Origin of the sequence: Pseudomonas sp. IT-P4 (assembly GCF_949767755.1) — a bacterium.
GTDB lineage: Bacteria > Pseudomonadota > Gammaproteobacteria > Pseudomonadales > Pseudomonadaceae > Aquipseudomonas > Aquipseudomonas monachiensis.
Window position 1 is genome coordinate 55,832 of record NZ_CATKPX010000067.1, and the last position, 56,459, is coordinate 112,290.

The 56,459-nt window shown below is 61.7% G+C and carries 52 protein-coding genes (2 of these 52 running past the window's edge); 28 read left to right on the plus strand and 24 right to left on the minus strand.

The features are described from left to right. Positions 1–385 carry the end of a TonB-dependent siderophore receptor gene (locus tag ACM6IT_RS23440; protein WP_414918777.1) on the plus strand. It extends 2,096 nt beyond the left edge of the window, so only the last 385 of its 2,481 coding nucleotides appear in the window; its start codon lies beyond the left edge, outside the window; its stop codon occupies positions 383–385. A gap of 50 nt (positions 386–435) precedes the next feature. Here ACM6IT_RS23440 and ACM6IT_RS23445 read toward each other — a convergent pair whose 3' ends face one another. After that, positions 436–2,058: an MFS transporter gene (locus ACM6IT_RS23445; protein WP_414918778.1), complete on the minus strand. Its 1,623-nt coding sequence runs from the start codon at positions 2,056–2,058 to the stop codon at positions 436–438. Positions 2,059–2,212: 154 nt separating this feature from the next. Beyond that, positions 2,213–3,874 carry a GMC family oxidoreductase gene (locus ACM6IT_RS23450; protein WP_414918779.1) on the minus strand — a complete coding sequence of 554 codons (1,662 nt, stop codon included), beginning with the start codon at positions 3,872–3,874 and terminating at the stop codon, positions 2,213–2,215. A 132-nt stretch (positions 3,875–4,006) separates the two neighbouring features. Here ACM6IT_RS23450 and ACM6IT_RS23455 point away from each other — a divergent pair, with 132 nt between their 5' ends. Then, positions 4,007–4,903: a LysR family transcriptional regulator gene (locus ACM6IT_RS23455; RefSeq protein ID WP_056727849.1), complete on the plus strand. Its 897-nt coding sequence runs from the start codon at positions 4,007–4,009 to the stop codon at positions 4,901–4,903. Positions 4,904–4,990: 87 nt separating this feature from the next. Here ACM6IT_RS23455 and ACM6IT_RS23460 read toward each other — a convergent pair whose 3' ends face one another. Then, entirely contained in the window at positions 4,991–6,088 is a 1,098-nt protein-coding gene (locus tag ACM6IT_RS23460; protein ID WP_414918780.1) for a DNA alkylation repair protein, read from the minus strand. A 74-nt stretch (positions 6,089–6,162) separates the two neighbouring features. Continuing rightward, positions 6,163–7,971, minus strand: coding sequence for a monovalent cation:proton antiporter-2 (CPA2) family protein (locus ACM6IT_RS23465; RefSeq protein WP_056727846.1), 1,809 nt, complete (start codon positions 7,969–7,971; stop codon positions 6,163–6,165). Positions 7,972–8,131: 160 nt separating this feature from the next. Here ACM6IT_RS23465 and ACM6IT_RS23470 point away from each other — a divergent pair, with 160 nt between their 5' ends. Continuing rightward, positions 8,132–9,046, plus strand: coding sequence for a LysR family transcriptional regulator (locus ACM6IT_RS23470; RefSeq protein WP_414918781.1), 915 nt, complete (start codon positions 8,132–8,134; stop codon positions 9,044–9,046). Here ACM6IT_RS23470 and ACM6IT_RS23475 read toward each other — a convergent pair. The 3 genes from ACM6IT_RS23475 to ACM6IT_RS23485 all read right to left on the minus strand — a co-directional run bounded on the left by ACM6IT_RS23475 (position 9,036) and on the right by ACM6IT_RS23485 (position 12,396). Further along, a complete protein-coding gene (locus tag ACM6IT_RS23475; protein WP_414918873.1) occupies positions 9,036–9,812 on the minus strand; it encodes a substrate-binding domain-containing protein in 777 nt (258 codons plus the stop codon). The two genes, ACM6IT_RS23470 and ACM6IT_RS23475, sit on opposite strands and share 11 nt — an antisense overlap. A gap of 26 nt (positions 9,813–9,838) precedes the next feature. Next, entirely contained in the window at positions 9,839–11,131 is a 1,293-nt protein-coding gene (locus ACM6IT_RS23480; RefSeq protein WP_056727841.1) for an MFS transporter, read from the minus strand. 191 nt (positions 11,132–11,322) lie between these two features. Next, the gene (locus ACM6IT_RS23485) at positions 11,323–12,396 is read right to left on the minus strand and encodes a diguanylate cyclase domain-containing protein (protein WP_414913684.1); all 1,074 of its coding nucleotides are present in this window, start codon (positions 12,394–12,396) and stop codon (positions 11,323–11,325) included. Between the two features lie 171 nt (positions 12,397–12,567). Between ACM6IT_RS23485 and ACM6IT_RS23490 the strand changes: the two genes are divergently transcribed. The 3 genes from ACM6IT_RS23490 to dmeF all read left to right on the plus strand — a co-directional run bounded on the left by ACM6IT_RS23490 (position 12,568) and on the right by dmeF (position 14,207). Next, positions 12,568–12,906, plus strand: a complete 339-nt coding sequence (locus tag ACM6IT_RS23490) for an FKBP-type peptidyl-prolyl cis-trans isomerase (protein WP_414918782.1) — start codon at positions 12,568–12,570, stop codon at positions 12,904–12,906. A gap of 79 nt (positions 12,907–12,985) precedes the next feature. Next, positions 12,986–13,261: a metal/formaldehyde-sensitive transcriptional repressor gene (locus tag ACM6IT_RS23495; RefSeq protein ID WP_008052742.1), complete on the plus strand. Its 276-nt coding sequence runs from the start codon at positions 12,986–12,988 to the stop codon at positions 13,259–13,261. 13 nt (positions 13,262–13,274) lie between these two features. Further along, positions 13,275–14,207 (plus strand): CDF family Co(II)/Ni(II) efflux transporter DmeF, encoded by a 933-nt coding sequence (gene dmeF, locus ACM6IT_RS23500; protein WP_414913685.1) that lies wholly within the window; start codon positions 13,275–13,277, stop codon positions 14,205–14,207. An 11-nt stretch (positions 14,208–14,218) separates the two neighbouring features. Here dmeF and ACM6IT_RS23505 read toward each other — a convergent pair whose 3' ends face one another. Next, positions 14,219–15,328 (minus strand): cytochrome P450, encoded by a 1,110-nt coding sequence (locus ACM6IT_RS23505; RefSeq protein WP_414918783.1) that lies wholly within the window; start codon positions 15,326–15,328, stop codon positions 14,219–14,221. Positions 15,329–15,407: 79 nt separating this feature from the next. Between ACM6IT_RS23505 and ACM6IT_RS23510 the strand changes: the two genes are divergently transcribed. Next, positions 15,408–16,175, plus strand: a complete 768-nt coding sequence (locus ACM6IT_RS23510) for an ArsR/SmtB family transcription factor (protein ID WP_414918784.1) — start codon at positions 15,408–15,410, stop codon at positions 16,173–16,175. Positions 16,176–16,264: 89 nt separating this feature from the next. On the opposite strand, the gene ACM6IT_RS23515 is transcribed toward ACM6IT_RS23510, so the two are convergent. The 5 genes from ACM6IT_RS23515 to ACM6IT_RS23535 form a co-directional block, all read right to left on the minus strand. Then, complete coding sequence (locus ACM6IT_RS23515) at positions 16,265–17,284, minus strand: branched-chain amino acid aminotransferase (protein ID WP_008052737.1); 1,020 nt, start codon at positions 17,282–17,284, stop codon at positions 16,265–16,267. A gap of 241 nt (positions 17,285–17,525) precedes the next feature. Continuing rightward, positions 17,526–18,908, minus strand: a complete 1,383-nt coding sequence (gene lpdA, locus ACM6IT_RS23520; protein ID WP_414913688.1) for a dihydrolipoyl dehydrogenase — start codon at positions 18,906–18,908, stop codon at positions 17,526–17,528. Between the two features lie 18 nt (positions 18,909–18,926). Further along, on the minus strand, positions 18,927–20,201 hold the full coding sequence (locus ACM6IT_RS23525; protein ID WP_414918785.1) for a dihydrolipoamide acetyltransferase family protein: 1,275 nt from the start codon (positions 20,199–20,201) through the stop codon (positions 18,927–18,929). Next, positions 20,202–21,260, minus strand: coding sequence for an alpha-ketoacid dehydrogenase subunit beta (locus ACM6IT_RS23530; protein WP_015095444.1), 1,059 nt, complete (start codon positions 21,258–21,260; stop codon positions 20,202–20,204). It abuts the gene before it with no gap. Position 21,261: 1 nt separating this feature from the next. Next, the gene (locus ACM6IT_RS23535; RefSeq protein WP_056727828.1) at positions 21,262–22,497 is read right to left on the minus strand and encodes a 3-methyl-2-oxobutanoate dehydrogenase (2-methylpropanoyl-transferring) subunit alpha; all 1,236 of its coding nucleotides are present in this window, start codon (positions 22,495–22,497) and stop codon (positions 21,262–21,264) included. 185 nt (positions 22,498–22,682) lie between these two features. On the opposite strand from ACM6IT_RS23535, the gene bkdR reads away from it, so the two are divergent. Both bkdR and ACM6IT_RS23545 read left to right on the plus strand, forming a co-directional pair. Then, the gene (bkdR, locus tag ACM6IT_RS23540) at positions 22,683–23,171 is read left to right on the plus strand and encodes a Bkd operon transcriptional regulator BkdR (RefSeq protein WP_046037311.1); all 489 of its coding nucleotides are present in this window, start codon (positions 22,683–22,685) and stop codon (positions 23,169–23,171) included. Positions 23,172–23,310: 139 nt separating this feature from the next. Next, positions 23,311–25,011 (plus strand): hypothetical protein, encoded by a 1,701-nt coding sequence (locus ACM6IT_RS23545; protein WP_414918786.1) that lies wholly within the window; start codon positions 23,311–23,313, stop codon positions 25,009–25,011. Here the strand turns inward: ACM6IT_RS23545 and ACM6IT_RS23550 are convergent. Beyond that, complete coding sequence (locus tag ACM6IT_RS23550; protein WP_056727821.1) at positions 25,002–25,865, minus strand: MBL fold metallo-hydrolase; 864 nt, start codon at positions 25,863–25,865, stop codon at positions 25,002–25,004. The genes ACM6IT_RS23545 and ACM6IT_RS23550 overlap by 10 nt on opposite strands. Before the next feature lie 118 nt (positions 25,866–25,983). Here ACM6IT_RS23550 and ACM6IT_RS23555 point away from each other — a divergent pair, with 118 nt between their 5' ends. From ACM6IT_RS23555 to nahK, 6 genes are all read left to right on the plus strand, one after another. Continuing rightward, the gene (locus tag ACM6IT_RS23555; protein ID WP_056727818.1) at positions 25,984–26,325 is read left to right on the plus strand and encodes an ArsR/SmtB family transcription factor; all 342 of its coding nucleotides are present in this window, start codon (positions 25,984–25,986) and stop codon (positions 26,323–26,325) included. Positions 26,326–26,507: 182 nt separating this feature from the next. After that, positions 26,508–27,752, plus strand: a complete 1,245-nt coding sequence (locus ACM6IT_RS23560) for an FAD/NAD(P)-binding oxidoreductase (RefSeq protein ID WP_414918787.1) — start codon at positions 26,508–26,510, stop codon at positions 27,750–27,752. A 9-nt stretch (positions 27,753–27,761) separates the two neighbouring features. Beyond that, positions 27,762–28,568 carry a sulfite exporter TauE/SafE family protein gene (locus ACM6IT_RS23565; RefSeq protein ID WP_056727814.1) on the plus strand — a complete coding sequence of 269 codons (807 nt, stop codon included), beginning with the start codon at positions 27,762–27,764 and terminating at the stop codon, positions 28,566–28,568. Positions 28,569–28,776: 208 nt separating this feature from the next. Beyond that, positions 28,777–29,961, plus strand: a complete 1,185-nt coding sequence (locus ACM6IT_RS23570; RefSeq protein WP_223542606.1) for a porin — start codon at positions 28,777–28,779, stop codon at positions 29,959–29,961. 154 nt (positions 29,962–30,115) lie between these two features. Beyond that, complete coding sequence (nosP, locus tag ACM6IT_RS23575) at positions 30,116–31,273, plus strand: nitric oxide-sensing protein NosP (RefSeq protein ID WP_414913693.1); 1,158 nt, start codon at positions 30,116–30,118, stop codon at positions 31,271–31,273. Beyond that, on the plus strand, positions 31,203–33,839 hold the full coding sequence (nahK, locus tag ACM6IT_RS23580) for a hybrid sensor histidine kinase/response regulator NahK/ErcS' (protein ID WP_414918788.1): 2,637 nt from the start codon (positions 31,203–31,205) through the stop codon (positions 33,837–33,839). Before nosP ends, nahK begins: the two co-directional genes overlap by 71 nt. Before the next feature lie 161 nt (positions 33,840–34,000). On the opposite strand, the gene ACM6IT_RS23585 is transcribed toward nahK, so the two are convergent. From ACM6IT_RS23585 to ACM6IT_RS23610, 6 genes are all read right to left on the minus strand, one after another. After that, complete coding sequence (locus ACM6IT_RS23585; protein WP_007976602.1) at positions 34,001–34,666, minus strand: response regulator transcription factor; 666 nt, start codon at positions 34,664–34,666, stop codon at positions 34,001–34,003. A 56-nt stretch (positions 34,667–34,722) separates the two neighbouring features. Next, positions 34,723–35,280 carry a PQQ-dependent catabolism-associated CXXCW motif protein gene (locus tag ACM6IT_RS23590; RefSeq protein ID WP_414918789.1) on the minus strand — a complete coding sequence of 186 codons (558 nt, stop codon included), beginning with the start codon at positions 35,278–35,280 and terminating at the stop codon, positions 34,723–34,725. A 136-nt stretch (positions 35,281–35,416) separates the two neighbouring features. After that, positions 35,417–36,208 carry an ABC transporter permease gene (locus tag ACM6IT_RS23595; RefSeq protein WP_414913696.1) on the minus strand — a complete coding sequence of 264 codons (792 nt, stop codon included), beginning with the start codon at positions 36,206–36,208 and terminating at the stop codon, positions 35,417–35,419. After that, entirely contained in the window at positions 36,205–36,936 is a 732-nt protein-coding gene (locus ACM6IT_RS23600; protein WP_414913697.1) for an ABC transporter ATP-binding protein, read from the minus strand. Before ACM6IT_RS23600 ends, ACM6IT_RS23595 begins: the two co-directional genes overlap by 4 nt. Continuing rightward, positions 36,933–37,892 (minus strand): YVTN family beta-propeller repeat protein, encoded by a 960-nt coding sequence (locus tag ACM6IT_RS23605; RefSeq protein WP_056727801.1) that lies wholly within the window; start codon positions 37,890–37,892, stop codon positions 36,933–36,935. Before ACM6IT_RS23605 ends, ACM6IT_RS23600 begins: the two co-directional genes overlap by 4 nt. 30 nt (positions 37,893–37,922) lie before the next feature. After that, positions 37,923–39,107: an ABC transporter substrate-binding protein gene (locus ACM6IT_RS23610; protein WP_414913698.1), complete on the minus strand. Its 1,185-nt coding sequence runs from the start codon at positions 39,105–39,107 to the stop codon at positions 37,923–37,925. A 210-nt stretch (positions 39,108–39,317) separates the two neighbouring features. Here ACM6IT_RS23610 and pedF point away from each other — a divergent pair, with 210 nt between their 5' ends. The 13 genes from pedF (at position 39,318) to ACM6IT_RS23675 (ending at position 52,717) form a co-directional block, all read left to right on the plus strand. Then, on the plus strand, positions 39,318–39,779 hold the full coding sequence (pedF, locus tag ACM6IT_RS23615; RefSeq protein WP_056727798.1) for a cytochrome c-550 PedF: 462 nt from the start codon (positions 39,318–39,320) through the stop codon (positions 39,777–39,779). A gap of 3 nt (positions 39,780–39,782) precedes the next feature. Next, positions 39,783–40,658 (plus strand): substrate-binding periplasmic protein, encoded by an 876-nt coding sequence (locus tag ACM6IT_RS23620; RefSeq protein WP_414918790.1) that lies wholly within the window; start codon positions 39,783–39,785, stop codon positions 40,656–40,658. Between the two features lie 10 nt (positions 40,659–40,668). Beyond that, entirely contained in the window at positions 40,669–41,430 is a 762-nt protein-coding gene (locus ACM6IT_RS23625) for a quinoprotein dehydrogenase-associated SoxYZ-like carrier (protein ID WP_414913699.1), read from the plus strand. 31 nt (positions 41,431–41,461) lie between these two features. Further along, positions 41,462–42,400 (plus strand): quinoprotein relay system zinc metallohydrolase 1, encoded by a 939-nt coding sequence (locus tag ACM6IT_RS23630; RefSeq protein ID WP_414918874.1) that lies wholly within the window; start codon positions 41,462–41,464, stop codon positions 42,398–42,400. A 187-nt stretch (positions 42,401–42,587) separates the two neighbouring features. Next, complete coding sequence (locus tag ACM6IT_RS23635; RefSeq protein ID WP_414913700.1) at positions 42,588–44,363, plus strand: PQQ-dependent methanol/ethanol family dehydrogenase; 1,776 nt, start codon at positions 42,588–42,590, stop codon at positions 44,361–44,363. 302 nt (positions 44,364–44,665) lie between these two features. Further along, on the plus strand, positions 44,666–46,186 hold the full coding sequence (locus ACM6IT_RS23640; RefSeq protein ID WP_056727788.1) for an aldehyde dehydrogenase family protein: 1,521 nt from the start codon (positions 44,666–44,668) through the stop codon (positions 46,184–46,186). Positions 46,187–46,444: 258 nt separating this feature from the next. Continuing rightward, positions 46,445–46,516 (plus strand): pyrroloquinoline quinone precursor peptide PqqA, encoded by a 72-nt coding sequence (gene pqqA, locus ACM6IT_RS23645; RefSeq protein ID WP_003253598.1) that lies wholly within the window; start codon positions 46,445–46,447, stop codon positions 46,514–46,516. 55 nt (positions 46,517–46,571) lie between these two features. After that, a complete protein-coding gene (gene pqqB / locus ACM6IT_RS23650; protein ID WP_414914053.1) occupies positions 46,572–47,486 on the plus strand; it encodes a pyrroloquinoline quinone biosynthesis protein PqqB in 915 nt (304 codons plus the stop codon). A gap of 75 nt (positions 47,487–47,561) precedes the next feature. Then, positions 47,562–48,314, plus strand: coding sequence for a pyrroloquinoline-quinone synthase PqqC (gene pqqC, locus ACM6IT_RS23655; protein WP_414918791.1), 753 nt, complete (start codon positions 47,562–47,564; stop codon positions 48,312–48,314). Then, positions 48,311–48,583 (plus strand): pyrroloquinoline quinone biosynthesis peptide chaperone PqqD, encoded by a 273-nt coding sequence (gene pqqD, locus ACM6IT_RS23660; protein ID WP_056727783.1) that lies wholly within the window; start codon positions 48,311–48,313, stop codon positions 48,581–48,583. The genes pqqC and pqqD overlap by 4 nt, the downstream gene beginning before the upstream one ends. Then, on the plus strand, positions 48,561–49,703 hold the full coding sequence (gene pqqE, locus ACM6IT_RS23665; protein WP_414918792.1) for a pyrroloquinoline quinone biosynthesis protein PqqE: 1,143 nt from the start codon (positions 48,561–48,563) through the stop codon (positions 49,701–49,703). The genes pqqD and pqqE overlap by 23 nt, the downstream gene beginning before the upstream one ends. 130 nt (positions 49,704–49,833) lie before the next feature. Next, positions 49,834–50,997 carry an alcohol dehydrogenase-like regulatory protein ErcA gene (ercA, locus tag ACM6IT_RS23670; protein ID WP_414918793.1) on the plus strand — a complete coding sequence of 388 codons (1,164 nt, stop codon included), beginning with the start codon at positions 49,834–49,836 and terminating at the stop codon, positions 50,995–50,997. Further along, positions 50,981–52,717: a NahK/ErcS family hybrid sensor histidine kinase/response regulator gene (locus ACM6IT_RS23675; protein WP_414914055.1), complete on the plus strand. Its 1,737-nt coding sequence runs from the start codon at positions 50,981–50,983 to the stop codon at positions 52,715–52,717. The genes ercA and ACM6IT_RS23675 overlap by 17 nt, the downstream gene beginning before the upstream one ends. Here the strand turns inward: ACM6IT_RS23675 and ACM6IT_RS23680 are convergent. The 4 genes from ACM6IT_RS23680 to ACM6IT_RS23695 all read right to left on the minus strand — a co-directional run. Continuing rightward, positions 52,693–53,577: an aldose 1-epimerase gene (locus ACM6IT_RS23680; protein ID WP_414918794.1), complete on the minus strand. Its 885-nt coding sequence runs from the start codon at positions 53,575–53,577 to the stop codon at positions 52,693–52,695. The genes ACM6IT_RS23675 and ACM6IT_RS23680 overlap by 25 nt on opposite strands. Positions 53,578–53,686: 109 nt before the next feature. Further along, positions 53,687–54,967: a TRAP transporter large permease gene (locus tag ACM6IT_RS23685; RefSeq protein ID WP_409078769.1), complete on the minus strand. Its 1,281-nt coding sequence runs from the start codon at positions 54,965–54,967 to the stop codon at positions 53,687–53,689. Further along, positions 54,968–55,495, minus strand: coding sequence for a TRAP transporter small permease (locus ACM6IT_RS23690; RefSeq protein WP_056727770.1), 528 nt, complete (start codon positions 55,493–55,495; stop codon positions 54,968–54,970). It lies immediately after the preceding gene. Positions 55,496–55,573: 78 nt separating this feature from the next. Further along, a protein-coding gene (locus tag ACM6IT_RS23695; RefSeq protein ID WP_056727766.1) for a TRAP transporter substrate-binding protein crosses the window boundary here: on the minus strand, positions 55,574–56,459 show its 3' portion. 86 nt of this gene lie beyond the right edge of the window; the window shows 886 of its 972 coding nt (coding positions 87–972); its start codon lies off the right edge, out of view — the gene reads right to left on this strand; the stop codon is at positions 55,574–55,576.

The following is a 56,459-nucleotide window of genomic DNA, read 5'->3' on the forward strand; positions in this document are numbered from 1 at the left end:
CTACACCCAGACCAAGACCCTGGATGACATCGACACAAGCCTGAACGGCGCTGCGTTCAACAGCTATGTGCCTCGGCACGTATTGCGCATGTGGGGCGACTACGCCCTGAGCGGGTCTCTTGAGCGGTTCAGCATCGGTGCCGGTGTCAATGCCCAGAGCGATAACTTCAGGGTGTCACCGGTCAGCTCAGAGAAGATCAGCCAGTCGGGTTATGCCGTCTGGAACGCTCGCATAGGCTACCGCATCGATGACACCTGGTCGGTCGCGCTCAACGGCAACAACCTGTTCGACAAGCGTTACTACACCACCATCGGTACCGAGACGTTTGGCAATTACTACGGTGATCCACGCAACTTCATGGTGTCGGTCAGGGCCGGTTTCTGACGCTGCACAATCCCTGCAGGAGCGAGCAGGCTCGCTCCTGCAATGTCAGGTCAGTTTTTATCGAGATCGACGTTGCGCGTCTCACGCAAACAAATCATCCCCACCACCAGGCTCACCCCGGTGATCACCACCGGGTACCACAGCCCGTAGAAGATGTCCCCGGTGTACACCACCAATGCGAACGACACGGTCGGCAGGAAACCGCCGAACCAGCCGTTGCCGATGTGGTACGGCAGGGACATCGAGGTGTAGCGGATGCGGGTCGGGAACAGTTCGACCATCAACGCCGCCAGCGGGCCGTAGCACATTGCGGAGATGATGATCAGTGCGACGATCAGCGCCACGATCATCGGTTTGTTGATCTGCTGCATGTCCGCCTGTTGCGGGTAGCCGGCGAGGGTCACGGCACCGCGCAGGGCGGCTTCGTCGAACCCGTCGATCTTCACGTCACCGACGCTCACCTGCACGCCACTGCCGGCCGGGGCCGCTGCGCTCTGGTACGGCAGGCCCTGCTTGACCAGGAAGGTCTTGACCTTGTCGCACGGGCTGTCGAATTTCGCCTTGCCCACCGGGTCGAACTGGAAGGTGCAGGTGTCGGGGTCGGCCATCACGGTGATCGGTGCCTGGCGGCTGGCCTGGTCGATGGCCGGGTTGGCGTAGTGGGCCAGGGTCTTGAAGATCGGGAAGTACAGCGCGGTGGCCAGCAGCAGGCCGATCATCAGCACCGGTTTACGCCCGACCTTGTCCGACAGCCAGCCAAAGAAGATGAAAAACGGGGCACCGATGGTCACGCTGACAATCAGCAGACCGTTGGCCACCGCCGGGTCCATTTTCAGAAACTGGGTGAGGAAGAACAGCACATAGAATTGCGCGGCGTAGAAGGTCACCGCTTGCCCGGCATTGATGCTGAACAGGGCGATCAACACCACCTTGAGGTTTTCCCATTTGCCGAAGGAGTCGCGAATCGGCTGTTTGCAAAGCTTGCCTTCTTCTTTCATTTTCACGAAGGCCGGCGACTCATGCAGGCTCATGCGAATCCAGGTCGAGATGCCCAGCAGCACGATGGAAAACAGGAACGGAATGCGCCAGCCCCAGACTTCGAACTGATCGCCGGTGAAGTAGCGGCAACCCAGCACCACCAGCAGCGACAGCAGCAGGCCGAGGGTCGCGGTGGACTGAATCCAGCTGGTGTGGAAGCCACGCTTGCCGATGGGCGCGTGCTCGGCGACATAGGTCGCGGCGCCACCGTATTCACCGCCCAGGGCCAGGCCCTGGAGCATGCGCAGCACCACCAGGATGATCGGCGCCGCGATGCCGATGCTGGCGTAGGTTGGCAGCAGCCCGACGCAGAACGTCGCCAGGCCCATGAGGACGATGGTGGCGAGGAAGGTGTACTTGCGCCCGATCATGTCCCCCAACCGCCCGAACACCAGCGCGCCGAACGGCCGGACGATGAAGCCGGCGGCGAAGGCCATCAACGCAAAGATAAACGCCGTGGTGTCGTTGACCCCGGCGAAAAACTGTTTGCTGATGACCGCCGCGAGGGCGCCATAGAGGAAAAAGTCGTACCACTCGAAGACCGTCCCCAAGGACGAGGCGAAGATGACTTTCTGGGTTTCCTGGCTGGTGCCCGCGCTGCGCACGGCCTCCAGGGTTTGAACGTTCTCTGACATACCGGTATCCCTCACAGTGATTGTTTTTGTTGTTCCACTGGTGTTGCGTGTTCCTTGCAGGGGTGATGCTCGATGTCCGTGAATCTAATGCGGTCCTTGTGGGAGCGGGCTTGCTCCGGGCGGCGTTCCGACGAAAGCGTCGTGCCATTCAACATCAATGTGAATGATCCACCGCCTTCGCGAGCAAGCCCGCTCCCACAGGTGATGTGTTTACAGAAGGGTTGAGGATCATCTGCGCAGCCTTCTCGGCAATCATCAACGTCGGCGAGCAGGTGTTGCCCGAGGTGATGCGCGGCATGATCGAGGCATCGGCAATGCGCAGGCCGGGGATGCCATGGACCTTGAGTTGCGCATCGACCACGGCGTCGGCGTCATTGCCCATGCGGCAGGTGCCCACCGGGTGGAAAATCGTGGTGCCGATCCGCGCGGCGGCTTCGTGCAGTTGTTCCTCGCTTTGCAGGCTGTCGCCGGGCAGGTATTCCACCGGGTTGAAGGCGCGCAGGGCCGGGGCGGCGACGATGCGCCGGGTCAGGCGAATGGCGTCGGCGGCGACCCGCAGGTCTTCCGGGTGGCTGAGGTAGTTGGGTTGAATCAGCGGGGCTTCTTGCGGGTCGGCGGAGCGGATGTCCACCCGGCCACGGCTTTGCGGACGCAGATCGCAGACCGATGCGGTGAACGCCGGGAAGGCATGCAGCGGTTCGCCAAAGCGCTCCAGCGAAAGCGGTTGCACGTGGTATTCGAGGTTGGCTGACGTCTGCTCCGGCCCCGAGCGGGCAAAGGCGCCCAATTGGCTCGGCGCCATGGACAGCGGGCCGCTGCGGTCATACAGGTAGCGCAGGCCCATGCCCATCTTGCCCCACAGGCTGCCGGCAATCTGGTTCAGGGTGCGGGCATTTTCCAGCTTGTAGATCAGCCGTAGTTGCAGGTGATCCTGCAGGTTGCCACCAACGCCGGGTAGTTCATGGGCGACGCCGATTCCCAGCCGTTCCAGCAGCGGGCGCGGGCCGATGCCGGAGCGTTGCAGGATGCTGGGCGAGCCGACGGAGCCGGCACACAGGACGATCTCCTTGCGCGCCTTGAAGGTTCTCGCCTGGCCTTGCCAGCGGGCACTGACCGCCGAGGCGCGGCCGTTGTCCAGCAGCACGCGGTCGACTTCGACACCGGTCAGTACGGTGAGATTGGGGCGCTGGCGAATGGGTTTGAGAAAGGCCTTGGACGCGTTCCAGCGGATGCCGGCCTTCTGGTTGACCTGGAAATAGCCGCAACCTTCGTTGTCGCCCTGGTTGAAGTCATCGATGCTGGCGATGCCGCTTTGCTCGGCGGCGCTGCGAAACGCATCGAGAATCGGCCAGGACAGGCGCTGGCGTTCCACTCGCCATTCGCCCGCGGCGCCGTGAAATTCGGCGGCGCCGGCAAAGTGATTTTCACTCTGCTTGAACAGCGGCAACACGTCTTGCCAGCTCCAGCCAGGGTTGCCGTCGGCGGCCCAGCGGTCGTAGTCGCCGGCCTGACCGCGCATGTAGATCATGCCGTTGATCGAGGAGCAGCCGCCCAGCACCTTGCCGCGCGGGTAGCTCAGGGCGCGGCCTTGCAGGCCCGGTTGCGCTTCGGTCTTGAAGCACCAGTCGGTGCGCGGGTTGCCGATGCAGAACAGGTAGCCCACGGGGATGTGAATCCACGCATAGTTGTCGCGGCCGCCGGCCTCGAGCAGCAACACGCGATGCTGCGCATCAGCCGACAGTCGATTGGCCAGCAGACACCCGGCCGGCCCGGCCCCGACCACGATGTAATCGTATTCATCCAGGGGAGTCTGCATCCCTGACCTCGTGTTGTTGTTCTTGTTGTCTGTCATCCTAGTTGTTAGCTTTCGTCAAAAGAATGTTAGTTTTTGCGCAGCCGCTGTGCGTTTTTAAACAGCGTTCCGAACGGCAACGAACTAGGACGCTTCATGTTCGACTGGAATGACCTGCGTTTTTTTCTCGAATTGCAGCGCAGCGGGCGTTTGCTTACGGCTGCCCGTCGCCTGAACACAACCCACGCCACCGTGGCGCGGCATATCGAGGCCATCGAAAAAAGCCTCGGTACGGCGTTGTTCGTCCAGCATGCCCAAGGTTACGAGATGACCCCGGCGGGCGAGGCGTTGCTTAAACACGCCGAGGCGATGGAGAACGTGGCGCTGCTGGCCCAGGAGGAAATCACCCAGTCCACCGCGCCGTTGGGCAAGATCCGCGTCGGGGTAACGGAAGGGCTGGGCATCATGTTCCTGGCCAGTCGCATGAACGGTTTGTTCGAGCGCTATCCGGGGCTGGAGGTGGAGTTGGTGGCGGTGCCGCGTTTTGTCAGCATCCTCAACCGCGAGGCGGAAATCAGCATCCACCTCGAACGCCCGGCCGCCGACATGCTGGTCACCCGTAAACTCACCGATTATCGCCTGGCGCTCTATGCCAGCCAGGACTACCTCGACCGTTCACCGCCGTTGCGCACTCGTGAGGATCTGGGACGCCATGCGTGGATCGGCTATGTCGACGATCTGCTGTTCAGCCAGGAATTGATGTTCCTTAACAGCTTCTGTCGCAACCCGCGGGTGGTGTTTCACAGCACCAGCGTGATCGCCCAACAGCAGGCGGCGCGCTCAGGCCTGGGGATTGCCGTGCTGCCGTGCTACATGGCCAGTGCCGATCCCGGTCTGGTGCCATTGTTGCCGGACGAAAGCATCCAGCGCAGCTACTGGATCAGCACCCGCCGGGAGCTGCATAAATCGGTGCGGTTGCGGGTGTTGTGGGATTATGTGGTGGAGTTGTGTGAGCGGGAGCAACCCCTGTTGTTCGGCGAAAATCCCCCGTAGGAGCTGCCGCAGGCTGCGATTTTTTGACCTTGAAACATCAGAATCAAAAGATCGCAGCCTGCGGCAGCTCCTACGGTCGGCGGTGTTTCAAGGCGTGATTTCGAACGCCGTGCTGGCCAGCCGTTCACCATTCACCATGATGTGTACGGTGTGAACGCCCGCATAATGCCGGCGGGTGGTGAGTTCCTTGATCTGCTGGCCACGACAGACGGCTTCGACGGCGTTACCAGGCAGCGTCAGCGCCTTGAGCTTGAACACCTTCGCCGAAGTGCTGCCGTTGGCCTTGACGTAATCGATGGCGTAGTCGATCACCAGGCGTTGACTGCTTTCTACCGTGGATTTGACGGCAAACGACAATGTGATCTTTTCTCCCAGGCCAATCACCGGCGGTTCGACTTTCACATCAACGATCTCGACCTCAGGTTTGCCGCCCGCGCCGATGATCGCCAGTGCCCGCCGGTTGCCTTGTTTGATCAGGCTGCGCAGGGCGTGTTTGGCGATCCATGCGGTGTGCCGGTTGTCCAGCGACCAGCCTTCGATCAGGTCCAGCACCCAGTCGGGATGATCCTTGGTGATGTCGTTGAGGTGGTTGGCCACGGATTTGCGCACGTACAGGCTGGTGTCGGCCTTGAGGTTGTCGAGGATGTTCGCGGCCAGTGTCGGATCGGCCTGGATGGTCTCCAGCCGGAATGACCAGGGCAGGCGTGGCCGGCATCCTTCGCTGGCCAGACGCCGCACATGCTCGTTGTCGTCCAGCGACCAGGCATGCATCAGCTTGAGCGAACGCTCGAGGTCACGGCGCAGAAAGTGACGGATTGCGAACTCCGAAGAGCCAAAAGCGGTGAAGTACTTCAGCGCGTCCATCGACTGCTCGAACGCATGGGCGCCGTAGCTGGCGACGTAGTGCGGCAGGCACATGCTGACGAAGCCGCTGTTCAGGCGCGGTGCGAGGGCGCGCAGCACCTGCAGCGATGCCTCGTAGTCCAGGGGCAGTACGGTGTGCAGGCTCTCGCTGACCCGGGCCATGCGCTGCATGACGCTGAGATCCGCCAGGCCGGACCGGGCCAGCTTCAGGAAACGTGCGGCCTCGAATGATGGATAGACCGCGGTCATTTCACTGGCGATGTGCTGGAGGCGCTCGGTGTTGAAGATTTCCTTGAGGGCGGGGGCAGGTTGGTCAGTCATGGTGGTCCCTTTGAAGTTGTGGTTATTCCATCACACCGCGTTATCGTTCCGACGAAGAGGCCCGAATAGTCACCTCAATTCTTGCCCGCTTGCTCCTGCAGTTGATCCGACTCGAACAACCTGGCCAGTTCGACCCGCGCTTCCTGCGCCGTCTGCATCACTTTCACCGCGTCGTCATACACCGCATGCTGGGCTTCAAGCACCTCTTCGTCGTGCTGCTTGAAGCGTTTGATCCGCGCATCCGCCTGGGCCTGGGTCAGCCCCAGGCCGATCAGGGTTTGCCGGCTCATTTCCAGGCTCGAATAAAAGGTTTCGCGCACGGCGTGGGCGCCGACGTCCATCAGCCGGTGTACATGCTGGCGGTTACGGGCCCGGGCGATGATTTTCATGTGCGGGTAGAGCTTGCGCACCAGTTCCGCGGTCTTGATGTTGGTGTCCGGGTCATCGGTGGCGATCACGAAATACTCCGCTTCCCCGACCTTGGCCGCGTTGAGGATTTCCGGGCGCATCGGGTCGCCGTAGAACACTGGCACGCCACCAAAGCTGCGGGACAGTTCGATGGTTTCCACCGAGGTGTCGAGGGCCACGAACTTGATGTTCTGTGCGCGCAGAATCCGCGCAACGATCTGGCCCATGCGACCCATGCCGGCGATCACCACCCGTGGCGCGTCGGCGTCGATTTCGCGGAACTTCTCCGGCACTTCCACCGGTTGCACCTTCGGGCTGACCAAGCGTGCGCAAAGTAGCAGCAACAGCGGCGTCACGGCCATGGACAGGGTGATGGTCAGCACCAGCAAGTCATACAGTCCGGTGGCGAACAGCCCGTGGTCGCGACCGATCTTGAACACCACAAAGGCAAATTCACCACCGGCCGCCAACACGATGCCCAAGCGGATCGCACTGACCTTTTTCAAGCCTCCGGCCAGGCGACCGACCAGGAACAGCAGCGGCAGTTTGATCGCGATCAGCAGCAGGGTCAGGCCCAGCACCGCCACCGGCATGCTCAGCAACAGGCTCAGGTTTGCGCCCATGCCGACGCTGATGAAAAACAGCCCCAGCAACAGGCCCTTGAACGGTTCGATCTGGGCTTCCAGTTCATGGCGATACTCGGAGTCCGCCAGCAGCAGGCCGGCGAGGAAGGCGCCCAGGGCCATGGAAATGCCGACCAGCTCCATCAGCCATGCCGTGCCGATCACCACCAGCAACGCCGTGGCGGTGGAGACTTCAGGCAATGCGGTCTTGGTCACCACGCGAAACACCGGCCGCAGCAGATATCGCCCGCCGATCACCACCACGGCGATGCTGGCCAGCACTTGCAGGCCGTGGTTCAGGTTTTCGCTGGCGCTGGTGCTGTGATCGCCACCGGCAAGCAACGGCACCATGGCGATCAAGGGGATGGCGGCGATGTCCTGAAACAACAGGATCGCGAACGCCAGCCGCCCGTGGGGGCTGGTCAGTTCCTTGCGTTCAGCCAGGCTTTGCAGGCCGAACGCCGTGGACGATAGCGCCAGGCCCAGGCCCAGGACGATCGCGGTGTTCAACGGCTGGCCAAACAGCCACAGCGCCACCACGCCAATCACCGTGCCGGTGAGCAACACTTGCGCCAGACCCACGCCGAACACTGACTTGCGCATCACCCACAGGCGTCGCGGCGACAGTTCCAGGCCGATGATGAACAGCAGCAACACCACGCCGAGTTCGGAAATGTTCGCGACGCTTTGCGGATTGTCGATCAGGCCCAGCACCGACGGGCCGATGATCACCCCGGCAAACAGATAGCCCAGAACCGCCCCCAGTTGCAGGCGCTTGGCCAAGGGAACGATGAGCACGGCCGCCATCAGAAACACGACAGCGGCTTGTAGCAGGTTGCCTTCATGGGGCATGAGAAAACTCCAGGACTCGGTACTGCGGGGGTGACAAGAATAAAGGCTGAGCCCTTCGGCGTCAGCAAAACGCTCGGGCTTAGATGTTACAATTTGCATTAATTAGTTACATTTATAGAATTAGCTGATCAATCCAACGGTCCCTCTCGAGTAGTCCCCCATGGCGATCAACTTCGACCTCAATGACCTGCAGGCCTTCCGTGCCGTGGTCGAGCAGGGCAGCTTTCGCAAGGCAGCCGATACGGTGCGCATTTCCCAGCCAGCCTTGAGCCGGCGCATCGAAAAGCTTGAAGACGCCCTCGGCGTGCGGCTGTTCGAGCGCACCACGCGCAAGGTCAGCCTGACCCAGGCCGGACGGGGGTTCATGCCCAGCGTCGAGCGCCTGCTGGACGATCTGGACGTGGCATTGCTGGGCATCAGCGAAGTCGCTTCGACCCGGCTCGGCCATGTCACGGTTGCTTGCGTGCCCTCGGCGGCTTACTACTTCATGCCACGGGTGATCGCGCATTATCACCGGCAGTTTCCGCGGATCAAGGTCAAGGTGCTGGACTCCAGCGCCCACGACGTATTGAGCGCGGTGGTCAATGGCGAAGCGGATTTCGGCCTGAGCTTCATGGGCACGCTGGAAGCCGAAGTGGATTTCGAGCCCCTGGTGCAAGAAGGGTATGTCGTAGCGTGCCGGCGCGATCATCCACTGGCGGGGCGAAGCAGCGTCACCTGGGACGAGTTCTATCAGCAGGATTACATCTCGCTGGATAAAACCTCGGGCAACCGTTTTCTGCTGGATCAGGCGTTGACCGGCGTGGTGCCGCAGCGGCCGAGTATCTGCGAAACCCGTCACGTGACCACTATGATCGGTCTGGTGGAGGCCGGGTTGGGCGTGGCGGCGGTGCCGCTGATGGCGATGCCGGCAGCGGACCATCCGATCCTGACGCGGGTACCGTTGACCGAACCGCAGGTGATGCGCAGCGTCGGTCTGATCAAGCGCCGGGGTCGAACCCTGACCCCGGCGGCATTGGAGCTGGAACGGCTGGTGGTGGAAATGAAAGTCCTGCAGCCGTCGGTCAGCGACTGACCGAGTCCAGCCCGGTCGCTTTCACGTCCGGTTGAGCCTGGGCCGAGGCCATGTATTGCAGCAAGGCCTTGGCTTCGGCCGGGTGCCGGGCACCTACCGGGATGCCGGCGGCAAACCGGGTGACCGACTGCACCGACTCCGGAATCTTCGCCACGAAACTGACCCCCGGCACCGGCAACAATTCGCTGACCTGCTGGAAGCCCAGTTGATAGTCGCCAGTGGCAACCACCGAGCCCACGGGGACTTTCGGCACCATGGTCGACTTGGGCTTGAGCTGGTCCTCGATCCCCAGGCGCTTGAACAGTTGCTGCTCGATGTACACGCCGCTGGCGCTGTCGGAGTAGGCCACTGATTTAGCGTCAAGCAGGGTCTTTTTCAGGCCCTCGACGTTGCTGATATCCGGTTTCGATGCACCTTCGCGCACCACCAGGCCAATGCGTGAGTCCGCCAGTTCGACACGGGAAGCCGGATCGACCTTGCCCTGTTTGATCAAGTCGTCCAGTGCGTAGCCGACCATGATCACCACGTCGGCTTGCTCACCCCGGGCCAGGCGATTGGGAATCGCTTCCGGGGCCTTGCCCATGGAGGGACCGAGCGCGGTGTCGAGTGTGTTGCCGGTGGCGGCGGCGAACTTCGGGCCGAGGATCTTGTAGGCTGCCGTGAAGCCGCCGGAGGTCATCACACGGATCTCTTCAGCCTGGGCAATGCTGCTCAAGCCCAGGCTGGCCACCAATGCGAGGGCGGCAAGATTGAAGATTTTTTTCATGGTCATGTTCTCGATGAAGGGTCGGTTCACGACGCCACCGGTTGCAGATGATTCGAGGCGCGGCGATAGAGCATGAGCGTGGCGCACAGTGCGCAAAGTGCTGCAAAGCTCATCCAGTAACCCGGTGCCGCCTTGTCGCCGGTGTACTGGATCAGCAAGGTCGACATCGCCGGGGTGAACCCGCCGAACACGGCCGTGGCCAGGCTATAGGCAAGGGAGAAACCGGCCACCCGGACTTCCACGGGCATGATCTCCGTCAGCGCCGGGATCATCGCGCCGTTGTACAGGCCGTAGATGAACGACAGCCACAACAGCACCATTAGCATGTGGAGGAAGCTGGGCGCGTTCACCAGATAGGTCAGCACCGGGTAAGTGGTGGCGATGGCCAGCAGGGCCATGGCGATCAACACCGGGCGTCGACCGATGCGGTCCGAGAGTGCGCCGCCGATCGGCAGCCAGATGAAATTCGAAACGCCCACCAGCAATGTCACCAGCAACGCATCGGACGTGCTCAGGTGCAGCACGGTTTTACCGAAGGTCGGCGCGTACACCGTGATCAGGTAGAACGCGGTGGTGGTCAGGGCGACCATCATCATGCCCGCGAACACGGTCAGCCAGTTTTTCCCCAGGGTGCGGAACACTTCACCCATGCTCGGGCGGTGTTTGCGGTTGGCGAACTCTTCGGTTTCCTCCAGGTTGCGGCGCAGCAGGAAGATGAACGGCACGATCATGCAGCCGACGAAGAACGGAATCCGCCAGCCCCAATCGACAATCACACTCGGTGCCATCCACTGGTTCAAGGCGTAACCCAGGGCGGCGGCGACAATGATCGCCACCTGCTGGCTGCCCGACTGCCAACTGGTGAAAAAGCCCTTGTGGCCGGGTGTGGCGATCTCGGCGAGATACACCGATACGCCGCCCAGTTCCGCACCGGCGGAAAAGCCTTGCAGCAGCCGCCCGATCAGCACCAGGGCCGGGGCGAACAAACCTATGGTTTCGTAACCGGGCACCAGCACAATCAGGATGGTGCCGCTGGCCATGATCGACAGGGTCACGATCAACCCTTTGCGTCGACCCACATCATCGATATAGGCGCCCAGCACCACGGCGCCCAACGGACGCATCAAAAAGCCTGCACCGAACACGGCGAAGGTCATCATCAGAGAGGCGAATTCGCTGCTGGCCGGAAAGAACACGGCAGCGATCTGCGTGGCATAGAAGCCGAAAAGGAAGAAGTCGAACTGTTCGAGGAAGTTGCCCGAGGTGACCCGGAAAATGGCACTGGCGCGAGAGCGTCCGCGCGGGATTGAGGCTGTCATCGATAAGTACTCCACCGCTTTTATGACATGCGCTGCCTGGACGCGGCGCACGGTTCTTATTGGGGCGGATAGTGGAGCAGAGGCATCGATATGTTAATTGCATTGTTGGCATGCATTGATGCGCGAAGCGGATCAATGTATCGGTGGACTCGCTCGTGCAGTTACCGGTACAGGCACCCGTCGACGAAGTGCTATTCGCTATGTGCCCGCACCACGCTTTCGGTGCCCAGCCGATACTGATTGTTCCCACTGCGCTTGGCCTCATACATCGCCAGGTCGGCAATGTGCAGCAAGCGGTCAATGCTTGGTGCATGATCGGGGAACACGGCGACGCCGAGGCTGGTGCCGATGTGGCGCTGGTCGTTGCCGATGGTGACGGGCGGGGAGAGTTCGACGAAGATTTTCTGGCAGATGGTGCGCGCTTCGTCTTGCAGGCTTTTGCCTTGGGGCAGGCCCTGGAGGATGACCACGAATTCGTCGCCACCGATCCGGGCGACGGTGTCGGTGCCGCGCAGGATGCGCTTGAGCCGTGTGGCGGTCGTGACCAGCACGCGGTCGCCGGCGGCATGACCATAATGATCGTTGATGGCCTTGAAGCCATTGAGGTCGACAAATACCAGCGCCACCCGCGTGGCACTGGTGCGCGCGAGCTCCAGGGCTTCGGACAGGCGCTCTTCGAGCACCAGGCGATTGGGCAGGCCGGTCAAGGGGTCGTAATGGGCCAAGTGCTTGAGGTAGTTGGCCGAGGCCTTTTCTTCGGTGATGTCGCGCACCACGCCCATCATCTTGATTGTTTCGTCGTGGTCGTTCTTGACCACGTTGCCGGTTTCCCGCAGCCAGCGGATCGTTCCGTCGGGCCAGACCACGCGGTATTCCTCGTCATGGTTTTCGCCGGTTTCCAGGCAGCGCATTTCGCCGGCCCGAACCCTGGGCCGGTCGTCTGGATGAACGCAGGAGCAAAACAGTGCGTAGGAGGGTGTCACTTCGCCGATCTTGAAGCCGAACATGCCGAAAATCGCATCTGACCAATACAATCGGTCGGTGTCGACATCCCAGTCCCAGGTGCCGATGCGGGCAAAGTACTGGCTGCGTTTGAAGCGCTCGACATCGCCGTCCTGGTGGATGCTCTGGCCTTCGGAGAGGCGGGTGACGATGCTGCGATATTCGGCCAGTTGTTTTTGCAGCGAACGTTCGCGCCAGACCAGCGCGACGATCAGGGTAAGCGTCGTTGAACCAAGGATGACGCTGGTCCAGAGCAGGATCATTCGGGGATGGCCATCAGGGCGGTGAACCGTAGGGTAATTGTTGATTATTTTAGTTCAGCAAACAGCTTTAAACGTCGCGCGGGAGGTGGCAATGGTTGCCAATCAAGGGCAAATCTGGGAAAACGGCGCCCATCAGGCCCTTGAGGGCGAGAGAGCATACGAGTGAATTCAATGAAAGACGAGCTTCAGGTAATCGATCTTCAGGTGGGTGACGGAAAAGCCGCCGTAAAAGGCGCACTGATCACTACCCAGTACCGTGGCCGGCTGGAGGACGGCAGCGAATTCGACTCTTCCTACAGCCGGGGCAAACCCTTCCAGTGCGTGATCGGTACCGGGCGGGTCATCAAGGGTTGGGACCAGGGCATCATGGGCATGCAAGTCGGTGGCAAGCGCAAATTGCTGGTACCGGCGCACCTGGCCTATGGCGAACGCACCATGGGCAAGATCACGCCGAATTCGAACCTGATTTTCGAGATCGAGCTGCTGGAAGTGCTGACGCGGGATGATTGACTTGTAGTTGGCCAGCCAACTTGCCAGGTTCCGCTCTTTCGGCGAACATACGCGCCATATAGGGGTAGGGGGTATAGGTATGTCGCACATTCACGAACACAAGGATGACTTGATCAAGCGGGTCAGACGGATTGCCGGGCAGGTAGAAGCCGTGGAGCGAGCGCTTGAGTCCGACGCCGATTGTGCCAAGACCCTGCACCTGGTCGCCGCCATCCGGGGCGCGGTCAATGGTTTGCTGGAGCAGTTCATCGACGCTCATGCCCGCGAGCACGTGGCCCATCCGGACTTGAGCGATGAGGATCGCGCCCAGGGCGTGGAAGACTTGTTGCTGGCCATCCGTCGTTATGCCAAATAGAGGCCTGAATTCCATGAAACAGACACCCCAGGCTTCGCGTTTTGCCCATGACCATGTGTTTCTCGGCGCATCCCATGATGAAAACGCCCGACGCACCTTATGGGTGGTGGCGTTGACGTTTGTAATGATGATTGGCGAAATTGCCGCCGGTTACCTCACCGGTTCCATGGCGCTGCTGGCCGATGGTTTTCACATGGCCACCCATGCCGGGGCCTTGGGCATCGCGGCGGCGGCCTATGGATTCGCACGGCGCAATGCCAATAACGCGCGTTACAGCTTTGGCACAGGCAAGGTCGGGGATCTCGCCGGATTTGCCTCGGCCATGGTGCTGGGACTGGTGGCGATCGGCATTGCCGGTGAATCAGTCTATCGTCTGTTTCAACCAACGACCGTGGCATTCACCGAAGCGACGGTGATTGCAGTGGTGGGGCTGGCGGTGAACATCGCCAGTGCCTTTTTGCTGGCGGGCGGCCACGGTCATCATGGTCACGATCACGGACACAGCCATGAGCACGGCCATCATCACCATCACGACAACAACCTGCGCTCGGCTTATGTCCATGTGCTGGCCGATGCCTTGACGTCGGTGCTGGCGATTGCCGCATTGCTGGCCGGGCGCTATCTGGGGTGGGTGTGGCTGGACCCGGTGATGGGCATCGTGGGCGCCATCGTGATCGCGAAATGGGCCGTTGGATTGATGCGTGACAGCGCTGCGGTGTTGCTCGATGTCACGGATGAGCACGTTGCCGATGAAATCCGTGAACTGCTGGAGTCATCGGACGATGTGCGCATCAGCGATCTGCATGTCTGGCAGGTCGGCCCCCAGGCACGGGCCGCGATTGTCAGCGTTGTGGCCGCGGCCAATGTCAGTGCCGACACCATTCGCGAACGCCTGGCGCCGGTCCATGAACTGTCTCACCTGACCGTCGAATACCGCACGGCTTGAGCGGTTTTCGCTCAATCACTGAACAGCGCAATCCGTCCATTCGTGGATGGGCGGTATTGCCATTTCAGCTGCTCCAGTGCCGGCCCTATCGCCAGAAGCTGCTTGAGCGTGGCGCCGGCAATGCTCAACGCCAGGTGTTGCCCCGGACATTGATGGCGCCCCGCACCGAAGGTAAAGCTGCGCCGGTTCGGGCGCTCGAGCAGGAAGGTGTCGGGGTTGTCGTTGAGCTGCGGGTCGCGATTGGCCGAGGCCAGCAGCACCAGGATCACGTCGGTGGCGTTCAGCTTTACGCCATCAATTTCGCAGGGGGCGGCGACGAAGCGGCGGGTGTTCTGTACCGGCGGGTCGAAGCGCTGCACTTCGGCCAGCAGGTCTTCGACAGGGGGTGATTCGCTGCGCAGCGACGGGTGTTCAATCAATGTCAGCACGGCGTTGCCGATCAGCCCGGCAGTGGCCTCGAAGGTCTGGGAGAGCAGGCCTATCAGGTTGGCGATCAGGGTTTGCGGTGTGCCGGATGCGAAGCGCTGGCCGATACCTGCAAGCAATTGGCTGTGGTGGTGCGCATCGTCGAGCAATTCGATGAAGTAACCGCTCAATTGTTCGGCGGCAGCGTGGGCGGCGGTCAATTGTGCCGCGTTGCTCAAGGGCGACAGGCAGGCGACGAAATCCGCCGTCAGCTCGCTGATGGCGCGGCCCTGGGCCGGGGTGAACCCCAACAACGCCGCCACCACGCACACCGGTCCACGAAACATGGCATTGTACAGGCCAGCGGCATCCGCGGTGATCAATCGGGCGCCGACCAGGGCTTCGACTTCCCGCGCATCGATCAACTCCAGCCCCGGCGCAATCGCCGACCGTGGGCAACGTTGGCGCTCACCTTCATTCATGCGCATCAATTGGCCGAACACCTGGCCGGCCATGCCGTCGGCAATTGCCCTGGGGACTGGTTCGTGCGCGGGGCGAACGTGGCAATCGGGATGCGCCAGCACGGCGGCCACCGCCCGGGCGCTGCTGGCCACCCACAGGTTCAGCCCCGGATGAAAGGCCAGCCCACCTTCGGCACGCAATTGTGCGTAGTAGGAATAAGGATCGGCATGGGTTGCAGCGATGATCGGGTCCATGGGGCACAGCCTTTTGTTGTTGGAAAGTGTTGCTACTATCTCCAGTCCGAAAGGGCATTGATTCGTCCGGGAGCGAAATATGAGCGCAGAACAACACGACATCGGCGTCTCGCAGGTGGCGGCAGCCATCGCTGAGCCGGCACGGACGAAAATCCTCTGCTCGCTGATGGACGGCCACGCCCGCACCAGCACCGAACTGGCGGCGGTGGCCGAAGTCAGCGCGTCGACCGCCAGTGCCCACTTGGCCAAACTCAAGGAACTGGCACTGGTGCGGCTGCACGTTCAGGGACGTCACCGCTATTACAGCCTGGCGGACAAACGCGTGGCCCAGGCCCTGGAGGCACTGATGGTGATCGGCCAGAACAGCGCGCCAAGCTTCCAGGCGCGCACCCCGGATCGCCTGCAATTTGCCCGCACCTGCTACGACCACATGGCGGGAACCCTGGCCGTGCTGTTGCATGACCGGATGCTTGAAGCGGGCTGGCTTGAGGAAACCGACGAACAGGCCTATCGCTTGAGCGACAGCGGTACGGCAATGTTTCAAGGACTCGGGATCGAAGTGCAGGACTTGAGCACCTTGCGCCGTCGTTTTGCCTGCCCGTGCCTGGACTGGAGCATGCGCCGGCCGCATCTGGGCGGGTCGCTGGGGGCGGCGTTGCTGCAAACGGCGCTCAGGCGCAAGTGGGTGACCCAGGATCTGGACACTCGGGCATTGGCGTTGACGGCGTTGGGGCGCAGGGAGATGGCGGGGCGGTTCGGGGTTGAGTTGCGGTTGGATATTGAGGAGAAGAGCAAAAGATCGCAGCCTGCGGCAGCTCCTACAGGGGCTGCGAAATATCCATTGTAGGAGCTGCCGCAGGCTGCGATCTTTTTACGCTCATGAAAAAGCCCCCCATCGGTCACCCGATGGGGGGCTTTTGTGCGTCTGGCGTCAGGTCAAACCTTGACGATCCAGCCCGCTGGCGCTTCGATGTCGCCGGTTTGCACGCCGGTCAGCTCTTTGTAGAGCTTCTGGGTGACCGGGCCGACTTCGGTTTCGCTGTGGAACACGTGCAGGTGGTCGTTGTAGTCGATCCCGCCAATCGGCGTGATCACCGCAGCGGTACCGCAAGCACCGGCTTCCTTGAAGTCGGAGAGCTTGTCGATGAACACGTCGCCTTCGATCACTTCCAGGCCCAGACGGGTCTTGGCCAGCTCGATCAGCGACAGACGGGTGATACCCGGCAGTACCGATGGCGAGTTCGGGGTCACGAACTTGTTGTCGTGGGTGATCCCGAAGAAGTTGGCCGAACCGACTTCCTCGATCTTGGTGTGGGTCATCGGATCCAGGTAGATGGCGTCGGCGAAGTGGGCTTTCTTGGCCTTGGAGCCCGGCATCAGGCTGGCGGCGTAGTTGCCACCGACCTTGGCGGCTCCGGTGCCTTGTGGCGCGGCGCGGTCGTAGCTGGAAATCTGGAAGTTGTGCGGGGTCAGGCCGCCCTTGAAGTAGGCGCCGACCGGAATGCAGAAGATCGAGAAGATGAACTCGGGGGCGGTACGCACGCCGATGTTGTCACCCACGCCGATCACGAACGGGCGCAGGTACAGCGCGCCGCCGGTGCCGTACGGTGGAATGAAACGCTCGTTGGCACGCACCACTGCCTTGCAGGCTTCGATGAACTGCTCGGTTTCCACCTGCGGCATCAGCAGGCGGGCGCAGCTGCGCTGCATGCGCAGGGCGTTCTGGTCCGGGCGGAACAGGTTGATCGAGCCGTCCTTGCAACGATAGGCCTTCATGCCCTCGAAGCATTGCTGGCCATAGTGAAGGGCTGTGGAGCCTTCGCTGATGTGCAGCACGTTATCTTCGGTCAGGGTGCCTTTGTCCCACTCGCCATTGCGAAAGTACGACAGATAGCGCTTGTCGGTCTTGATGTAGTCAAAACCCAGCTTGTCCCAATTGATGCTTTCGTTACCCATGACACCCTCTATCACTGAACAACCGTCGAAACGGTTCAAGGCTTCTGACGTTTTTTGGATGGGGACAACAATACTTCATTCTTGGGCTAAATCGCAGCCCAGACGATAGGGGGAGAAGCAGATTTATTAGCCTGCTTATTAAACTTCCCGGTTCTTCGTCGAAAAGATCGCAGCCTGCGGCAGCTCCTACGGGATCGGTGGCCACCTGTAGGAGCTGCCGAAGGCTGCGATCTTTTGATCTTTACAGGTGCAACGCATGTCCCAGAGCGCGCAACGCCGCTTCCTGCACCGCTTCACCCAGGGTCGGGTGCGCATGGATGGTGCCGCCGATGTCTTCCAGCCGCGCGCCCATCTCCAGGCTTTGCGCGAACGCCGTGGACAACTCCGACACGCCGACGCCCACCGCTTGCCAGCCGACAATCACATGATTGTCCCGACGGGCGACCACCCGCACGAAGCCGCTTTTCGACTCCAGGGTCATCGCCCGGCCATTGGCGGCGAACGGGAAGCTCGACACGATGCAATCCAGGCCGGCGGCATTGGCCTCGTCCGGGGTCTTGCCGACCACCACCAGTTCCGGGTCGGTGAAGCACACGGCGGCGATGGCGGTCGGGTTGAACTCACGGGATTTACCGCTGATCAGCTCGGCGACCATCTCGCCCTGGGCCATGGCCCGGTGCGCGAGCATCGGTTCGCCGCTCAGGTCACCGATGGCATACACGTTGCGCATGCTGGTCTGGCAGCGGTGGTCGATCTTGATCGACGAACCGTTCATGTCCAGGTTCAGCGCTTCGAGGTTCCAGCCCTGGGTGTTCGGCTTGCGACCGACGGCCACCAGCACCTGATCGGTTTCCAGGTTCAGGGTCGCGCCGTTCGGGGCCAAAATCTGCAAGGTATTTTCTTTTGAATCAAAGCCTTGCACGCTATGCTTCAAGTAAAGCTTCACACCGAGTTTTCTCAGTTCGTCGTGCACCGGTTGGGTCAGTTCGGCATCGTAGGCCGGCAGGATGCGTTCCTGCGCTTCCACCACGCTGACCTCGGCGCCGAGCTTGCGATAGGCAATGCCCAGCTCCAGGCCGATGTAGCCACCGCCGACCACAATCAAGCGCTTGGGCACGGAGGTCGGCACCAGGGCTTCGGTGGACGAGATGATCGGTCCGCCAATCGGCAACATCGGCAGGTTCACGCTTTTCGAACCGGTGGCCAGCACCAGGTGCTCGCACTGGATGCGCGTGTCGCCGACATCCACGGTTTTACCGTCAACCACTTTGGCCCAGCCTTGGATGACCTGGACCTTGTTCTTTTTCAGCAGCGCGGCAACGCCGGTGGTCAGGCGATCGACGATGCCGTCTTTCCATTCGACGCTCTTGGTGATGTCCAGCGTCGGCGCGGAAACGCTGATGCCCAGGGGCGAAAGCTGATGGTGGTGCCGGGTCTGGTGAAACTGCTCGGCGACGTGAATCAGTGCCTTGGACGGAATGCAGCCGATGTTCAGGCAGGTGCCGCCCAGGGATTGGCCTTCTACCAGGATGGTCGGGATGCCCAACTGGCCGGCACGGATCGCTGTCACATAACCGCCGGGGCCGCCGCCGATGATCAGCAGCGTGGTGTTCAAAGTTTGCATGGTGCTCTCCAACAAAAATCAGTCCACAAACAAGGTAGCGGGTTGTTCGAGCAAGCCACGGATGGCCTGGATGAATAGCGCCGCGTCCATGCCGTCGACCACGCGGTGATCGAAGGAGCTGGAGAGGTTCATCATCTTGCGGATCACGATCTGGCCTTTGATCACCATTGGCCGCTCGACGATCTTGTTCACGCCGACGATCGCCACTTCCGGCAGGTTCAGCACCGGCGTGCTGACGATGCCGCCCAAGGCGCCAAGGCTGGTCAGGGTGATGGTCGAGCCGGACAGTTCATCGCGGCTGGCCTTGCCGTTGCGCGCAGCGTTGGCCAGGCGAGCGATTTCCGCCGCGCTGTCCCACAGGCTGCGAGCTTCGGCGTGACGTACCACCGGTACCATCAGGCCGACATCGCTCTGGGTCGCGACGCCCACATGCACCGCGCCGAGGCGGGTGATGACCTGGGCTTCGTCGTCGTAGCGAGCGTTCATTTGCGGGAAGTCGCGCAGGGCGACGACCATGGCGCGGACCAGGAACGGCAGCAAAGTCAGCTTGCCACGGGTCGCACCGTGTTTTTCATTGAGGTGCGCGCGCAGCTCTTCCACGGCGGTGACGTCGATTTCTTCGACATAACTGAAGTGGGCGGCACGCTGGGTGGCGTCCTGCATGCGCTGGGCGATCTTGCGGCGCATGCCGATCACCGGGATCTGCTGTTCATCGGTACGTTGGGCGTAAGCAGCCGCCACCGGTGCCGAAGCGTTCGACTGACCCTGGGTCAGGTAGGCGTCGAGGTCTTCATGCAGTACGCGGCCGGCGGGGCCGGTGCCACGCACCAGGCGCAATTGAATGCCGAGGTCCAGCGCATGCTTGCGCACGGCCGGGGAGGCCAGCGGACGCTCATCGGCTGCGCGAGCCACCATCGGGCCCTGGCAGACGGCAGCTTTCGGCGATGGGGCAGCGACCGGTTTGCTTTCAACCACGGTTTCAACTTTGGCTGCGGCCACCGGGGCTTCTTTAACAGGTGCCGGTTGCGCCGACTCCTTAACGTTGCCCGCGCCTTCGACTTCAATGCTGATCAGCACACTGCCGACCGCCATGACTTCGCCCGGCTGTCCGCCGAGGGCGATGACCTTGCCATGCACTGGCGACGGGATATCGACCATCGCCTTGTCGGTCATCACATCGGCCAGTACCTGATCTTCGACGACCATGTCGCCGACCTTGACGTGCCATACCGACAATTCAACTTCTGCAATGCCTTCACCAATGTCCGGCATTTTAATGACGTGCGTGCCCATTCAAACCTCCATGACCCGTTTCAACGCCGCGCCCACTCGGGACGGACCTGGGAAATACGCCCACTCTTGCGCGTGCGGGTAAGGGGTGTCCCAACCGGTGACGCGTTCGATCGGCGCTTCCAGGTGATGGAAGCAATGTTCCTGCACCAGCGACACCAGTTCGGCGCCGAAGCCGCAGGTGCGTGTGGCTTCGTGCACCACCACGCAACGGCCGGTCTTTTTCACCGACTTGACGATGGTTTCCAGGTCCAGCGGCCACAGGCTGCGCAGGTCGATGACTTCGGCGTCGACGCCGCTTTCTTCAGCAGCGACTTGCGACACGTACACGGTGGTGCCGTAGGTCAGCACGGTGACGTCCTTGCCCGGACGGGTGATCGCAGCGACGTCCAGCGGCACGGTGTAGTAGCCATCCGGCACTTGCGCGGCGGGGTGCTTCGACCACGGGGTTACCGGGCGGTCGTGATGGCCGTCGAACGGGCCGTTGTACAGGCGTTTTGGCTCGAGGAAGATCACCGGGTCATCGTTTTCGATGGAGGCAATCAAAAGGCCCTTGGCGTCGTACGGGTTGGACGGCATCACCGTGCGCAAACCGCAGACCTGGGTGAACATCGCCTCGATGCTCTGGCTGTGGGTCTGGCCGCCGTAGATGCCGCCGCCGCAAGGCATGCGCAGGGTCATCGGCGCGGTGAACTCGCCGGCCGAGCGATAACGCAGGCGGGCGGCTTCGGAAATGATCTGGTCGGAGGCCGGGTAGACGTAGTCGGCGAACTGGATCTCGGCCACCGGACGCAGGCCGTAGGCGCCCATGCCCACGGCGACACCGACGATGCCGCTTTCGGAGATCGGCGCGTCGAACACCCGGGAGGTGCCGTACTTGTTCTGCAGGCCTTCGGTGCAGCGGAACACTCCGCCGAAGTAGCCCACGTCCTGGCCGAAGACCACGACGTTGTCATCACGCTCAAGCATCACATCCATGGCCGAGCGCAGGGCCTGGATCATGGTCATGGTGGTCGTGGTCATGGCGGTTTCCAGCTCGATATTGTTGTTGTGATCGTTCATGTCAGATCCCCAACTCTTGGCGCTGGCGCTTCAAGTGCTCCGGCATCTCTTTGTAGACGTCTTCGAACATGGTCGCGGCGCTTGGAATCTGGCCGCCGGCGAGGGTGCCGTACTGTTCGGCTTCTTTCTGTGCGGCGATCACTTCGGCTTCCAGCTCGGCGCTGACCGCGGCGTGCTCCTCTTCGGACCAGTGACCGGTCTTGATCAGGTGCTGCTTGAGGCGTGCGATCGGATCACCCAGGGGGAAGTGGCTCCAGTCATCGGCGGGACGGTATTTCGACGGATCATCGGAGGTCGAGTGCGGGCCGGCGCGGTAGGTGACCCATTCGATCATGGTCGGGCCGAGGCCACGGCGCGCACGTTCGGCAGCCCAGGCCGAGGCGGCGTAGACCGCATAGAAATCGTTGCCGTCGACCCGCAGGGAGGCAATGCCGCAACCGACGCCGCGCCCGGCGAAGGTGGTCGCTTCACCACCGGCAATCGCCTGGAAGGTGGAGATCGCCCACTGGTTGTTGACCACGTTGAGGATCACCGGCGCGCGGTACACGTGGGCGAAGGTCAGGGCGGTGTGGAAGTCCGACTCGGCGGTGGCGCCGTCGCCGATCCAGGCCGAGGCGATTTTGGTGTCGCCCTTGATCGCCGAGGCCATGCCCCAGCCCACGCCCTGGATGAACTGGGTGGCGAGGTTGCCGGAGATGGTGAAGAAACCGGACTCCTTGACCGAGTACATGATTGGCAACTGACGTCCCTTGAGCGGATCGCGCTCGTTGGACAGCAGCTGGCAGATCAGGCCGACCAGCGGCACGTCGCGGGCCATCAGGATGCTTTGCTGGCGGTAGGTCGGGAAACACATGTCGTCGATGTTCAGGGCCAGGGCCTGGGCGCTGCCGATGGCTTCTTCGCCAAGGCTCTGCATGTAGAACGACATCTTTTTCTGACGCTGGGCGACCACCATGCGGTTGTCGTAGATGCGGGTCTTGAGCATGGCACGCATGCCCTTGCGCAGGATCTCGCTAGAGACGCCTTCGGCCCAGGGACCGAGGGCATTGCCCTGGTCGTCGAGCACGCGAATCAGGCCACGGGCCAAGTCAGCCGTGTCAGCCGGTTCAACGTCGATTTGGGGTTTGCGCACCGTGCCGGCATCGGTCAGATGCAGGTAGGAGAAGTCGGTTTTACAGCCGGGACGGCCCGAGGGTTCGGGGACGTGCAGGCGCAGCGGTTCATACGCTTGGGTCATGGCTTCTACGCTCGATCTTGTGAATTTCTTGTAGTGAGCTGACAGATTTCGTTCGGTAGAAGAAATCTTGTCCTACAACAATCATAGGCCCGCCGAAGAAGAATATTTCTCTCTGTTTCGTTGCGCTGAAGATCATTTGCAGATAAAAAACCTGCATAAACATAAAAAACAGGTGTTTTTATCTCATGCGCAAACTGGACCGTACCGATATCGGCATTCTCAACAGCCTTCAGGAGAACGCGCGCATCACCAACGCCGACCTGGCGCGTTCGGTGAACCTGTCGCCGACGCCGTGTTTCAACCGGGTCAAGGCCATGGAAGAACTGGGGGTGATTCGCGAGCAAGTGACGCTGCTGGACGCCGACCTGCTGGGGCTGCATGTGAACGTGTTCATTCACGTCAGCCTGGAGAAACAGGTGGAGGAGGCGTTGCAGCATTTCGAAGAGGCGATTTCCGATCGTCCCGAGGTGATGGAGTGCTACCTGATGGCAGGCGACCCGGACTATCTGATCCGGGTGCTGGTGCCGACCATTCAGTCGCTGGAGCGTTTCATGATGGACTTTCTGACCAAGGTGCCGGGGGTAGCGAACATCCGTTCGAGCTTTGCGCTCAAGCAAGTGCGGTACAAGACCGCGCTGCCGTTACCGGCCAATGGGTTGACGCTGGATAAATAAGGATTGGCGGTGTCACTGCTTTTACTGACGCAATAAGTCACAGCTGTACAACGCCGTTCTACAGTTTGAGCTTGTATTTGTGTGGTGCGGTTTTCTTTATGTTTTGCTCTCCACTATTGATTAACTAGAGTGAAACATAATGAAGCCTGTATTAGATAAAATTGCTTTGGCCTACTCGCTGGACGTCAATCCAGATGATTTGGATGATTACGGAAATATAAAAGAATATGTTCCTCCTGTTTTTGAGCCCTTTGTCGAGGACATGGGTGGAACTGATTTGATGGATATCCAGGCCGCTCTGGACGGAGGGCCGGGTCCATCTGCCCTGGAGAGCGATATTGGAATTACCGCCGGTTGGTGCCCGAATGGGAGTTGGAGTGGCGGGATATGCAAACCCTTCAATAACATTCGTAACCACTGGATGCGCGCTTACGGTGTTGTCAGCAACTTGCCGATTCATATGGCGATTCTCCCCGGCACTCACAATTCAGCTTTCGATAAACAAGCAAAGCATGTCCCTAGTCTGGAGGTATGTCAGGACGTCGCGCCCTACCATCAATTGACTGCCGGTATTCGAGTGCTGGATCTCAGGGTTCAACATTATTCGGGACTATTGGTTGGTGATCCACGGCGTTATTCGATTTTTCATTCGACAAACAACGGGCGAACGGTCCAGGGCGATGTTCTCGATGCTGTGCGCATGTTTCGTCAAAACTCTGAAGGGGACACTAAACGCGAGATCGTGATTCTGAATTTTCATCAGTTCAGGAATTTTACGGCCGCAGCCCATCGTGAACTAGCTGGAATAATAAAGTCCTATTTGGGCGAATCGATCATATCGCCTGTGTATCGAGATCTGACGGTGTCGCAAATATGGGCGTTGCCAAACTATAAAAATGTCGTCATTTCATACAACGCCGATCCCAGGGATGCGCTTTTTTGGAACGCCGTCAATCAACGCTGGATAGGCTCGAATACACCGTCGGATGGTGAGCTAAAAGCGTTTATTGACCGGGTCGGCAATGAAACCAAACCCTTTGGTGAGTTGCGGGCAATTCAAGCCCATCGCATGACTTTTCCATTCGACGGCGCCAAAGATATTTCGGGCTCGTTGATGTCATGGTTTGCTGCCGGCTCCGCCAGCCATCCGATCATGAAGTACTACATCATCAATTGCGATTGGTCGTTACGGCATCGCCTGGTGGACAACATCATCTTTTCCAACCAGTTCCGCAGCCGAGCGTTGGGCATTCCTGATGTTGTACAGGCCAGCCCGACGAGCATTGGCGTTCAAGGCATGCCAAGCGCCCGGCATATGATCTTGCAGATCGATGACGCGCACTGGACTGAAACAGTGGCGCTGCCGCCGATTCTTGATGAAGAGCCACACCGGTTGCTGGTTTGCTCGGATGCGGACGCCGAATGTGAGCTGGATCTGCGTGGCAGTGATGTTCCGCTGCCTGGCGTCCGTCTATCGAAGGGGGAGGTGGTTGCCCTGGTGTGTCTTGATGGCTCGCGCCAATGGGCGTTGCAGGTGCGCGAATGCTCGCCGAATGAGCACGGACATGTGATTGCGGCGCCTTGCGACGGCGAGAAATTTATTCGCTATACATTGTCGGTCGGCAATTACGCGCCGTTGGTGTACTTGCCGGCGGAAGCTCCCGCCAACAGTGTGGTGCTGATCGTGTGCGATGCACTCTATACCACCCGAATCGGCCACTCCCAGGGCACGGATGAACTTGAACATGTCATCTCTGCCGGTCAGGTTCTCGCGTTTACCTACAGCACGGCGTCCCGGCAGTGGCACAAGCAGGAGGTGCTGCCCGGCAGTCACAACTGATTGATCGGAATCTTCAAGTAAGTCACACCATTGTCTTCCGCGGGCGGCAAGTTCCCCGCCCGCACATTCACCTGGATCGCCGGCAGCAACAGTGTCGGCATCCCCAACCCCGCATCGCGCCGGGTGCGCATTTGCACAAAGGCCTTTTCGTCGATGCCGTCTCGCACGTGGATATTGCTTTTGCGCTGTTCACCCACGGTAGTCATGCATTGGGACACGCGACCCTCGGGCGGATAGTCGTGGCACACGTAGAGGCGCACGCTGGCGGGGAAGGCCAGCAGTTTCCGGATCGAGGCAAACATCTGGTTGGCATTGCCACCGGGGAAGTCACATCGGGCAGAGCCGACGTCGGGCATGAACATCGTATCGCCCACCAGAATCACATCACCGTCGATCAGGTAAGCCATGTCCGCCGGGGTATGGCCAGGCACGTGCAGGGCGGTCGCCTTGAGGTTGCCGATCATGAACGATTCGTCGGGGGCGAACAGGTGGTCGAACTGGGAACCGTCGACGTGAAAGGAAGGCTCCAGATTGAACAGCGCCTTGAACACGTCCTGGACCTTGCTGATCGATTCGCCAATGGCGATTTTGCCGCCAAGCTCCCTGCGCAGATACGGCGCGGCGGACAGGTGATCGGCATGGGCGTGGGTTTCCAGCAGCCATTGCACTTGCAAGTGGCGGGCGCGAACGAAGGCGATGATCCTGTCGGCCTGGGTGGTCGCGGTACGCCCGGAGGCCCCGTCGTAGTCGAGCACCGGGTCGACAATCGCACACTGCCCGCCATCAGCCTCGTAGACCACGTAGCTGTAGGTCGAGGAGGCGGGGTCGAGGAAAGCTTCAATCAGCGCGGGCATGGACACGAACCTGTGCAGGGGTAAAAAAGTCGGACGACGGAAAGTCAGCCATGGGTTGCAACACTTTATGTAAAGACATAATGTTCGCAGCTTAAGTGACGTTGAAGGCATCCTGCAAATGCAATCCAGTCTGACCGAATGTGAAGTCGCCCAACTGCGCGCATCGGCCTCCAAGGCCTGTGCGCTGCTCAAGGCCCTGGCCAATGAGGATCGCCTGTTGATCCTGTGCCAGCTGACCCAGGGCGAACGCAACGTAGGCGAACTGGAAAAAATGACCGGCGTACGCCAACCGACCCTGTCCCAGCAATTGGGGATCCTGCGCGATGAAGGACTGGTCGCGACCCGTCGTGAAGGCAAGTACATTTTTTACGGTCTCGCCAGCCACGAAGTGATCCAGGTGATGAAAACCCTCTCCGGGCTTTATTGCGGGGCGGTGTTTAAAAGCTGGGTTCAGCCCTGATGCCAGCCAACTCAACATAACCCTGTGGGAGCGGGCTTGCTCGCGAAGGCGGTGTGTCAGCCAACGTTTATGTCTACTGACACAATGCTTTCGCGAGCAAGTCGAATCGTCGCACCGCCGCTCCCACATTGGTTTTGTGTATTGACTAGAAAAATCCTTGCGTGCAGCAAAAGGAACAAGCAATGAACGATCAACACTGGGGCCCATCCATCAGTGCAGATATCGTGGTCATCGGCGGCGGCACCGCAGGCATCGGCCTGGTCGCCAGCCTGCTCAAGCGTAGCCCGCAGCTGAACATCACCGTGATCGAACCCGACTCCCGGCACTACTATCAACCGGCCTGGACGCTGGTCGGCGGCGGTGCCTACAACGTGGAAAACACCGTGCGGCCGATGGCGTCGGTGATGCCACGCGGGGCCCATTGGCTGCAGGCTGCCGTGACGGGCATCGATCCCGACAAGTGCCAACTCACCCTCGGTGACGGGCGCACGGTCAGCTATCAAAACCTGGTGGTCTGCCCCGGCCTGCGCCTGGCCTGGGAGAAAATCGAAGGCCTGGAGGGCACCCTCGGCCAGCATGGTGTGACCTCCAATTACAGCTATCGCCACGCGACCTACACCTGGGACCAGGTGCGGAAATTGCGCGGCGGCAAGGTGCTGTTCACCCAGCCGGGCATGCCGATCAAGTGTGCCGGCGCGCCACAAAAGGCGCTGTACCTGTCCTGCGATCACTGGAACAAGACCGGTGTGCTGAACAACATCGAGGTCGAGTTCAATCTTGCCGGCGCGGCGCTGTTCGGAGTGCCGACCTTTGTCCCGCCGCTGATGAAATACATCGAGAAGTACAAAGCCCGGTTGGCGTTCAACTCGAATCTGGTCAAGGTCGACGGCCCGGCGAAAACCGCGTGGTTCGACGTCAGGGATGCCGATGGCAGTGTCACCCGCCAGGCAAAGACCTTTGACCTGCTGCATGTCGTTCCGCCTCAGGTGGCCCCGGATTTTGTCGCCCGCAGCCCGTTGGCCGACAGCGCTGGCTGGTGCGAGGTCGATCCCCACAGCTTGCAGCATCCGCGTTATCCCGGCGTCTTTGCGCTGGGTGATATCTGCGGCACCACCAATGCAAAAACCGCCGCGGCGGCGCGCAAGCAGATCGTGGTGGTGGCCGAAAACCTGTTGGCCTGGCGCAAGCAACAGCCGCTGCCGCTGAAGTACGACGGCTATGGCTCCTGTCCGCTGACGGTGGAGAAGGGCAAGGTGATCCTTGCCGAGTTCGGGTACGCGGGCAAGTTGCTGCCGACCTTTCCCCTTGACCCGACGACCCCGCGCCGCTCGGCGTGGTGGCTGAAGGCGACACTGCTGCCGTGGTTCTACTGGAACGGCATGCTCAAGGGCCGCGAGTGGCTGACACGTGTGACCAAGGTCGACTGAGAACTCCCTATGTTGCTGGCAAGTCTGTTTGGTGTAGTGATGGGGTTGGTGCTCGGCTTGACTGGCGCCGGCGGCGGAATCCTTGCGGTCCCGGCCCTGGTGTTGGGGTTGGGCTGGAGCATGACCCAGGCCGCTCCGGTGGCGTTGTTCGCGGTGGGCAGTGCGGCCGCGGTCGGCGCCATCGACGGCTTGCGCCATGGCCTGGTGCGTTATCGCGCGGCGCTGCTGATCGCCGCGCTCGGTGCGGTGTTTTCGCCGGTGGGCATCTACTTTGCCCATCAGTTGCCGGAAAAAATCCTGATGATCCTGTTCAGCCTGCTGATGGTCGTTGTGGCCGGGCGGATGTTGCGCCGCGAGCGCAAGGATGCGGGCCCCAGCGATCACGGTCAGGCCAACTGGGGCCAGAAGAACTGCATGCTCGATCAACAGACCGGGCGCTTTTCCTGGACCGCCAAATGCACCGCGACCCTCGCCGCGCTCGGGGCCGTGACTGGCGTGGTCTCGGGATTGCTGGGGGTGGGCGGTGGCTTTCTGATCGTCCCGGCCTTCAAGCAACTGACCGATGTGCAGATGCGCGGGATCGTTGCCACGTCGCTGATGGTGATCAGCCTGATTTCGGCGATCGGCGTGATCGGCGCCTTCCATGCCGGGGTGCGCATCGATGGTTTGGGCATCGCCTTCATCGTCTCCAGCATCGTTGGCATGATCATCGGCCGCAAGCTCTGCGCCCGGGTGCCGGCGCGGGCGTTGCAAGTCGGTTTCGCCAGCATCTGCGTCGTGGTCGCCGCCTACATGCTGTTTCGGGCCAACGCCTAGCCGGTATCGGTTCCTGTGGACGCCACCGGGGTCCACAGGCCTACATCCTAAGTGGCGAGCCTCGCCGACCGGCGGTCTTACGCCATGGTGCTCACGCACCGCCGGCCCATCCAAAGCAGCTGCAAACCAGCCCCAAGGCAGCGTATGGCGCCGCTCGTCAGGTTTCGATAATCGCCTCCGACACTCAGTCCCCGTTTCGGAGCGCGCCATGCACAACAATAAGAACGTCACGCATCGTTTTCTGCCTGCCTTTATCGCCAGCCTGTCTGCCCTTGGCCTGAGCCAGGTGGCCGAGGCAGACATCATGCTGTACGACAAGGACCAGACCACGTTCTCCACCGACGGCTACATCAACGCCTTCTACGTGAACAGCGATGTCGACCGCGCCGGCGATCAGTTCGACCGTCGACAGGCGCGGGTCAAGATGGGCTTTTTGCCCAACTACCTGGGGTTCAACATGGGCAAGCAGGTAGACGACCTCAAGCTCGGTGCCCGTGCCTCGTTCTGGGTCACCATCAACGACAGCGAAACCAACGGCACCGACACCGCCATCGATGTGCGGCAGTTCTTCGGCACCGTGGCCAACCCGGAATGGGGCGAAGTGCTGATCGGCAAGGACTTCGGCCTGTTCGCCCGTTCCAACATCCTGCTCGACGAAATGCTTGCCGGTTATGGTCAGGTCAGCGATACGTTGGGGCTGGTGGATGGCGGCGGGGTGTCGTTCGGCAACATCGGCACCGGTTACCCGTATCCGTTCCCGACCTCGCAGATCACCTATCGCACCCCAGTGATGGACGGTCTGCGCGTGGCGGTCGGCATCATGGACCCGGTGGACACCAACGACAGCAGCCCGACGGGCAAGGCCTACCAGGAAAACCCGCGTACCGAGAGTGAAGTCACCTATCAGTTCGACCTGGCCGGGGCCAAGATCTACAGCTGGGTCAACGGCAGCTACCAGACCTCGGACAACACCGATTCCACGGTCGATACCGTCACCTCCAAGGGTGTCGGTTATGGCGTGCAGGCGAAGATGGGCGGCTTGTCCCTCACCGGATCCGGCTTCCAGGCCAAGGGCATCAACCCGTTTTTCACCAACAATGCCGGCGAGCCGACCCTGCGCAACGTCGACAGCGACGGCTACCTGATGCAGGGTTCCTACAAGCTGGGCAAGAACCGCCTGGCGTTGTCCTACGGCAAGACCAATGACGATGGCAATGGCGTGGTCGGCAGCGGCGCGGACTACGAGACTCGCGGTATCGCTTTGTTCCATGACGTGAACGACAACCTCAAGCTGGTGGCCGAGTACAACCAATTCGAAATCAACGGCCACGACACCGACGAGCAGAACGAAGACACCGACACCTTCGCAGTGGGTGCGGTGCTGACCTGGTAACCCCGGGAGGTGGCCCTGGCCGTGCGCATCGCGGCCAGGGTCGCCACCCGTCTCATCCCATCGAAGCGGCTACCCGCTACCCAAGTAGCATTCGTCGCACCCCACGGACTTCGTACACTCGTGCCTCATACACACGCACCCGCGGGAGGTAAGGATGCAGCAGAGCGAAGGCGTCGTCAGTGCAATGTCCCAGGCCACCGATGCCCGGCAGGTCGCGCAGGAACTGGCACGCCAGTTGTTGCATCCGCACCTGGGGTTCGTGCTGTTCTTCTGTTCCGCCGAGTACGACTTGCAGGCGCTGGGCCAGGCCTTGCAGCAAAGCTTCGGCGGCATTCGCCTGGTGGGCTGCACCAGCGCCGGGGAAATCACCCCCCTGGGCTACGGGCGCAATTGCGTGACGGCGGTGGGTTTCGATCACCGGCACTTTTCCATTGCGATCGAGCTGATCGACCAGATGGAGCACTTCAGCCTGATCGACGCCCAGCAAATGGTCGAGCGCCTGGTCAGTGGTTGTCGCAGCAACACCCTGGCGCCGATCAAGGGCAACAGCTTTGCCCTGACCCTGCTCGATGGCCTGTCCAGCCGCGAGGAAATGGTCCTGGCGGCCTTGAGCGCGGCACTGGGCGACATTCCGCATTTCGGCGGTTCGGCCGGCGACGACAACTACCTGACCCATACCCATGTGTACTTCGATGGCGAATTCCACAGCGGCGCGGCCGTGGTGGTGCTGGTCAATACCTGGCTGGATTTCGAAGTGTTCACCACCCACCACGTGCTGCCCCGCGCCGAGAAGCTGGTGGTCACCGGGGCCGACAGCGCCTTGCGCCGGGTCTTCGAACTCAATGCCGAGCCGGCTGCCGAGGAGTACGCCCGGCACATCGGCGTGCCGGTGGCGCAGCTCGATCACCGGGTTTTCGCCGCGCACCCGTTGGCGGTGCGGATCAACCAGCAGTACTACGTGCGGGCCATCCAGCAGGTGCATCCGGACCTGAGCCTGAGTTTCTACTGCGCCGTGGAAAACGGCATCGTCCTCACCGCCATGACCCCGGGGCCGATGCTGCCGAACCTGCAGAGCCTGTTCGAGGGGTTGCAGGAGCGTCTGGGCGATTTGCTGCTGACCATCGGTTGCGACTGTTTCCTGCGGCGTCTGGAGCTCGAAGACGACGGCAGTCTTGATCAGATCGGCGCGTTTTTGCGTGAGCAACGGGTGATGGGTTTCAACACCTACGGAGAACAGTTCAATGGCATGCACATCAACCAGACCTTCACCGGCGTTGCCATTGCCCGCGGCCGTGCCCCGGGACATCGCTGAGCTGCAGGCCGAACTGGCCAGGCTGCGCCTGGAAAACCATAAACTGCAGCGCATCAATGGCGCGCTGATCGAACGGGTCGAGTCCGGGGGGACTCGCGGCAACGATCCGTACGCGGCATTCCAGCATTCGGTGGTGCTGGCCGAGCAAGTGCGCGAACGCACCGATGCCCTGAACCAGGCCATGGCTGAACTCAAGGCCGGTAATCATCTGCTCAGCGAAGCCCGCCTGCGCGCGGAAACCGCGCATCAACACCTGATCGATGCCATCGAAAGCATTTCCGACGCCTTCGTGTTGTTCGACGCCGACCAGCGCATCGTGCTGTTCAACAGTCGCTTCAAGGCGTTCTGGAGCAACAGCCGGGTGCGGATCAATGCCGGCATGCGCCTGACCGAGGTCAAGCGGCTGATGATGAACAACGCCCTGTTCACCGAAGAGCCTCGCGGGCACGCCGACGAAAACCTGCTTTACCGTCTGCAGAACGGGCGTTGGCTGCAAGTCAGCGAGCGGCCGACCCAGGAAGGGGGGCGGGTGATTCTGTTCACCGACATTACCGACGTCAAACTCAGCGAAACCATGCGCCGCGAGCAGGCGGTGGCGCAGAAGTCGCACCTGTTGCAACGGGCGGTCGACAACCTGTCCCAAGGGGTGGCGATGGTCAGCGCCGAGGGCATCCTGGAATTGTGGAACCGGCGCTTCCTGGAATTGAGCGGCCTGGCGCCGGTGGCGGCCCATCGCTCTTTTGCCGAAGTGATCGCCGACAGCGAGTTGAACCTGCTGACCCCTGCCAGTCGCGACGGCAACGGGCGACCGGTCCGCGAATGCGAGCAGCGCCTGTACGATGGCCGGGTCCTGGAAATCCGCACCCATCCGTTGCCCACCGGCGGTTTCGTCAACACCTTCACCGACATTACCGAGCGCTACCAGCACGCCGAAGCGCTGAGTGAAAGCGAACACTGGATCCGCCTGATCACCGATCACGTACCGGCATTGATTGCCTACCTCAATGCCGACCTGGTCTACGAGTTCACCAACAAGGTCTACGAGGAGTGGTACTGCTGGCCCCGCGGCGTGATGCTCGGCCAGAGCCTGCGTGAAGTGCACAGCGAACAGCATTACCAGCGCCTGGAGTCCTATGTGGCCAGGGCACTGGCCGGCGAGAGCGTGACCTTCGAGTTCGCCGAAACCAACGTCAACAATCAGGAGCGCTACATGCTGCGCTCCTATGTGCCCAACCGTCTGGCCAGTGGCGAGGTGGTGGGGATTTTCGTGCTGATCCGCGACATCACCGAACGCCGCCGCACCGCCGAGGCGCTGCATCAGGCGTATCAGAACCTTGAGCTGCGGGTACGCGAGCGCACGGCGGAGTTGACCACCCTCAACGACCAGTTGCTGCGCGAGATCGATGAGCGGCGCCTGGTCGAGTCACGCTTGCGCGAAGCCAAGCAGGAAGCCGAGCAAGCCAACCTGTCGAAAACCAAGTTCCTCGCCGCCGTCAGCCACGACCTGCTGCAACCGCTGAATGCGGCGCGATTGTTCACCAGTGCCTTGCTGGAACGCCGAGAGCCGATGTCCAGCGAGATTCTGGTACGCAACGTGAGTAATTCCCTGGAAGACGTGGAGAACCTGCTTGGCACCCTGGTGGACATTTCCAAGCTCGATGCGGGGGTGATCAAGGCCGACATCGCGCCGTTTGCCCTCAGTGAACTGCTGGACAACCTGGCCGCCGAATACACCCAGGTGGCGCGCAGTGAAGGCCTGCAACTGCACTTCATCGGCTGTTCGGCGCTGGTGCGCAGCGACATCCAGTTGCTGGCGCGGATTCTGCGCAACCTGCTGAGCAACGCGATTCGCTATACCTACAGTGGTCGCGTGGTGCTCGGTTGCCGGCGGCATCATCAGTGCCTGACGATCGAAGTCTGGGACAGCGGCATGGGCATTGCCGAGCATCGCCTGGAGGAGATTTTCCAGGAATTCAAGCGCGGCGATGTGCAGCGACCGGATCAGGATCGCGGACTGGGCCTGGGCCTGGCGATCGTCGAGAAAATTGCCGGCATCCTCGGGCATCCCATTCATGTGCGCTCGTGGCCGGGCCGGGGTTCGATGTTCTCGGTCGAAGTACCCTTGAGCGCCACCGCGCCGACACCGCCGCCGACGCTGCAGATGAGCGAGCCGATGCTTGAGCGCCTGCGGGGTGCCAGGATATGGGTGCTGGACAATGACGCGACCATCTGTGCCGGCATGCGCACCTTGCTGGAGGGGTGGGGGTGTCGGGTGGTGACGGCGCTGTCGGAGGAGGACCTGGCACGGCAAGTGGACAACTACCGCGCCGAGGCCGACCTGCTGATCGCCGACTATCACCTGGATAACGATCAGAACGGTGTCGATGCGGTGGCCCGGATCAATGCCCGTCGTGCCTCACCGATCCCGGCGATGATGATCACGGCCAACTACAGCAATGAGCTCAAGCAGCAGATCCGCGAGCTGGGCCACACCCTGATGCACAAGCCGGTGCGGCCGATGAAACTGAAGACGGCGATGAGTCATTTGCTTGGCCCATCCAGATAACATCGAACCTGTGGCGAGGGAGCTTGCTCCCGCTGGGTCGCGAAGCGGCCCCCTGCAAACACCCAAATACACCGGGTCGCCTGGATTTACGACTGCTTCGCAGCCGAGCGGGAGCAAGCTCCCTCGCCACAGATACATCTTTCAGACTTGGGCTGGGGCAGTTAGCGCCGCAGATAAGACCCGAAATCAATATCCCCGGCACTCAGGATCGCCTGCACCCGGTTGTGCACGTTGAGCTTGCGCAGGATTGCCGAGACGTGGGCCTTGACTGTGGTCTCGGCGATTTCCAGGGTGTAGGCGATCTGCTTGTTCGATTCGCCCTTGGTCATGCGCTCCAGCACTTGCAGTTGCTTGCGGGTCAGGGCCTGGAGCAGTTCGGGCGGGAAGCTCGGGGTGTCGTTCATCCGCCGGTGGGTGCTGCTTTTGGCGGTGCGGATGATGTCCGGGGGCAGGTAGACATTGCCATTGAGAATCTGCTGGATCGCATCGGTCATCTGGGCGCGGGGTGACGATTTGGTGATGAAACCCACCGCGCCGTAGGTGATGGCTTGCAGCACGATCTGTTTGTCCTGCTCGGCGGAAACAATCACCACCGGAATGGTCGGCGCTTCGTTGCGCAGGTTGATCAGGCCATTGAGCCCGTGCATGCCGGGCATGTTCAGGTCGAGCAGGATCAGGTCCAGGTCGTCGTGTTCCTGGGTCAGGGCCAGGGCGCTGTCCAGGTCGGCGGTTTCCATCACTTCGCTGCCGGCAAAACCGTCGCTGATGACGTTGTGAATGGCTTCACGAAACAGCGGGTGATCGTCGGCAATCAGGATTTTGTACATGGCCTTTCACCTCATTATTTTGATTATGGTGTGGCAACAACACGCACGCGTAAAGCTCAGGGAAAGGGTTCGGGCCGGGCAGGCGAAACCGGCAGGTTGGCCGCTTGCCAGGCGTCCAGGCCATCGCGATACCAATACAGAGTCTTATAGCCCATGGTGGCTGCGCGCTTGACCGCATTCCAGCTCAACCAGCAGTCGGAGCGGCAATAGAAGACCAGCGGTTGGGTCGGGTCGCCGGCGGTCAGCTTTTGCAGGTTGCCGGCGAAGTAGTCCTGCCATTGCGGCGTCAGGTCGCCATCCCCGGTATTGGCCAGCCAATGGCTGCCGGGCAGGTTTTCATGGGGCTGGTCTTCGATGAATTGCCCTTGCAGCCACTGACGGCGGTAGACGTCGATCAGCACCGGGCGCGGGGTTTGGCCGAGCAGGGTTTGCAGGGTGGGGGTATCGACGATGGTTGCGCCTTGCAGTTGGTCGGGCGTCGGGCTGCGGTACAGGCCGATGCGATAACCCTCGGCGGAGAACAGCGCTGTGTCGGCCTGCGCGGTGCTCAGCAGCAGGCCCAGCGACAGGGCGGCGAGAGCGGGGCGCAACAGGCAACGTCGGGCACGTGGCATGGGTTCGGTCCTTATAGTTATGGACCTATTACATGCCAGTCGGGGGGCGTTGGGAATGCGACGATAGACAGGTAAACCAGTACTAAAGTAGTAATTCTCCCTGTTCAATGAAGATCCCCCACCGGGGATTGTGGTGTTAGCTGGCTTTGCGCAAGGCAGCATGCTGCGGGTTGAAGGTCAGCACGGCGAGCAGCGCGAACAGTAGCGTCAAACCGGCGCACACCGCCAGCGCCAGCGGATTGAAGCGTTCATACAGGGCAAAACGCACCAGTTCCACGGCGTGGGTAAAGGGATTCACCGCGCACAGCCAATACAGCCACTCGCTGGCCTCGCGCATCTTCCACAGCGGATACAGCGCCGATGACAGGAAAAACAGCGGGAAGATCACGAAATTCATCACCCCGGCAAAGTTCTCCAGCTGGCGGATCGCGTTCGACAGCAACAGGCCCAAGGCGCTGAGCATCAACGCCACCAGCAGCAGGGCCGGCAACGCCAGCAACAGGCCCATGGCCGGTGGCCGCACGCCGTAGACCCAGGCAATCGCCAGGAACGCATACACCTGCAACAGCGAAATCAGCGAGGTGGCCAACAGTTTGCTGCACAGCAGAAAGGTGCGGGGCAGGGGGCTGGTCAGCAGCACGCGCATGCTGCCCATCTCGCGGTCGTAGACCATCGACAGTGATCCCTGCATGCCGTTGAACAGCAGGATCATGCAGGCCAGGCCGGGGATGATGTAGACCTCGTAGGGAATATAGGTGTCATAGGGTTCGATGATCGCGATCCCCAGCGCTGCGCGAAAACCGGCGGCGAACACCAGCAGCCACAGCAGCGGCCGCACCAGGGCGCTGAGAAACCGCGTGCGTTGCAGCACAAAGCGCAGCCATTCGCGCAGCACGATACCGCTAAAGCATTGCCAGTAAGCGTTCATTGGGCAGCTCCCGATGTTGTCAGGCGGGTGAAGGCCGAACCGAGGTCGCCGCCGTGCTCCAGGCTCAGGGCATCGGCCTGTCCGCTGGCCACCAGCCGGCCTTGATGCAGGATCAGCAAGTCATCCCTGGGCTGCACTTCGTCGAGCAGGTGGGTGGTCCAGAGCACGCTGATGCGCTCCTCGCGACACAGGCTGCGGATGTGCTGGTTGAGTGCCAGGCGACTCGCCGGGTCGAGGCCGACACTGGCTTCATCGAGCAGCAACAGGCGCGGTTCGTGCAACAGGGCACGGGCAATTTCCACCCGGCGACGATGGCCGCCATTGAGTTCGCGCACCCGTTCGCGACGGCGATCGGTCAGGGTCTGACGGGCCAGTTCGGCGTCGACCCGAAGGTCGGTCTGGCGCCGGGACAGGCCATGCAATGCCGCGTGATAACGCAGGTTTTGCTCGACGCTGAGGTCCAGGTCCAGGGTGCTTTGCTGGAACACTACACCCAACTGCTTGAGTGCCGGGCGTGCCGCGCTGCGCAATGAATTGCCACCGACGCGGATCTCGCCGTGCTGCAGATCATAGAGCCGGGTGAGCAGGGCAATCAGGGTCGACTTGCCCGCGCCATTGGGACCCAACAGCGCGGCGAAACGCCCGGGTTCCAGGCTGAAACTCACCTTGCGCAAGGCCTCTCGGGCGCCGTAGGCGAAACTCAGGTCGCTGACTTCAAGGGCGTTCATGGCGTCACCACTACGCCCCAAGGGTAGCGTCCGACTTTCACCGATTTGCTGACCTTGAGGCTGTCGACATCGATCACCGAGACATCGCCGCTGACGCCGTTGGTGGCCAGCAGTTGCTTCTGATCCGGGGTGAATGCCATCTGCCAGACTCGTCGACCCACCAGCAGGTAATCGAGAATCTCGAAGGTTTTGGCATCGATCACCGCCACATGATTGGCCGGGCCCAGTGCGACGAAGCCGTACTTGCCATCGGCGCTGAGCTTGATGCCGACCGGCTGGACCTTGTCCGGGTGCACGCCCTTGATCTGGAAGTTCAGGGTCTTGAGCACGGTGCGGCTGGCCACATCGAGAATGGTCACGGTGCCGCCGATTTCCGCCGAGGCCCAGAGCTGGGCGCCATCGGGGGAGAACTCGACGAAGCGCGGGCGCTGGTCGACCAGGGTGCTGTCGGCCAGGGTCTGGGTGCTGGTGTCGATCCAGTGCAGCATGTTGGTGGTTTCGCTGGTGTTGACCGCCCACTTGCCGTCAGGGCTGACGGCCATGCCTTCGGGTTCGACACCGACGTTGATCTGGCCGAGCACCTTGGAAGTCTCGGTGTCGATCACCGTGACCAGCGCATCGTCCTCGTTGGAGACGTACAACCAGCGATTATTCGGATGCAGGGCGAATTGCTCGGGGTCTTTGCCCGAGGGCAGTTCCTTGATGATCTTGCGCGTGGCCACGTCCATCACCTGGACCCGGTCCGAGTCGCTGGCGCAGATGTACAGCAGTTTGTTGTCATGGGACAGCAGCAGGCCGCGGGGGCGCTGGCCGACGGGCAGGGTGTCGGTGACTTGCAGGGTCTGCAGGTCGATCAGGCTCAGGCTGTTGTCCTTTTCGTTGGAGACCCAGGCAGTGCTGGCAACGGCATGGCCAGCGGCGAGCAGCATGATGCAAGAGAGCAGGGTGCGGCGCATGGCGGATTCCTTGTTGTTGTGATTATCGGATCAGGGAAAACGGCAGCTGACCTCGGGTTTGTCGTAGCCCAGGCTGTCCATCTCGTTGAAGGGGTGCAAAAAGCCATCCTGGGGTGAGGTGCTGACCAGCGCCCGTGGCTGGACGATGGGAATCGGCTGGCGCAACTGGCCGTTCCACGGCCGATAGCTGAGCTTGCGGCCTTTGAATCCGTCGAGTGGCAGTTGATCGCTGATTTCAAGCGTACGGATCGCCATCGGCTCGGCCTGGCGCAGTTTGCTCACGGCGCTGGCGATGCTGCGCACGGCGATCCACGCGGCGAAATCACGGTCATTCATCCAGCGCCCGGTAAGGGCTTCGAAGCGTTTTTGCAGCTGCGCGGCGCCGTAGGTTTCCACAGTCTTGTGCCAGCCCACCGGGGTCAGGCCCTGGGTGCCGGCGACCGGGCGCGGGTACCAGGTCTGGTAGGGCACGTATTCTCCGAAGTCGCCGCGTTCATCGGCCACCAGTACCACGTCGTACTCGGCGGTCTGGGTGAACAGCGGCATGTCCGCCTGGGCGCTGCGGCGTTGGTCGTTATCGAAGCTCCAGGGTTTTTCCGCCACCAGTTGCAAGCCAAAGCGCTTGGCCCCGCGGCGCAGGGCGGCGGCATAGGCTTGATCGTCGGGCGTCGGGCCGACGATCAGCAGCGCCCGCTGCCATTTGCGCAGCACCAGAAACTGCGCCAGCGCATCGGCGAGCATCGCCCGGCTCGGCAAGGTATGCAGCACGTTCGCCAGGCAATCGGTGGTGCGCAGGCTGTCATCGGGGCTACCGGCGTTGAACAGCAGACTGTCGGGCAGTGCTGCACTCAATTGGCGCAGGCTGGTCGCGGGGGCATTGACTACAAACAGGCGCAGGCCTTGTTCATGCTGCGCCTTTGCCGCTTCGAGCAAGGCCTCGGGGCTGTCGACATTGGCGCTGACCAGGCTGTAGCCGTGGTTGAGAAAACGCCCGGTGCTGTTGCTGTCGGTGATCGCCAGTTCGGCGCCGCGCAGCCCGGCATCGGTGGGCTCGGGGATGACGCTGGACAGCAGCGGGCCGGGGTCGGGGCGATAACCCAGGTAGCCGATCCGCACCTGCAAGGGCGCTTCGCTGGCCTGGCTCTGGGTGGCCAGGCCGGCGGCGCAGGCAATCGCCAGCAGGTAGATCAGGGCGTAAGGGATGAGCGGGCGCATAGGGCACTCCATTACAGGTAGCGCCAGCTTAGGTAGCCCGTGAAGCTGAGGAAATATGCAGAAAGTACCGGTGGTGTCCATCCAGCGCCTTACTACCAAGGGACTAGGTGGCGACCACCAAAGCAGCATGGGGTGAGTGCGATACCGTTTCTAAGATGGCTGCCATAGCCTCTGCCAAGAGGTTTTGCGTGCAATCCAGAGGGCATAACAATGACAACAAGACGCAACGCCTTGCTCGTGACCGGGCTATTGGCCAGTTTGATCAGTGCAGGTTCCGTCTGGGCCCACGGCAACGTGGTGCCACAGGCCGTGGCCACCCCGGGGCTGACCCCGATCAAGGACGCCGGTGTGCAACTCGATGCCGATGGCTGGGCCGCGGTGAACCCGTATCGCACCGCCCCGGAACATGACAAGGCAGTGGAAATCGGTGCTTCTGCGTACACCCAGAACTGCGCGGCCTGTCATGGCCTGGAAGCCAAGTCCGGCGGTATCGCCCCCGACTTGCGCATGCTTGATGTCGGTGAGTCGGGCGATGAATGGTTCGCCGAACGGGTGCGCCATGGCGCGGTGCGCGACGGTCGGGTGTACATGCCGAAGATGGCCGACTACCTGAGCCAGGAAGCCCTGTGGGCAGTGCGCACTTATCTGGACACTGTGCACGTCGAGGAGTGACCCATGCGCCTGCTCGCGGTGTTGATCAGCGCTCTGTGGCTGTGCTGCCAGGCGGCGCAGGCGCAGGTTCGCAACTACGACGAAATGATCGCCGCCGGGGAGCTTAAGGTGGCGGTCTACAAGGACTTCGCCCCCTACAGCTTTGAACGCGCCGGAAAGCCCCAGGGTGTCGATGTCGAACTCGCCGAGGCCCTGGCCAAGGCGCTCGGCGTGCGCCTGACACTGATCTGGGCACCGGCCGGGGAAAAGCTCGACGACGACCTGCGCGATTACATCTGGCGTGCCAGTGCCTTGCACAACCAGCAGCTGGCCGACCTGATGATGCGCGTGCCCTACGACCGTGACTACGCGCAGAAGCGCAACGAGTTCGGCGAACTGGTCAACGGCCAAGTGGTGATGTTCGGTCCGTACCAGAACGAACAATGGCAGGTGGCCTATGACCGCCGGCGGCTGGACAAGGTCGCCAGCGTCGCGGTGTTCGAGCATCACCCGATTGGTGTCGAAGTCGACAGCGTGCCGTCGTTCTACCTGACGTCGGTGTTCAACGGCATGCTCGCTGGCAAGACCCATCACTATCCCGGCGTGCCCCAGGCGTTTGCCGGGATGAAGGCCGGCGAGGTCGACGCGGTGATGGCCATGCGCGGCGAAATCGACTGGCAGGTCCATGAAGCGGCCGACCCGCAAGTGGCACTGGCTGAGAACGCCTACCCGAACATGGGCAAGCAACTTTGGGAAATCGGCATGGCGGTGCACGAAAGCAACCGGCAACTGGCCTATGCCGTGGAAGAGGCGCTCGAAGGCCTGATCCGCGAGGGTTCGGTGAAGACCATCTACGGCCATTACGGCCTGCAGTACGACGTGCCCGAGATGTATCAATAAGGAGCAGGCGATGAAATGGCGAGGGAGTTGTCTGTTGGCCTGCTGGTTAAGCCTGGCGGCACAAGCTGGCGCTATCGATCCCGGTAAGGACCCGGTGCCATCGGTGATGTGGGCCTTCTATCAGCAGCAGTTCCTCGGTAATGCGCCGTTCGTTTTCGATGAGCGGGTCAAGTTGCTGGCGCCGCCGTTTGCCGAAGATGCCCGCCAGGTGCCGCTGGAAATCGACGCCCGGGCGTTCAAGGGCGAGGTGGTGAAAATCCTCGCCTGGGCAGAGCTGAACCCGTTGCCGAAAATCGTCGACTTCCAGCCGCTTGATTCGGTTTTGCCTTGGCTGTCGTTGCGCATTCGCATCGAACAGGCCACGCCCTTGCGCGCGGCGGTGTTGACCCGCGACGGCGTGTGGCATGTCGGTTCGACACTGATTGATGCGGCGGGTGGCGGCTGCACCGCGCCGAGCGTGGTGCGCACGCAACCAGGCTGGGAAGAGCACATCGGCGAAGTGTTCGGCGGCCGTTACCCCCGGGGCGAATTCAGCCGTTTGCGGTTGCAGGTGGCCCATCCCATGGACAATGGCATGGTCAGCGGCATTCCGGAGTTCTTCATCAACCATGTCGAGTTGCGCGACCACAACGAGCAGGTGCTGGCCCGGCTGGAGCTGTTTCCCGCAGTCAGCGAAAACCCCAACCTGGCCTTCGACATCGAAGGAGCAGGGCAAACGCGCCTGTTAATACGGGACAACAGTGGCAATGAGTTCAATGCGTCGATCCTCTGACCCCAAGGAGCGTGACCTCATGGAGCGTGGCATGCGCTGGATCCTGTTGATGGTGCTGAGCGTCAGTCTGCCGGCCCTGGCCGATCTCGAGTACTCACTCAAGCCCCGGCAGATCGCCCGGGACACCTGGCTGCTGGAAGGTAGCACCGATAATTTTGCCAAGGCCAACGGCGGCAACATCGTCAACACCGCGTTCATCGTCACTGACCGCGGTGTGGTAGTGATCGACACCGGTCCGTCGAAGCGCTACGGCGAAGCGATGCGCAAGGCCATTGCCGCCACCACCGACAAGCCAGTGATCGAGGTCTTGCTGACCCATCATCACCCGGACCATGTGCTGGGCAACCAAGCCTTCAGCGACGTGCCGATCGGCGCCTTGGCCGGCACCACCGAGCTGTTGCACCGGCAAGGCGATGCCATGGCCGAGAATATGTACCGGATGGTCGGCGACTGGATGCGTGGCACCGAAGTGGTGATGCCTACCCAGGTGCTGACACCCAGCGTGAAAAGTTTTGGGAATCACGATCTGCGTCTGCTGAGCCTGGGTGGGCATACGGGCGCGGATCTGGCTATTCTCGACCAGCGAACCGGCGTGTTGTTTGCCGGGGACCTGGTGTTTTATCAACGGGCGCTGACCACACCCAACAGTCCAGGGCTGGCAGTGTGGCTGGCGGACATCGCGACCCTGCAAGGCTTGCCCTGGACGCAGGTTGTGCCGGGCCATGGCCCGGTGGCGAGCGACCCACAACCCTTCGAGCAAATGCGCGATTACCTGACCTGGCTCGATCAACTGATGCGCGACGGCGCCGCCAATGGCAGCGACATGGCCGAGATGATCCGCAGCCCCATCCCCGAACGTTTCGCCGGGATCAACCTGAGCCGCTACGAACTGATCCGCAGCGTCAGTCATCTGTACCCGCGCTACGAGCGTGGGCGGATGACGCGGGTGGATTCCAACGCGCAAAAGTGAGCAAACACAGACCCCTGGGGGACTTTCATCGGGCACAAAATCCGCGGCTTATCTCCCCCCACCCTGTACCAAGGAACTAGCAATCTCCTCATTGCGGGCAATTGTTGCCAGGGCGGCGGCGCTCAAGAATCTGCACCAGACCGGGAAAATTTTCCGGACATAACAAAAATCCGCAGAGGAAGCCGTCATGACCCAACCCGCACGTCGCCAGCCCTTCGTCTTGAGCCTGCTGCTCAGTGCCATGCTGTTGTCCGGCCAGGCATTGGCCGGGGTTTCCGACCAGGACATTCTCCAGGACCCGAAGAACCCGGAACAGGTCGTGACCAACGGACTCGGCGTTCAAGGGCAGCGCTACAGCCCGCTGGATATTCTCAACGTCGACAACGTCAAGGAGCTGCGCCCGGTGTGGGCGTTTTCCTTCGGCGGTGAAAAACAACGTGGCCAGCAAGCGCAGCCGATGGTCAAGGACGGCGTGATGTACATGACCGGTTCCTATTCCCGGGTGTTCGCCGTGGATGCGCGCACCGGCAAGAAACTCTGGCAATACGATGCACGCCTGCCCGATGACATCCGTCCTTGTTGCGACGTGATCAACCGCGGCGTCGCGCTGTATGGTGACCTGGTGATTTTCGGCACCCTCGACGCCAAGCTCGTGGCGCTGAACAAGGACACCGGCAAGGTGGTGTGGAGCAAGAAAGTCGCCGACCACAAGGAAGGCTACTCGATCAGTGCCGCGCCGCTGGTGATCAACGGCAAGCTGATTACCGGCGTGGCCGGTGGCGAGTTTGGCGTGGTGGGCAAGATCGAGGCCTACGACCCGAAAAACGGTGATCTGCTGTGGACCCGGCCGACGGTCGAAGGCCATATGGGCTACGTCTACAAGGACGGCAAAGCGGTGGAAAACGGCATCTCCGGCGGCGAGGCAGGCAAGACCTGGCCGGGCGATCTCTGGAAAACCGGCGGCGCGGCCCCGTGGCTGGGCGGCTATTACGACCCGGAAACCAACCTGCTGCTGTTCGGTACCGGCAACCCGGCACCGTGGAACTCGCACCTGCGCCCTGGCGACAACCTCTACTCCTCATCGCGCCTGGCGCTCAACCCGGACGATGGCACCATCAAGTGGCACTTCCAGAGCACGCCCCACGACGGTTGGGACTACGACGGCGTGAACGAGCTGGTGTCGTTCAACTACAGCGAAGGCGGCAAGGAGATCAAGGCGGCGGCCACTGCCGACCGTAACGGCTTCTTCTACGTGCTGGATCGTACCAACGGCAAATTCATCCGCGGCTTCCCGTTCGTGGACAAGATCACCTGGGCCACCGGCCTGGATAAGAACGGCCGGCCGATCTACAACGAGGCCAGCCGTCCCGGTGCCCCAGGCTCGGAAGTCAAGGGCAGTTCGGTCTTCGTGGCACCGGCGTTCCTCGGCGCGAAAAACTGGATGCCGATGGCCTACAACCAAGACACCGGGCTGTTCTATGTGCCATCCAACGAGTGGGGCATGGACATCTGGAACGAAGGCATCGCCTACAAGAAAGGCGCGGCGTTCCTCGGCGCCGGCTTCACCATCAAACCGTTGAACGAAGACTACATCGGCGTGTTGCGGGCCATCGATCCGAAAACCGGCAAGGAAGTCTGGCGCCACAAGAACTACGCGCCGCTGTGGGGCGGGGTGCTGACCACCAAGGGCAATCTGGTGTTTACCGGCACGCCTGAAGGCTTCCTGCAGGCGTTCAACGCCAGGACCGGCGAAAAGGTCTGGGAATTCCAGACCGGTTCCGGCGTGCTCGGCTCGCCCGTGACCTGGGAAATGGACGGCGAACAGTACGTCTCGGTGCTCTCCGGCTGGGGCGGCGCGGTACCGCTGTGGGGCGGTGAAGTGGCCAAGCGGGTGAAGGACTTCAACCAGGGCGGCATGCTCTGGACCTTCAAGTTGCCCAAGGACCTTGTCGCCAAGCACTGATTCCGGCGACCACCACTTTGTGGTGATGAATTACCTGTGGCGAGGGAGCTTGCTCCCGCTGGGCTGCGAAGCAGCCCCCTACGTTCTCGGCCGCAACCGAGTCGTTTGGATTTACGACTGCTGCGCAGCCTAGCGGTAGAACGCTCCCTCGCCACAAAAGCCTACTGATACCGCAGCGCCTTCTACTACCAAATAACGAGAGCCCCTCCTGCCAACGGTGCATTCGTCTGGCACGCGGGGCTCTCTAGTATCGGTTCATCGCCTGTCAGTACGACAGGCATCGACCCAGACAGAGGCCCACCATGATCTACGCACAACCCGGAACCCCAGGCGCCGTCATTACCTTCAAGCCGCGCTACGGCAACTTCATCGGTGGCGAGTTCGTTGCCCCGATCAATGGCGAGTACTTCACCAACACCTCGCCGGTCAACGGTGAAGTGATCGCCGAATTCCCGCGCTCCAGCGCCGCCGACATCGACAAGGCTCTCGACGCTGCCCATGCCGCTGCCGACGCCTGGGGCAAAACCTCGGCCCAGGACCGCTCCCTGGTGCTGCTGAAAATCGCCGACCGCATCGAGCAGAACCTGGAAGTGCTGGCCGTCACCGAAACCTGGGATAACGGCAAGGCCGTGCGCGAAACCCTGAACGCCGACGTGCCGCTGGCGGCCGACCACTTCCGTTACTTCGCCGGCTGCATCCGCGCCCAGGAAGGCGGGGCTGCGGAGATCAACGAGCTGACCACGGCCTATCACTTCCATGAACCCCTGGGCGTGGTCGGGCAGATCATTCCGTGGAACTTCCCGCTGCTGATGGCCGCCTGGAAACTTGCCCCGGCCCTGGCCGCCGGCAACTGCATCGTGCTCAAGCCTGCCGAGCAAACGCCGCTGTCGATCATGGTCTTCGCCGAGCTGATCGCCGACCTGCTGCCGGCGGGCGTGCTGAACATCGTCCAGGGCTTCGGTCGCGAAGCCGGCGAGGCCCTGGCCACCAGCAAGCGCATCGCCAAGATCGCCTTCACCGGCTCGACCCCGGTGGGCGCGCACATCATGCATTGCGCCGCCGAGAACATCATCCCGAGCACCGTCGAGCTGGGAGGCAAGTCGCCGAACATCTTCTTCGAAGACATCATGAACGCGGAACCCGAGTTCATCGAAAAAGCCGCCGAAGGCCTGGTGCTGGCGTTCTTCAACCAGGGCGAAGTCTGCACCTGCCCGTCCCGGGCGCTGGTCCAGGAGTCGATCTACGAGCCGTTCATGGCCGAGGTGATGAAGAAAATCGTCAAGATCAAGCGTGGTAACCCGCTGGACACCGAGACCATGGTCGGCGCCCAGGCGTCCGAGCAGCAATACGACAAGATTCTCTCGTACCTGACCATTGCCCAGGAGGAGGGCGCCGAGCTGCTCACCGGCGGCGCGGCCGAACGTCTGGAGGGCGACCTGTCCAGCGGTTACTACATCCAGCCGACCCTGCTCAAGGGTCACAACAAGATGCGTGTGTTCCAGGAAGAAATCTTCGGCCCGGTGGTGGGGATCACCACCTTCAAGGACGAAGCCGAAGCCCTGGCCATTGCCAACGACAGCGAGTTCGGCCTCGGTGCCGGCCTGTGGACCCGCGACATCAACCGCGCCTACCGCATGGGCCGGGCGATCAAGGCCGGGCGCGTGTGGACCAACTGCTACCACCTGTACCCGGCGCACGCGGCGTTCGGTGGCTACAAGAAGTCCGGCGTCGGTCGGGAAAACCACAAGATGATGCTCGATCATTACCAGCAGACCAAAAACCTGCTGGTGAGCTACGACATCAATCCGCTGGGGTTCTTTTGATCCCTCAAGAACGACATTGAACCTGTGGGAGCGGGCTTGCTCGCGAAAGCGGAGTGTCATCCAGCAGAGATGTTGACTGGCACACCGCTTTCGCGAGCAAGCCCGCTCCCACATGGGTATGTGGGGTTCTGGAAAACTGTGCAACACCCCCTACCAAATCACCCCGCCAACTCCTTCGAAAGTAGCATTCGGGCCCTCGTCGCCCCGTGCATTAATGGCTCTACCGGAATCACCCGGGCACAAGAAGAGGAATGACCCATGTGGACTAAACCCGCGTTTACCGATCTGCGCATTGGCTTCGAAGTGACGATGTATTTCGCCAACCGTTGATTGATCACCCGGCCAGCCGATGCGTTGGCCGGGCCTGCCTTCTGGAGCATCCGCCATGCACATCCGCGTTCTCGGTTCCGCCGCTGGCGGTGGTTTCCCCCAGTGGAATTGCAACTGCCGCCAGTGCGCCGGGGTGCGCAATGGCAGCCTGCGGGCACAGCGCCGTACGCAGTCGTCGATTGCCCTGAGTGACGACGGTGTCGAGTGGGTGCTGTGTAACGCGTCACCGGACATTCGCGCGCAATTCGAGAGTTTTGCGCCGTTGCAACCGGCGCGGCGCCTGCGTGACAGCGCCATCGCCGGCATCGTGCTGCTGGACAGCCAGATTGACCATTGCACCGGTTTGCTCAGCCTGCGTGAAGGTTGCCCGCATGACGTGTGGTGCACCGAGCGCGTGCACCAGGACCTGAGCAGCGGTTTCCCGTTGTTCAACATGCTCGGACACTGGAACGGCGGATTGCACTGGCAACCGGTCGGCCTCGATCGCCAGCCATTCAGCATCGCGGCCTGCGGGCATCTGCAATTTCGCGCGGTTCCCCTGGTGAGCAACGCGCCGCCGTATTCGCCCAATCGCGGCAATCCGCAACCGGGCGACACCATTGGCTTGTTCATTGAAGACCTGCGCAACGGCGCATCGCTGTTCTATGCCCCGGGCCTTGGTCGAATCGACGATGAAGTGCTGGGCTGGATGCAGCGCGCCGATTGCCTGCTGCTGGACGGCACAATGTGGCGCGACGACGAGATGCGTATTTGCGAAGTCGGCCAGAGCCTGGGCAGCGAAATGGGGCACCTCCCGCAAAGCGGCCCCGGCGGGATGCTTGAAGTGCTGGAGGGGTTCAACCGCCAGCGCAAGGTGCTGATCCACATCAACAACACCAATCCCATTCTCGATGAAGACTCGGCCGAGCGGGCGCTGCTGGAGCGGCGGGGTATTGAAGTGGCTTATGACGGCATGAGTATTGAGCTGTAGCGGCTGGCCCCTTCGCGATCCGACTTGCTCGCGAAGAGGCCAGTACAGGCACCGCAGAAGTTCCCGGAGAACAAAATGACTGACACCCCCATGTCCCCCACAGAATTCGAAGCCGCCCTGCGCGCCAAGGGCGCCTACTACCACATCCACCATCCCTTCCACCAAGCCATGTACGCCGGCCGCGCCAGCCGCGAGCAGATCCAGGGCTGGGTCGCCAATCGCTTCTACTATCAGATCAACATCCCCCTGAAGGACGCCGCGATTCTCGCCAATTGCCCGGACCGTGACGTGCGCCGGGAATGGCTGCAACGGATCCTCGACCACGATGGTGTCCCCGGCAGCGAGGGCGGCATCGAAGCCTGGCTACGCCTGGGCGAAGCGGTGGGGCTGGATCGCGAGCAGATCCTCTCCCAGGAACGGGTGCTGCCCGGCGTGCGTTTCGCGGTGGACGCCTACGTCAATTTCGCCCGTCGCGCGTGCTGGCAGGAAGCGGCCAGCAGTTCGCTGACCGAACTCTTTGCCCCCCAGATCCATCAGTCGCGACTCGACGCCTGGCCGACCCACTACCCATGGATCGACGCTGCTGGCTACGACTATTTCCGCACGCGCCTGAGCCAGGCGCGGCGCGATGTCGAGCATGGCTTGCGCATCACCCTGGCGCACTACGTGACGGCCGAGGGGCAACAACGCATGCTGCAGATTCTGCAATTCAAGCTCGACGTGCTGTGGAGCATGCTCGATGCCATGAGCATGGCCTACGAGCTTGCGCGCCCGCCGTATCACACGGTCACCGATAACAAAGTCTGGCACCGGGGGATCGCCCTGTGAGCTTGATCAATCGCCAACAGTCACCGGCCTTGCGTCGCGGTTTTCGTCTGCAATGGGAGCCCCGTCAGGACTGCCACGTGCTGCTGTACCCCGAAGGCATGATCAAGCTCAATGCCAGTGCCGGACAGATTCTCGACCTGGTGGATGGCCAGCGCAGCGTGGCGGCGATCATCGAGCGATTGAGCGCGAATTTTCCCGGCGTACCGGGGATCGACGAAGACGTGCTGGCGTTTCTGGAGGTGGCCCATGCGCAATTCTGGATCGAGTGAGACGCTGCCCGGACCGCCGTTGTGGCTGCTCGCCGAGCTGACCTACCGCTGTCCGCTGCAGTGCCCCTATTGCTCCAACCCGCTGGATTTTGCCCGGCATGGCGAGGAACTGAGCACGGAGGAATGGATTCGTGTATTCCGTGAAGCGCGGGACATGGGCGCCGCGCAATTGGGCTTTTCCGGTGGCGAGCCGCTGGTACGCCAGGACCTCGCCGAACTGATCAAGGCCGCCCGGGACATGGGCTACTACACCAACCTGATCACCTCCGGCATCGGCCTGACCGAGCAGAAGGTGCATGACTTCAAGGTGGCCGGGCTGGACCATATCCAGATCAGCTTCCAGGCCGCCGACGAGGCGGTGAACAACATGCTCGCCGGTTCGCGCAAGGCCTTCGCCCAGAAACTCGCCATGGCCCGTGCGGTGAAAGCCCAGGGTTATCCGATGGTGCTGAACTTCGTCACCCATCGGCACAACATCGACCGGATCGCGCAGATCATCGAACTGTGCCTGGAGCTGGAAGCGGACTTCGTCGAATTGGCCACCTGCCAGTTCTATGGCTGGGCCGAACTGAATCGCGTCGGCCTGTTGCCCACCCGCGAGCAATTGCAGCGTGCCGAGCGCATCACCAACGAGTACCGCCAACGCCTTGAAGCCCAGGGCCACCCGTGCAAGCTGATCTTCGTCACCCCGGACTACTACGAAGAGCGTCCCAAGACCTGCATGAACGGCTGGGCCAACCTGTTTCTCGACATCACTCCCGACGGCACGGCCTTGCCTTGCCACAGCGCCCGGCAGTTACCGGTGCAGTTTCCCAATGTGCGCGAGCACAGCCTCTCGCACATCTGGAACGACTCGTTCGGCTTCAATCGTTTTCGCGGCGATGACTGGATGAAGGAGCCATGCCGCTCCTGCGATGAAAAGCACAAGGACCTGGGCGGGTGTCGCTGCCAGGCTTTCATGCTGACCGGCGATGCCAGCAATGCCGACCCGGTGTGCAGCAAGTCGCCGCACCATGGCGTGATCCTCAAGGCCCGGGAGGAAGCGCAGGCGCCAGGGCAGGGGATCGAACACCTCACGCTGCGCAACGCGAAGGCTTCGCAGCTGATCTATCGCGGATAGTTCTAGCGCCGCAGATCCCCTGTGGGATCTGTTACAGCCCGGGCAGCGCTGTTCTTTGGTCTGATTGCATTCACAGCTGGATGGTTTAGTGTGGTTTCTACCTTCCAAAACAATAAAAACAGGCTTTCCAATGAGCCAGAGTCTCAACCAGCTGCGTAAGTTCGTTTCACCTGAAATCATCTTCGGTGCCGGTAGCCGGCACAGTGTCGGCAATTACGCCAAGACCTTTGGCGCACGCAAGGTCCTGGTGGTCAGTGATCCCGGCGTGATTGCCGCTGGCTGGGTCGCCGATGTCGAAGCCAGCCTGCGAGCCCTGGGTATCGAGTATTGCCTTTACAGTGATGTCTCGCCCAACCCTCGGGTCGAAGAGGTAATGCTCGGTGCCGAGATGTACCGGGAAAACCACTGCGACGTGATCGTCGCCGTCGGTGGTGGCAGCCCGATGGACTGCGGCAAAGGCATCGGTATCGTCGTTGCCCATGGCCGCAGCATTCTCGATTTCGAGGGTGTGGACACCATCCGCGTGCCCAGCCCGCCGCTGATCCTGATTCCGACCACCGCCGGCACCTCGGCGGACGTCTCGCAGTTCGTGATCATTTCCAACCAGCAGGAACGCATGAAGTTCTCCATCGTCAGCAAGGCGGTGGTGCCGGACGTTTCGCTGATCGACCCGGAAACCACCCTGAGCATGGACCCGTTCCTGTCGGCCTGTACCGGCATTGACGCGTTGGTGCATGCCATCGAAGCCTTCGTGTCCACCGGCCACGGGCCGCTGACCGACCCCCATGCGCTGGAGGCGATGCGCCTGATCAATGGCAACCTGGTGCAAATGATCGCCAACCCGACGGACATCGCCCTGCGCGAGAAGATCATGCTCGGCAGCATGCAGGCCGGGCTGGCGTTCTCCAACGCCATCCTTGGTGCCGTGCATGCCATGTCCCACAGCCTCGGCGGCTTTCTCGACCTGCCCCACGGCCTGTGCAACGCGGTCCTTGTCGAGCACGTGGTGGCCTTCAATTACAACTCGGCGCCAGACCGCTTCAAGGTGATCGCCGAGACGTTGGGCATCGACTGCCGAGGCCTGAATCACCGGCAGATCTGCGGGCGCCTGGTCGAACACCTGATCGCCCTCAAGCACGCCATCGGCTTTCACGAAACCCTTGGTTTGCATGGCGTCAGGACCTCGGATATTCCGTTCCTGTCGCAGCATGCGATGCACGACCCGTGCATCCTGACCAATCCGCGCGAATCCAGCCAGCGTGATGTCGAGGTCGTCTATGGCGAAGCCCTCTGACGAGCAACAACGGGCCCTGGCCGGGCTGCTGGGGCTGGGCAGCCACTCGGCGCGCAAGAGTCATTACCCGGAACTGGCCGCGCGCCTGGATGATCTGGAAGCCGAGCGTAACCGCTACAAGTGGCTGTTCGAAAACGCGGTGCACGGGATCTTCCAGGCCAGCCTGCACGACGGCATGCGCGCCGCCAACCCGGCACTGGCACGCATGCTCGGTTACCAGGACCCGCAGGAGGTGCTGTTCTCCCTGACTGACCTGGGCAGCACCCTGTTCGTCGACGGCGCGCAGGAGCTGGAAAGCATTGGTGAAATCCTCCGGCACCAGCGCAGCCTGCACGGCTATGAAACCCGTTTGCGGCGCAAGGACGGCAGTCACCTGGATGTATTGATGAACCTGCTGCTCAAGCCCGGCCAGGAGGGGCTGGTGGAAGGGTTCGTCTCCGATATCACCGAGCGCAAACTGGCCCAGCGACGCCTGCAGCAACTCAATGACGAACTGGAGCAGCGCGTCGTGGCGCGCACCGATGAATTGCTCGAGGCCAACCGTAACCTTCAACAGCAGATCACCCAGCGTAAACAGATTGCCAAGGCCTTGCGCGACGCCCGCGATGCCGCCGAGGCCGCCAATCACAGCAAGGACAAATACCTCGCCGCCGCCAGCCACGACCTGCTGCAACCGCTGAACGCCGCGCGGTTGCTGATCTCGACCTTGCGTGAACGCAAATTGCCGGAAGCCGAACAGGTGCTGGTGGAGCGCACTCACCAGGCCCTGGAAGGGGCCGAAGACCTGCTGACGGATCTGCTCGACATTTCCCGGCTCGACCAGGCCGCGGTCAAGCCGGACGTTGCGTTGTACCGCCTCGACGAACTGCTCGGGCCGCTGGTGTCGGAGTTCCAGTCTGTCACCCAGGCGGCCGGCTTGAACCTGCGGGTGCGCATGGCCGATTACGCCATCAGTACCGACTTGCGCCTGATGACGCGGATCCTGCGCAACTTCCTCAGCAATGCCTGCCGCTACACCGATGAAGGCAGCATCCTGCTGGCGGCAAGGCGTCGGGGCGAGATGTTGCGCCTGGAGGTCTGGGACACCGGGCGTGGCATCGCCGCCGACCGGCTCGATTCGATCTTCCTCGAGTTCAACCAGCTGGACGTCGGCCGCGCCGCCGACCGCAAGGGCGTGGGCCTGGGGCTGGCGATTGTCGAGCGCATCGCCAAGATCCTTGGCTACAGGATCGGCGTGTACTCGTTACCGGGGCGGGGTTCGATGTTCAGCATCGAGGTGCCGATATCCGACGAGGTTCCGCTGCCCGTGAGCCAGGCGGTGCCACAACCGGGCACCGGCAACCCGCTGCCGGGCCGCCGTTTACTGGTGATCGACAACGAAGTGAGCATTCTCGACAGCATGAGCGCGTTGCTCGGGCAGTGGGGCTGCGACGTCCTGGTCGCCACCGATGAAGAGGCTGCGCTGGCGGCGCTGCGCGGGCAGGCGCCGGAACTGATTCTGGCGGACTATCACCTCGATCACGGGGTGGTCGGCTGTGATGTGGTGCGACATTTGCGCGAGCATTTTCACCAGGACATTCCCGCGGTGATCATTACCGCCGACCGCACCGACCATTGTCGGCGTGCGTTGCAGCGACTCAACGCACCCTTGCTGAACAAACCGGTGAAGCCCGGCAAGTTGCGAGCGGTGTTGAGTCAATTGTTGGGGGCATCTGCCTGAAGCGGCCGGTACTGCAGGGTGAAGCCCAGTTCGGTGGATTGACCCTGTTCCAGCAAACGCAACCCTGGTCGGCCGGGCAGGTGGTGCGCGTTGACCGGGTGGCTCACCGGTTCGATGCAGAAAAACCCCAGGCCCACAGGGCAGTAGAGCAGGTAGTAGTCGCTGCCGGTGGCCTGGCAGTCGAGCGCGTAACCAAGATCCGCTTGCTCGATCAGGCAGTGGCCGTTCCATTCGCAGAAACCGTTGTCCACCAGGGATTGTGGCAATGCCTTCAGTTGCTGGAAATCCCACTCGACCGGCAATGCGCCGAGTTCGGTCGGCAGTTTTGCCCCATCGCACCACCACACATGCCGGGCGGGCGCCTGTAGGCGGGTGTTCGGTGTGCGCGGCAGGTACGGATGCAGTCCCAGGCCATGCCACGCAGCGTGTTCAGCCAGGTGCGTGACGTGCAGTTCGATGCTCAGCTTGCCCGCGCTCAAATGGAAACGTTGCCGGGCGCGATAAGCGAAGGGGGTTGTGCTGTCGAGTTGCAGGAGCACTTCATTTTTCGACCGCGAAACCACGTCCCACGCCTGCTGCCAGGCGCTGCCGTGAATCGGCAGGGGATCGGTGAGGCTGTTGGGCGCCAGTGCCAGCCAGCCATCGGGGCAATCGAAACCGCCATCGGCGATACGGTTGGACCAGGGGATCAAGGGAAAACAGCCGAGCTTGCCGGGCAGGCCGGTGTTCAGGGCATGAGCATCAGCGTGTCGCAACAAGGGCTGGCCAGTGCTGCGCACGGTCCAGTTGACGATGCTGGCGCCGAGTTCCGGGGCGAGGGTGAGGTGGGTGAATTCGTCTTCGAGTTGCAGAAGGTTCATGGTTTATCGATTCGCGTTCAATGGTGGAAAAGATCGCAGCCTGCGGCAGCTCCTACAGGAAACCGTGTCCGACGCAGGAGCTGCCGAAGGCTGTGATCTTTTTAAGGGTTTACAACACCAAATGCGGCAACCACAGCGACAGTGCCGGAATGTAGGTCACGGCCAACAGCACCAGGAACAGCACGCCGTAGAACGGCAGCAGGGCTTTGACGGTGGATTCAATGCTGACTTTACCCACGGCTGACCCCACAAAGAGTACCGCACCCACCGGCGGTGTAATCAAGCCAATGCCCAGGTTCACCAGCATGATCATGCCGAACTGCACCGGATCCACGCCTATGCCGAGGATCACCGGCATCAGGATCGGCGTGAGGATCAGGATCAACGGCGCCATGTCCATGACCGTACCGAGCAACAGCAGCATGACGTTGATGCACATCAGGATCACGTAGCGGTTGTCCGACAGGGTCAGGAACAGCGTGGTGATCTTCGCCGGAATCTGCATCAGGGTCATGATGTAGCCGAAGCTGGCGGCGAAACCGATCAGGATCATCACGATCGAAATCGTGCGCACGGTGCGGTGCATCAGTTTGGGCAGTTCGCTCCATTTGTAGTCGCGGTAGATGAACATGGTCACGAAGAACGACCACAGCACGGCAATCGCCGCCGACTCGGTGGCGGTGAAAATACCCGACAGGATGCCGCCGAGGATGATCACCATCGCCATCAGGCCCCACAACGCTTCGCCGCAGATCTTCAGCGCTTCGCGCATCGGGATGACTTCGCCTTTCGGGTAGTCGCGCTTCTTGGCGAAGATCAGGCACAGCACCATCAGGCACGCGCTCATCAACAGGCCCGGCACCACACCGGCCATGAACAGCGAGGCAATCGACACCGTGCCGCCGGCGGCCAGGGAGTAGAGCACCGAGTTGTGGCTGGGTGGTGTCAGCAGCGCTTGCACCGAACCGCTGACGGTCACTGCCGTGGCGAATTCCCGGGGATAACCACGGCGTTCCATTTCCGGAATCAGCACCGAACCGACCGAGGCGGTGTCCGCCACCGAGGAGCCGGAGATCGCGCCAAAGAAGGTCGAGGCCATGATATTGACCAGCGACAAGCCGCCACGCACGAAGCCCACCAGCACCCCGGCGAACGCCACCAGGCGCCGGGACATGCCGCCCTCGGCCATGATCGCGCCCGCCAGGACGAAGAACGGAATCGCCAGCAGGGAGAACTTGTTCACGCCCCCGGCCACCTGGATCATCAGGGCCTGGAACGGGATGTCGATCCACCACGCGCCGATCAGTGCGGCAAACCCCAGGGCGTAGGCGACCGGCATGCCGATCAGGATCAACGCGATAAAACTGCCCAACAGAATTAAAGCGTCCATTCAGGCAGCCCCTTCGTTTTCTTCAACGAGGTCGAAACGCACGACCCGACGGTTGCTCTGGTCACCGAGCAAGAGTTTTTCCAGGACAAACACCAGCGTCAGCACGCCGCCAATCGGAATCGGCATGTAGGTGATGCCCACGCGCAGGGTCGGCAGGGCGCTCATGAACTGGTTCCAGGTGGACATGCACAGCTTGCTGCCCCAGATGGCCATGAACAGGCAGATGGTTGCCATCAACAGTTGCGCGGCAATGGCCGCGGCCTTGCGCAGGTTCGGCGCAAGGCGATCGGTGAGCATCGCCACCGCCATGTGCGAACCGGACCGGTAGCTGGCGGCGGCGCCGATGAAGGTGAACACCATCATCAGCAGGATGGCGGTGGGCTCCGGCCAACTGGAGCCGGTACCGAGCACATAACGGGCAAAAACGCCCCAGGGGATCATCAGGGAAATGGCCAGGACCGACAGGCCGGCAATCCAGATGCAGGCCATGTAAATCCTGTCGTTGATACGCAGCAGCAGATTCTTCATCGGGTTCCACCGTAACCGGGCGCGCACTGACGTACACCAACGTCAGCGGCGCCGGGCCTTTCTTGAATGCAGGGAGGGTTACTGAACGGCTTCGATGCGCTTGATCAGGTCGGCGTAGGGCGCGCCGTATTTCTCGCGGATCGAGGCGGTGGCCTCGTAGAAAGGTTTCTTGTCGACGGTGATGAACTCGACGCCGGCGGCCTTGAGTTTCTCTTCGCTGCTGGCCGATTTCGCATCCCACAGGGTGCGTTCCTGGGCCTGGGCCGCCTTGGCGGTTTTCTTCACCAGGGCCTGCTGCTCGGGGGTGAGCTTTTCCCAGGTGATTTTTGACATGACGATCGGCTCGGGCAGGATCAGGTGGCCGGTCAGGCTGTAGTACTTGGCGTTCTGGTAGTGGTTGTGTTCGAGCAGGGTCGGCGGGTTGTTTTCCGCGCCGTCGATCACGCCGGTCTGCAGGGCGCTGAAGATTTCGCCGGTGTCCATCGCGATACCGTTGCCGCCCATGGCGTTGATGGTTTCGATGAACATCGGATTGCCTTGCACGCGGATCTTCATGCCCTTGAGGTCTTCAAGGCTGCGTACCGGTTTCTTGGTGTAGAGGTTGCGCGTACCGCCGTCCATCCAGGCCAGGGCGACCAGGTTGAATTCGGAGTTGGTGATCTTGTCGAGGATTTCATCGCCCACCGCACCGTCGATGACCTTGCGCATATGCGCCTGGTCACGGAACACGAACGGCATGTTGAACACGTTCACGTCCGGCACCACCGGCCCGACGATGCCGAGGCTGACCCGGGCCATCTGCACGGCACCGACCTGGGCCTGTTCGACCACTTCTTTTTCCGAGCCGAGCACGCCACCGGCGAACATCTTGAAGGTCAGCGCGCCATTGCTGTCGGCCACCAGGGTTTTGCCCAGTTGCTCTTCAGCCACCACGGTCGGGTAACCGGCGGGGTGGATGTCGGCG

Excerpts from the sequence above, each read along its gene's own strand:
- lpdA (WP_414913688.1), bottom strand. The coding sequence starts at position 18,908 with ATGCAAACTTTGAACACCACGCTGCTGATCATCGGCGGCGGCCCCGGC.
- ACM6IT_RS23590 (WP_414918789.1), bottom strand. The coding sequence starts at position 35,280 with ATGCCACGTGCCCGACGTTGCCTGTTGCGCCCCGCTCTCGCCGCCCTG.
- ACM6IT_RS23525 (WP_414918785.1), bottom strand. The coding sequence starts at position 20,201 with ATGGGCACGCACGTCATTAAAATGCCGGACATTGGTGAAGGCATTGCA.
- ACM6IT_RS23680 (WP_414918794.1), bottom strand. The coding sequence starts at position 53,577 with ATGAACCTTCTGCAACTCGAAGACGAATTCACCCACCTCACCCTCGCC.
- ACM6IT_RS23510 (WP_414918784.1), top strand. The coding sequence starts at position 15,408 with ATGAGCGCAGAACAACACGACATCGGCGTCTCGCAGGTGGCGGCAGCC.
- ACM6IT_RS23555 (WP_056727818.1), top strand. The coding sequence starts at position 25,984 with ATGCAATCCAGTCTGACCGAATGTGAAGTCGCCCAACTGCGCGCATCG.
- pqqE (WP_414918792.1), top strand. The coding sequence starts at position 48,561 with ATGCGCAATTCTGGATCGAGTGAGACGCTGCCCGGACCGCCGTTGTGG.
- ercA (WP_414918793.1), top strand. The coding sequence starts at position 49,834 with ATGAGCCAGAGTCTCAACCAGCTGCGTAAGTTCGTTTCACCTGAAATC.
- pqqB (WP_414914053.1), top strand. The coding sequence starts at position 46,572 with ATGCACATCCGCGTTCTCGGTTCCGCCGCTGGCGGTGGTTTCCCCCAG.
- pedF (WP_056727798.1), top strand. The coding sequence starts at position 39,318 with ATGACAACAAGACGCAACGCCTTGCTCGTGACCGGGCTATTGGCCAGT.
- ACM6IT_RS23625 (WP_414913699.1), top strand. The coding sequence starts at position 40,669 with ATGAAATGGCGAGGGAGTTGTCTGTTGGCCTGCTGGTTAAGCCTGGCG.
- ACM6IT_RS23600 (WP_414913697.1), bottom strand. The coding sequence starts at position 36,936 with ATGAACGCCCTTGAAGTCAGCGACCTGAGTTTCGCCTACGGCGCCCGA.
- ACM6IT_RS23490 (WP_414918782.1), top strand. The coding sequence starts at position 12,568 with ATGAAAGACGAGCTTCAGGTAATCGATCTTCAGGTGGGTGACGGAAAA.
- ACM6IT_RS23690 (WP_056727770.1), bottom strand. The coding sequence starts at position 55,495 with ATGAAGAATCTGCTGCTGCGTATCAACGACAGGATTTACATGGCCTGC.
- ACM6IT_RS23475 (WP_414918873.1), bottom strand. The coding sequence starts at position 9,812 with ATGAAAAAAATCTTCAATCTTGCCGCCCTCGCATTGGTGGCCAGCCTG.
- ACM6IT_RS23550 (WP_056727821.1), bottom strand. The coding sequence starts at position 25,865 with ATGCCCGCGCTGATTGAAGCTTTCCTCGACCCCGCCTCCTCGACCTAC.
- ACM6IT_RS23595 (WP_414913696.1), bottom strand. The coding sequence starts at position 36,208 with ATGAACGCTTACTGGCAATGCTTTAGCGGTATCGTGCTGCGCGAATGG.
- ACM6IT_RS23640 (WP_056727788.1), top strand. The coding sequence starts at position 44,666 with ATGATCTACGCACAACCCGGAACCCCAGGCGCCGTCATTACCTTCAAG.
- ACM6IT_RS23535 (WP_056727828.1), bottom strand. The coding sequence starts at position 22,497 with ATGACCCAAGCGTATGAACCGCTGCGCCTGCACGTCCCCGAACCCTCG.
- ACM6IT_RS23585 (WP_007976602.1), bottom strand. The coding sequence starts at position 34,666 with ATGTACAAAATCCTGATTGCCGACGATCACCCGCTGTTTCGTGAAGCC.
- ACM6IT_RS23685 (WP_409078769.1), bottom strand. The coding sequence starts at position 54,967 with ATGGACGCTTTAATTCTGTTGGGCAGTTTTATCGCGTTGATCCTGATC.
- ACM6IT_RS23565 (WP_056727814.1), top strand. The coding sequence starts at position 27,762 with ATGTTGCTGGCAAGTCTGTTTGGTGTAGTGATGGGGTTGGTGCTCGGC.
- ACM6IT_RS23620 (WP_414918790.1), top strand. The coding sequence starts at position 39,783 with ATGCGCCTGCTCGCGGTGTTGATCAGCGCTCTGTGGCTGTGCTGCCAG.
- ACM6IT_RS23515 (WP_008052737.1), bottom strand. The coding sequence starts at position 17,284 with ATGGGTAACGAAAGCATCAATTGGGACAAGCTGGGTTTTGACTACATC.
- ACM6IT_RS23455 (WP_056727849.1), top strand. The coding sequence starts at position 4,007 with ATGTTCGACTGGAATGACCTGCGTTTTTTTCTCGAATTGCAGCGCAGC.
- ACM6IT_RS23460 (WP_414918780.1), bottom strand. The coding sequence starts at position 6,088 with ATGACTGACCAACCTGCCCCCGCCCTCAAGGAAATCTTCAACACCGAG.
- ACM6IT_RS23570 (WP_223542606.1), top strand. The coding sequence starts at position 28,777 with ATGCACAACAATAAGAACGTCACGCATCGTTTTCTGCCTGCCTTTATC.
- ACM6IT_RS23470 (WP_414918781.1), top strand. The coding sequence starts at position 8,132 with ATGGCGATCAACTTCGACCTCAATGACCTGCAGGCCTTCCGTGCCGTG.
- ACM6IT_RS23495 (WP_008052742.1), top strand. The coding sequence starts at position 12,986 with ATGTCGCACATTCACGAACACAAGGATGACTTGATCAAGCGGGTCAGA.
- nosP (WP_414913693.1), top strand. The coding sequence starts at position 30,116 with ATGCAGCAGAGCGAAGGCGTCGTCAGTGCAATGTCCCAGGCCACCGAT.
- ACM6IT_RS23450 (WP_414918779.1), bottom strand. The coding sequence starts at position 3,874 with ATGCAGACTCCCCTGGATGAATACGATTACATCGTGGTCGGGGCCGGG.
- nahK (WP_414918788.1), top strand. The coding sequence starts at position 31,203 with ATGGCATGCACATCAACCAGACCTTCACCGGCGTTGCCATTGCCCGCG.
- ACM6IT_RS23530 (WP_015095444.1), bottom strand. The coding sequence starts at position 21,260 with ATGAACGATCACAACAACAATATCGAGCTGGAAACCGCCATGACCACG.
- ACM6IT_RS23610 (WP_414913698.1), bottom strand. The coding sequence starts at position 39,107 with ATGCGCCCGCTCATCCCTTACGCCCTGATCTACCTGCTGGCGATTGCC.
- ACM6IT_RS23445 (WP_414918778.1), bottom strand. The coding sequence starts at position 2,058 with ATGTCAGAGAACGTTCAAACCCTGGAGGCCGTGCGCAGCGCGGGCACC.
- ACM6IT_RS23635 (WP_414913700.1), top strand. The coding sequence starts at position 42,588 with ATGACCCAACCCGCACGTCGCCAGCCCTTCGTCTTGAGCCTGCTGCTC.
- dmeF (WP_414913685.1), top strand. The coding sequence starts at position 13,275 with ATGAAACAGACACCCCAGGCTTCGCGTTTTGCCCATGACCATGTGTTT.
- ACM6IT_RS23485 (WP_414913684.1), bottom strand. The coding sequence starts at position 12,396 with ATGATCCTGCTCTGGACCAGCGTCATCCTTGGTTCAACGACGCTTACC.
- ACM6IT_RS23560 (WP_414918787.1), top strand. The coding sequence starts at position 26,508 with ATGAACGATCAACACTGGGGCCCATCCATCAGTGCAGATATCGTGGTC.
- ACM6IT_RS23505 (WP_414918783.1), bottom strand. The coding sequence starts at position 15,328 with ATGGACCCGATCATCGCTGCAACCCATGCCGATCCTTATTCCTACTAC.
- ACM6IT_RS23675 (WP_414914055.1), top strand. The coding sequence starts at position 50,981 with ATGGCGAAGCCCTCTGACGAGCAACAACGGGCCCTGGCCGGGCTGCTG.
- bkdR (WP_046037311.1), top strand. The coding sequence starts at position 22,683 with ATGCGCAAACTGGACCGTACCGATATCGGCATTCTCAACAGCCTTCAG.
- ACM6IT_RS23480 (WP_056727841.1), bottom strand. The coding sequence starts at position 11,131 with ATGACAGCCTCAATCCCGCGCGGACGCTCTCGCGCCAGTGCCATTTTC.
- ACM6IT_RS23465 (WP_056727846.1), bottom strand. The coding sequence starts at position 7,971 with ATGCCCCATGAAGGCAACCTGCTACAAGCCGCTGTCGTGTTTCTGATG.
- ACM6IT_RS23545 (WP_414918786.1), top strand. The coding sequence starts at position 23,311 with ATGAAGCCTGTATTAGATAAAATTGCTTTGGCCTACTCGCTGGACGTC.
- ACM6IT_RS23605 (WP_056727801.1), bottom strand. The coding sequence starts at position 37,892 with ATGCGCCGCACCCTGCTCTCTTGCATCATGCTGCTCGCCGCTGGCCAT.
- ACM6IT_RS23630 (WP_414918874.1), top strand. The coding sequence starts at position 41,462 with ATGCGCTGGATCCTGTTGATGGTGCTGAGCGTCAGTCTGCCGGCCCTG.
- pqqC (WP_414918791.1), top strand. The coding sequence starts at position 47,562 with ATGACTGACACCCCCATGTCCCCCACAGAATTCGAAGCCGCCCTGCGC.